Genomic DNA, 57671 nt, shown 5'->3' on the forward strand with positions numbered 1-57671 from the left:
CAAAAGAAACAACAAAAGGGAGATCCTGATGGCCGTGCTTATGAAGTTCAAAGGTGTCAAGCAAGTCTATAGCGACATCAGCAAAATTGAAACGGCCTTAACTAAGGCAAAAGTAGATGAAAAAGTCCAGACAGCATTTATGAAGCAATTGACGCAAAAACGTCGAGATGTGGAAGATACTTTTCTGGATGAAGTGAACAACGACCCGAAGTTGAAAAAATTCGAAGCCAAATTTACTCACTCTGATGGTGGTTATGGCAAAGAACTTAAAGCCGCCGCGGAGCGGCTTCAGATACAACTTGTTTTCGCAAGTGGAAAAGTTTCTCTCAAGATCGGCAAGAGTGTAGCTGTCTCAAGTTAGCAGCAGTTCGACTTTATTTGTTTCACAACCATGGCCGAATGTTCGGCCATGGGTAAGTTCTTATTGCTCATTGAGCAGAGGCAGCAGCACATCAAGAGCTGATGACGCCCTCAATTGCTTCCAGACGGAATGCAGCAGCCATCAGGGCCTTGGTGTACTCGGTCTGCGGATTGTCAAAGACCTCGTCTGACGTCCCCGCCTCCATCACCTTGCCATGCTGCATAACGACCACATCATTGGCGAGTGCACGGACGACCTTAAGGTCGTGCGAGATGAACAGATACGCCAAGCCATGAGCCTTTTGCAGATCGCGGAGCAGGTCGACAACCTGCGCCTGAACGCTCATATCCAACGCTGACGTTGGTTCATCCAGCATCACAAACTTTGGCTCAAGCACCATTGCTCGCGCAATCGAGATACGCTGTCGCTGTCCACCTGAGAATTCATGCGGATAACGGAACCTCGTAGCTGCATCCAACCCCACTTCTTCCAGCGCACCTGCAACTTTGGCTTCCCGTTCTTTGGCCGTGAGGTTGGGCATGTGGATCTTGAGGCCTTCGCCAACAATCTCCGAGACTGACATACGCGGCGACAGGGAGCCGAATGGATCCTGAAACACGATTTGCATATCCCGGCGCAGCGGACGCATCTGCTTCCACGAGTGTTCCTGAACATCAGAGCCATTGAAGCTGATCTGACCATTTGAGGAGATCATACGCAGGATCGCAAGACCCAGCGTGGTCTTGCCTGACCCACTTTCGCCCACAATGCCCAATGTCTGCCCAGCGCGAACGGTCACATCAATGCCATCAACTGCTTTAATGTGGCTGACTGTTTTACGCAGGAAGCCGCGTTTGACGGGAAACCAGACCTTGAGGTCTTTGGCTTCCATGACAATTGGCTGGCTGGTATCGCCGGCAGGTGGATGCCCTTTAGGTTCTGCTGCCAGCAGATGCTGGGTGTATTCGTGCTGAGGGCTTTCGAAAATATCTTCGGTATCGCCGTGTTCGACGATTTTGCCCTGTGTCATCACACAAACACGATCAGAGATCCGGCGAACAATGCCGAGGTCGTGCGTGATGAAGAGCATGGCCATGCCTGTGCTCTTCTGCAGGTCTTTCAGCAGTTGCAGGATTTGCGCCTGAACCGTGACATCAAGTGCTGTTGTCGGTTCATCCGCGATCAACAAGTCCGGCTCGTTTGCCAATGCCATGGCGATCATGACACGTTGACGCTGACCACCGGAGAGCTGGTGCGGATAGGACTTCAGGCGTTCTTCCGGATTTGGAATGCCGACCTGATCCAACAGTTCCAGCACGCGCTTTCTGGCGTTGGTGTCCCCAAGTCCACGGTGGATTTTCAGGATTTCAGCGATTTGCTGTTCTATGGTGTGTAGCGGGTTCAGTGAGCTCATTGGCTCCTGAAAGATCATGGAGATCTTGTTGCCACGCACACGGCGCATTTCACTTTCGGTCGCTGCTATCAGGTCTTCACCCTGATAGACGATCTTGCCAGTTGGATGACTTGCAGCCGGATAGGGCAAAAGCTTGAGTACGGACAGTGCTGAAACAGATTTGCCTGAGCCACTTTCGCCCACAAGTGCGACGGTCTCGCCTTCCTTGATGTCGAAAGAGATCTGGTCAACGGCGAGATTTTCCTTTTCGCCTTGCTGGAAGGCGATGGAAAGGTCCTCAACAGAGAGGAGCGTTTGATCATCAGTCATATGCGATCCTCCCTTCTTCAGTTCATCGTTTTACGTGGATCAAAGGCGTCGCGAACCGCTTCACCGATGAAGATCAACAGGCTGAGCATAATCGACAGGACGAAGAAGCCTGTCATGCCAAGCCACGGCGCCTGAAGGTTGTTCTTACCCTGCTTGAGCAGCTCACCCAGCGAGGCGGAGCCCGGAGGCAAGCCGAAGCCGAGGAAGTCCAGCGCTGTCAACGTGGAGATGGACCCATTCAGGATGAACGGCATGAATGTAAGCGTTGCGACCATCGCGTTTGGCAGCAGATGGCGGCGCATGATCGTACCATTGGAAACGCCTAAAGCTCGCGCAGCGGAGATGTACTCGAAGTTCCTGCCTCTCAGGAACTCCGCCCGGACGACACCAACCAAGGCCACCCATGAGAAGGCGAGCAGGATTGAGAACAGGATCCAGAATCCTGGCGTCAGTACCGACGAAATAATCAAGATGAGGTAGAGCGTCGGCATTGCCGTCCAGATTTCAATGAAGCGCTGTAAACCGAGGTCAACCCAACCACCGTAGAAGCCTTGCACGGCGCCGGCCCCAATGCCGATGACGGAGGATGCCAGTGTTAGCGCCAGACCGAAGAGCACGGAGATACGGAAACCGTAGACAAGGCGGGCGAGGACATCACGGCCCTGATCATCAGTGCCGAGCCAGTTCCAGTTGCCGATTGTACAGTTTGGATCGTTTACACCCTCTGCATAACGCTCACAGCGCAGTTCCTTATCCATCATCCAGCTTGGAGGAGCTGGGGCCGGGACCGGGATTTCATTGTTGACCGTCTGGTAGGAATAACGGATCGGAGGCCAGAGGATCCAACCGTTGGCGTCGATCTCTTCCTGAATGAATGGATCACGATAATCCGTTGTTGCAAGGAAACCGCCGAACTTTTCCTCCGGGTAGTCCGTAAAGACCGGCATGAGCAGCTCGCCCTTATAGGAAACCAGGATTGGGCGGTCGTTGGTGATGAATTCTGCGCCCAGTGCGAGCACAAACAGGACGAGGAATATCCAGAGAGACCAGTACCCACGCTTGTTGGCTTTGAAGTTTTGCAGGCGGCGCTGGTTGAGAGGAGACAGTTTTTGCCGCTTTTCAGGCGGTTGCGTCTGCTCTGGCAGCGGATTGATTGTTTCGTAGCCCTGATCTTGAAGGCGTTTTTCGAGTTGTGTGTCCATTGCTCGTTACACCTCCCGGCTTTCGAAATCGATCCGGGGATCAATCCAGGTGTAGGTGAGGTCCGAGACCAAATTCACAATCAAACCCATCAACGAGAAAATATAAAGCGTGGCGAACATAACTGCATAGTCGCGGTTGAGCGCTGACTCGAAGCCTAGCAAGCCAAGGCCATCCAGCGAGAAGATCGTCTCAATGAGGAGCGAGCCTGCAAAGAACGCCGAGATGAACGCACCCGGAAAGCCAGCGACAACGATGAGCATCGCATTGCGGAAGACATGGCCATAAAGCACCTGACGCTCTGTCAGGCCTTTGGCGCGGGCAGTTTGAACGTACTGCTTTCGGATCTCATCGAGGAAAGAGTTCTTCGTCAAAAGCGTTGTTGTTGCAAAGGCGGAGAGCGCCATCGCAGTCAATGGCAAGACCAGATGCCAGAAGTAGTCGAGGATCCGTTGTGGCCATGACATATCGCTCCAGCCCTCTGAGGTGAGACCTCGGAGTGGGAAGAAGTCCCAGAAGGAGCCACCGGCAAAGAGAACAATCAGCATGATTGCAAACAGGAAGCCCGGGATTGCATAACCAACAATGATGATGCTGGAGGTCCAGACATCAAACGAGGTGCCGTCTTTTACTGCTTTACGAATGCCGAGGGGGATCGAGATGCCATAGGAGATGAGCGTCATCCATAGGCCCAGTGAGATCGATACCGGCAGCTTTTCGACAATCAGATCAACAACAGCAATGTCACGGAAATAGCTTTCGCCGAAATTGAAGGTCGCGTAGTCCAAGATCAAGCGCCCGAAACGCTCCAGAGGAGGTTTATCGAAGCCAAACTGGACCTCGAGTTCCTTGATGAACTCCGGATCAAGACCCTGTGCTCCTCGATATTTCGATCCTGCACTGTCTCCGCCGCCCTGATTGGCTGCGGCAGAACTTCCAAAATCACTTCCACCACCCGAAATGCGGCTGGTTGCGGATACACTATCCCCTTGCAATTGAGCGATAACTTGCTCAATCGGTCCGCCTGGTGCGAACTGAATAATGACAAAGTTGATTGCCATGATGCCGATAAGGGTCGGGATCATCAAAAGCAATCTACGCAGAATATAGGCGCCCATGGGCTTCTTTTGTCCCTAATTTTCCTTGCCGATGCGAGCGGCTTTTTCTGAATCCACCCACCACGTCGCTTCTACGGGGAAGGCATATGCCGGCATATCATTCGGAATGCCGAACATGTCCCAGACAGCTACTGTGTGGAAGGCTTTGAACCACTGCGGCACCCAGTAATAGCCTGCGCGCAGAACTCTATCCAATGCTCTGGCAGCGGTTATCATTTCCTCACGCGAGGATGCATTCAGCGCCTTATCCACCAAATCGTCGACAGCAGGCACCTTGATGCCCGAGAGATTGTAAGATCCGAAGGTTTCCGCAGAAGACGATGTCCAGAAGTTGCGGATGCTCGGCCCGAGTGTCGGTGTCAGAGAAAAACGATGCCCGACAATGTCATAATCGAAATCATCTACACGCTTCTGGAACTGTGCCGGATCAACGACACGGAAGCTTGCTTCAATGCCTAACAGTCTGAGATTCTTGACATATGGCAGCACAATTCGTTCGAAAGCAGGCGAGTTGGAAAGGAATTCCATTTGCAGCTGCTTTCCGTCAGGCCCGATCAGTTGCTCACCGCGTCTGTAGTAGCCTGCCTCTTTGAGCAGAAGCGAGGCTTCTCTGAGGAGTTTGCGATCCTGACCAGAGCCATTGGAAACCGGTTGCGTGATCGCTTCGCCAAAGACCCCTTCTGGCAGGTCTTTCTTGTAGGACTCAAGCAGGGCCAGTTCGGCATCGCTTGGCAGACCAACAGCCTTCATCTCCGAGTTTTCGAAGAACGACTGGGTTCGGGTGTACAGATCATAAAACAGGGCGGAATTTGACCACTCAAAGTCGAAGGCGTAGCCGAGCGCTTCACGGACCTTGGGATTGGAGAACTTTTCTTTGCGCGAGTTGAGGAACCAGCCTTGCGCCCCTGATGGGAGGCGGATGGCAAACTCTTTCTTGGCAACACGTCCCTCTGTCAATGCAGGGAAGTTGTATTCCGTCGCCCAGGTCTTGGAGGAAAACTCCTCATGGAACGTTAAGCGGCCTTTCTTGAAGGCTTCAAATGTTGCTTGTCGATCGCGGAAGAAGTCGAGGCGAATGATCTCGAAATTGTGGTGGCCATTGGTTACTGGCAGGTCTTTTGCCCAGTAATTCTCTACCTTTTTGTACTCAATATACCGGCCAATCTCATAGCGTCCGACCATATATGGCCCCGAGGACAACGGCGGTGTCAGTGTTGACGCCTCGAAGTTGTAGCGGGTGTAGTACGCTTTTGAGAGGATAGGGAGAGTTGCTATCAATAAGGGAAGTTGCCTGCTGTGATTACCTGAAAAAGAGACCGTGACAGTGTGTTCATCAGGTGCGGTCGCAGAGACCATTTCCTTGATGGACTGGCTGATAATCGGGTGCCCTTTTTCCTTCAGAAGGTTCAGACTGAAGGCAACATCTTCTGCATTGAGCATTGATCCGTCATGGAACCGGGCTTCTGGCCTAATTTTGAAGGTGACGAAGTTGCCGTCTTCAGAGACCAGAGCGCTTTCGGCCACCAGACCATATACGGCATCCGGCTCATCATAGGCACGCACCATCAGGCTATCAAAACAGAGCTCCATACGCGGTGGGGCATCTCCTTTGAGGATGAAGGTGTTGAACGTGTTGAAGGTCTGCGGGTTCTGATTGTAGCCCCAGCTCGGCGCAGTCATGGCGATTTTGCCACCAACCGGAGCTTCCGGATTGACGTAGTCAAACGCCGTGAAATCCTTTGGGTACTTCAGATCACCAAAGACAGAGAGGCCGTGGCTTAAGGTTCCCGCCTGAACCGGCAGGGCTCCACCGGGCACCAGAAAGGCTGCCGCAGTGGCCGCGCTGAAGTGCAGGAAGCTACGTCTACTGATTTGGCTAAGCGTCATCAATTGGCCTCCTCTATCTTCTTGGCTTTTTCTTCGTCCCACCACCAAACGGTTGGGAAACCTATGGAGAATTCAGGAAGCTGTTTTGGGTGTGCGAAACGATCCCACCGCGCAACGCGGCTGAATGGAGATGTCCAACCAGGAACAACGTATTGCTCCCACATCAGGATACGGTCCAAAGCCTTGGTTGCTGCAACCAGCTCGTCACGATCATCAGAGTTGATAATGATATCAATCAGCTCGTCGATGGCAGGGTTTTTGATACCCGCATAGTTTTGAGAGGCTTCGCTGTCTGCTGCATTTGAGCCCCAATACTCTCTCTGCTCGTTGCCCGGAGAGAGAGACTGCGCCCAGCCGGTATAGATCATACCGAAATCACGGCTACGGACGCGGTTGACATATTGCGAGCTGTCGACGACGCGCAGCTGCAGGTCGATACCAAGTTTCTTCAGCGAGGCCTGATAACGAAGAGCTACACGCTCAAAGCGGCCACCATTCATCAGGTATTCGATTGTGAATGGTTCACCAGTCTCTTTGTTGACGAGCTTACCTTGCTTTTGCACGTAGCCAGCTTCTTTAAGAAGGCCGATTGCCTTTCTCAGGTTGGAGCGCTCCTGACGGGAATCTTCGGATACCGGGTTCTCGTAGGGCTCTGTAAAGACGGCTTCAGGCACTGGCGCTTTCAAAGACTTCAGAATTTCCAGCTCACGCCCCTCTGGCAGGCCTGCAGATGCGAGCTTTGTTCCATCGAAGTAGCTGGTGAAACGGCTGTATTGATCAAAGAAGATCGTGCGGTTCATTTCCTGGAAATTCAAGGCATAGTTCAGTGCCCGGCGCACCCGGCGATCCTGAAACTTCTCTTTGCGGGTGTTGAGAATAAAGCCCAGCATCAAGCCACTACCACGATACGTCTGCGGGAACTTTTCCAGCACGACATGGTTGGCTTTCACAGCAGGAATATCGTAGGCGGTTGCCCAGTTCTTTGCCGTGGTTTCCGTGCGCCAGTCAAAACGGTCAGCCTTAAAGGCTTCAAGCTGCACGGTTTCGTCGCGGTAGTAATCGTAGGCGATTGTGTCGAAGTTGTTGGAACCAACATTCACATTCAGATCTTGCCCCCAATAGTCGTCAACGCGCTCAAATGAGATTGAACGCCCTGGTACGACTTCTCCAATACGGTACGGACCAGAGCCGAGAGGCACTTCCAAGGTGCTTCTGGAAATGTCACGCACATTTCCAGAGGCATCTTTCTCATTCCACCAATGCTTTGGCATGATGTAGAGCGAACCAAGGATTTGCGGGGCTTCTCTGTTACCCGGTTTATCGAAGTTGAAGCGGATCTCTGTCGGGCTCAGAATGTCGTAGCCCGTAACATGACGATAATAGTATTTTCTGGAAGGATCTTGCGTGGTCCATTGATCGAATGACCATCCCACATCTTCTGTGGTGATTGGTTTGCCATCGTGCCAGCGTGCATCAGGGCGTAAGCGATAGACCACCCACGCAAAGTCTTCGGGATACTTCATCGCATCAGCGATCAAGCCATATTCAGTCGAGGACTCGCTCATTGATGGGGTCATCAGGGTATCGTAGATGAGGCCCAGCCCGCCTACACGAATGCCCTTTGATGCCACAAGGTTCAAACTGTCAAAGGTGCCGGTTGCCGAGAGGCGCACCCTGCCCCCTTTGGGAGCATCTGGATTGACATAGGGGAAGTGCGCGAAACCTTCCGGCATCTGAGGAGCACTGATGAGGGAGTCTGCATACCGCCATTCAGGCTCACTGGTTTCAGCAATTGCTGCGGAGGATGTCAGGCTTGCAATGGCAAGCGCCAAACCTGTCAGTGAGCTATATAGTCTGGTACGCACAGCATTCCTCCATAAATACAATCAGTAGTTCTAGCGTAGAAAAAACACCACGCGCTGAAAATTGAACTTTTCTTGCAGCTTTCAGCCAAACTTAAACTAAGATTACGGCTGAAAACACTTCCGCTACAACGTCTTTTGCCAAGATGACAAAAATTTAACTGGAAGAAACGAGGAAAAGGTTAGCATTCACGCAAATTCAGACAATAAAAAAGCCGGGATCAAATCCCGGCTCTTTAACAATTCTACCCTCACATATGTGGGAGGGATATCAATTCAATATTAATTGATCGGTACTGGGTTGTCTGAAAGTGAACGCAGGTAAGCGATCAGGTCAGCACGTGGCTTGTCTTTCTTCAGACCAGCGTAGCCCATGGATGTACCAGAAACATGTTTCTTAGGTGCTTTGATGAACTCGTTGAGCTGCTCAAAGGACCACTCAGGATTGTTTGCCGCAAATTCCTGCATCGCTGAGGAATAAGAGAAGCCATCATGAGATGCAGGTGCGCGACCTACAACACCCCAGAGACCCGGGCCAACTTTGTTTTTTCCACCCTGATCGAAGGTGTGACAAGCTGCACATTTTTTAGCTTGTTTCGCACCAGCATCCGCAGAAGCAGTGGTGAGCAGCTCTTCAATTGAGACGACCTTGACTTCTTCCGCAGCTTCATCACCTGCGCCGTTGTCGGCACCAGCGACTTCAATCTCAAAACCGCGTTTCTCGTTTCCATGAGGCGCAAAGATGACTTCCGTCAAAACATTCAGGCCCATGAATACAACCAAGGCGAACAGAATTGCGCCGGCAATTTTGTTCAGTTCAAACGAATTCATAGCTCACACGCTCCGAATATTTGGTTAGGCTAGCCTTCATGCAGCAGGCACGGCACCTAACTCGATATGTGTATTTTGCTGGGAAACTACAGTTATTTTCGGGCACTTGTCCATAATTTAATTAGTGTTTTTCCTAGGTCTTTTGCAGTGATGTGGACCACAGGTTGATGTTTGAGAGCTCAAAAAACCAAGGAACACAACAACTCTCGCCGGTCAGCAGTTTAAAATGGCTATAAACTACTGATTTATTCGAGGATATCCCGCTCAGGCGAATTCAGATTGCAGTGAAGGCGCAGCGCAACCAATTTACCTGAACTCAAGAGAATGCGACAAAATATCACACCAAAGCGCTTTTAGATCTGGGGATTTCATTGCAGAGCGCTCAACAGGACCGCAAACGCGTTCATTCTTGAGGTCTTTTCACCTTAAGTTTCGCCTCTGAGTATTATTAAGGTTTGCAATCCCTCACATCTAGGGCAATTTGTGCGAGGGGCTTTTTCGCGACTGTTGGCGAAGCCTCAAATGTATCAGGTTTCTAAATTGCCGTGAGTATAGTGATGTCAGATCAGCGCAAAGTCGTGTTTCAAGGAGAAGTGGGAGCTAACTCCCATATGGCGTGCAACGCCGTTTACCCAGAGTACCAAGCTATCCCTTGCGCGACTTTTGAAGACTGCTTCCACGCGATCGAGACCGGAGAAGCAGAACTTGGCATGATCCCGATCGAAAATTCGGTTGCGGGACGCGTTGCGGACATTCACCACCTGCTTCCTCGCAGCAATCTGCACATCATCGGCGAATACTTCATGCCGATTCGGTTTCAGCTGATGGGCATCAAAGGCACCAAGCTGGAAGAGCTGAAGAGTGTTCAAAGCCATATCATGGGGCTTGGACAATGCCGAAACTTCATTCGCGATCATAACCTTAAGCCGATTATTGGCGCTGACACAGCTGGATCCGCACGCCAGGTTGTTGAAGGTGGCGACAAAACAATCGGGGCCTTTGCTCCAGAGCTTGCGGCTGATGTTTATGGTCTGGATATCCTCGCACGTGATTGTGAAGACGCTGCCCATAACACGACCCGTTTCGTGATCCTCTCTCGCGAGAAAAAGCAGACTGCGAACACTGGCCAGCCGATCATCACGACTTTTATTTTCCGCGTTCGAAACGTTTCTGCTGCTCTTTACAAAGGGTTAGGCGGTTTTGCGACCAACAACGTCAACATGACGAAGCTGGAATCCTATCAGCTTGAAGGTCAGTTTTTCGCCTCCATGTTTTACGCAGATATTGAAGGACACCCAGAAGAACCCAACGTAGCCCTTGCACTTGAGGAGCTGGCGTTTTATTCGACTGAACTGAATATTCTTGGGGTGTACAACGCTAGCCCGTTCCGCGAAAAAATTCGGGAACCTGAGGCTAACCGTGCTTTGCGTCCTACACCAGGGAAATAACAGTTGTAGGCCTTGCTCCAACGGTGAGTCACCTATGTATCGTTCCGGGCGCTTGTGATCCGGGCTAGTTACAAGGACTTTACATGTCTGAATTCAAGTTTGATGCATTGTGCATCGGCAATGCAATCACTGACGTCTTCTCTCATGTAGAAGATAGCTTTCTCGTTGAGCAGTCTTTGGTAAAGGGCTCCATGCGCCTGGTCGATACAGACGAAGCGCTGCGCCTCTATGACCTGATGGGTCAAACAACGCGCATCTCCGGTGGCAGTGCAGGCAATACTGCTGCTGGTATCGCTTCGCTTGGTGGTGCGCCTGCCTTTATCGGCAAGGTCGCAGCTGATGAAGTTGGGGACGTTTATCGCCATGACATGAACAGCATTGGCGCCCACTTCAACACAGGCCCGCTGCGTGATGATCTCGCGTCTGGCCGCTCCATGATCCTAATCACCCCGGACGGTGAGCGGACCATGAACACCTATCTGGGTGCAGCGACCAAACTGACTGCGTTTGATATCGACCGCGACGTGGTTGCCAACTCTGCGATCACCTACATGGAAGGTTATCTCTGGGACGAAGAAGCGGCGAAAAATGCGTTTCTTGAAGCTTCCAAGGTTGCCCACGAAGCAGGGCAGCTGGTGTCGCTTTCGTTGTCAGACAGCTTCTGCGTTGATCGTTTCCGGGATGAGTTCCTGGAGCTGATCCGCGAAGACAAAGTCGACATTCTGTTTGCCAATGAGCATGAGCTCAAAGCGCTCTACCAGACCTCTGACATTGAAACTGCGATTGCGATGGTGCGTGAGGATTGCACACTGACCGCTCTGACATTGGGCTCAGAAGGCGCTATGGCGATTTCTCGCGAGGAAACCGTACATGTGCCAGCTTCCGCTATTATTGGCGGTGTGCGTGACCTGACAGGCGCTGGAGACCTGTTTGCGTCTGGCTTCCTGTTTGGTCTGGCGCGTGATTTCAGCTTGAGCGATTGTGCCGAGCTGGGTTGTCTTTGTGCTGGTGAGGTTATCAGCCACGTTGGTGCGCGCCCTGAAAAGCCGCTTAATCAGATTGCAGAGCAGACTGGCTTCACGCTCAAGGTCTAGCCCTTTATTTTCATGCGTATTCTTATCCGAAAACCGGAACCACTTTTCGGGAATACGCTCGAGCGAACTGAAAATATTAATTCAGGCGGCTTGCGGGCCGCCTTTTTTATTTGCTGATTTGCTGAATATCTTCTGCGCTGTTTACCTGAAAGAAGAGCGGCTGTGCAGTGCCGATGTGCATGCGCTCGGTCTCTTTTTGATTGAGCTTGCAGATCTTCGAGACCAGCCCTCGAATTGTGTTCCGGTGCGAGGAGATGATAACGTTTTTTCCATTCATCAACTGAGGCAGAACACGATGCTTGAACACACCATGGGCTCTGTTGGCCGTCATCTCCACACTTTCACCACCGGGCGGCACGGCGTGCAAGGAGTGGCGCCATTGGTGCACTTGCTCCACACCGTGTTCCTGAACCGCGCTTTCGATAGGAAGGCCTGTGAGATCACCATAGGCCCTTTCATTGAAGAGCTTGTCCTCAATGACATGCAGATGAGATTGCTCAGCTTCTTCGAGAATGAGATCCAGTGTTTTGCGTGCGCGCCTAAGGCCTGATGAATAGGCCAGATCGAACTGGATTGCCTGAGAGTTGAGAGTACGACCTGCGTTTCGGGCTTCATCAATGCCTTTGGCACTCAGCTCAGGATTGGCCTGTCCTGAGAAAACCTTCAGCGCATTCCATTCGCTTTGCCCGTGGCGCACCAACACCAACAATCCCATAAAACACGCCTCTCAGATCTTCTTTGTGTGCGTGTCTTATATAGGTTCAATTGCAGCTCTAAACCCGACTTTCGTTAAAACATCCAATGATGATTTCAGGCCGGCTCCAGAATGTTGGTGGGCAGGCCGTCCAGACTTGTGGCGTTGTGCTTGCGCCAGTAGTTCTCCAACTCCTCACGATCCATCGTCTCGTAGTAAGGCAGGAATTCTTTTTCGACGCGCGTATCCACCAAGTCCATGCGCGGGACTGTTGAGCCGCAAGACGTCTGAATGAGTTCGATATCAAGGTCAAAGATTTGTCTACCCCCCGGCAAGTCGGGGAACTGAGCGACCAGTTTAGCCCAGTCCTCATCTCTGGGATGAATGACCTTTGCTGTTCCAAACACCCGAAGCGTGAGGCGCTGCTCGCCGAACGAACAGAACATGAGGGTCATGCGGCCATCATCTTGCACGTGGGTGGCTGTCTCATTGCCAATACCGGTCAGGTTCAGCCAGATGATGCGCTCGTCACTTAAAACCCTGAGGGTATCCATGCCTTTGGGGGACAGGTTGATATGCCCTGTGGCAGCAGCTGTTGCGACGAAGAACATTGATTGCTCTTCGATGTGTTGACGAAATCTGCGGTTCAGTTTTTTGGCTACGATCATCGGCTTTCTGATGCCTTTTCAGGAGCGACTAGTCGGCGACTGCATATTGAGTGTTGATGCGGCGCTGCTCACTGGCGTAGCTGCCAGAACGTCCGCCATTGCGTTTGTCGTAACTTCTTGCCCACGCCTGCCAGAACTCTTGGGAGCTGCCATCCATCTCGGTGATTTCGGGTTGGACAATCGGTGTTTTCGGCAGGATCGTGTTGGGCAACTGCACGACCTGCAGCAAAGGCCGGTGGCGTGGGAAGCTGATTGGGACGTCCTGTTTGCGCAGCTTTATATTGATGAAGAGCGGTGAACAGAACCAGCTGGAGTCAATCATCGCTTCAAAACAATCATAACCTGCATTGGACGGCAGGTTGATTGGGCCACGGACCCAATGGCACTGGCCTTCATCACCGATCAAGCTGTAGCCAGCTCCGATCTGAACGATATCGCCTTCAGGAAACACATCCAGGAATGGGGGGTAGTAGTCCTCCAGCCCTTCCGGACAGGAGTTTTGGTAGTCTTCCACGAAGTCTTTAAGATACAACCGATCCAGCAGGGTCCACTCGCCCTCAGCGCCAAGCCGATAGAGGACCTCAGATCCGGTCCACATCAGATAAAAATCTACTGGCGGGTAAACATAGTAGCCCTGACGAGAAGCAGTAAGGAGGGGTTCACAATACTTCATTGCCCGGGCTGGCATCATTCCAAGGTTCGTTCCATCTGCCTTGACGACGTCCGGGGCAGATTTGACCATTCTTACAAACTTCACAGGAATTCCCTCGCAGATAAAACACTCTGCAAAAATGAAGCGAGGCAGCCTAAACTGCCTCACACATTAAATTATTTTGGTTTTTTCTCTTCATCTTTTGGAGCAAGGCCACCATTCAACTTTGCTGGCTTTGCTTGAGCAGATGCTGGGCGACCGTCGTTTGCTACTGAAAACTTCATAGGTTGTCCTCTCAATTAATATATTAATGCGGTCATACATTTTCTGTATGCATGGAGAGGCTTGCATCGAATCTTACGTAGCGCAAGGCAAATAATAATGACGCATGCATTATCTATTATTGATAATTTTAAGTGTATTTAATTTCACATACTTAGTATTTTAACAAAGACTATTTGTGTGAATAATATTTATATTTTTACAATTCTAATTCAGCCATTACAGAGCAACTCAACTCAGCCAAATAAAAAAGCGGCCCGAAGAGCCGCTTTTTATGATTCTGAATTTTGAGGATGGCTTAAACTTCTGCCAGGTCCTCAACAGAAAGAACCTTACCTTCTTCATCAAGGCGATAAACAACAGGCTTGCCTGTGCCGAGCTCGCGCTTGAGGATTTCTTCAGGTGAAAGTCCTTCAAGTTCCATGATGAGGGAACGCAGGGAGTTGCCGTGTGCAGCAACAATCACGCGATTGCCTTCGAGAACTTTAGGAAGAATGTCAGAACGGTAGTAAGGCAGGGTGCGCTCTGCAGTCATCTTCAGGCTTTCGCCGCCTGGAGGAGGAACGTCGAAAGAACGACGCCAGATGTGAACCTGCTCTTCACCAAATTTCTGACGAGCTTCGTCTTTGTTCATGCCGGTGATGTCACCGTAGTCACGCTCGTTCAGAGCCTGATCTTTTGATGTTGGCAGGTCTTCCTGACCAAGCTCACCAAGGATCAGCTTAAGAGTGTGTTGAGCGCGCAGCAGGTCAGAAGTGAACGCCAGATCAAATGTCAGGTTCATTTCTTTGAGTTTTTTACCGGCTGTTGTTGCTTCTTCAACACCCTGTTCTGTCAGGTCTGGGTTTTTCCAGCCGGTGAACAGGTTTTTCAAATTCCATTCGCTTTGTCCGTGACGGACGAGAACCAAAAGGCGTTCCATTAAGCTCTCCTAAGGAGGTTATGTTTGCTTGAAAACAGTTGTCTTGGAAGGACTGTTTCAAGTCTCATTTCACATGTCTTGCTCATCGCTCATCAGAGCACGTCGCGTTCATGTACGTTTGCGCATCGCGCTCCAACATCTTTGTTGGAGCGAAGTCTTATCGTTTGATTGGAGCTAATCAAACAGAACACGCTCTAGCAAGCATGCATTGTGTGTCACTCATCATTCAGGCCGAGAACATCAGCCATTGAGTACAGGCCCGGTTGCTGATTGTGCGCCCAGAGGGCTGCTTTCACGGCACCGCGAGCAAACAGTTGTCTATCCGTTGCGATATGTGAGAGATCTATACGCTCTCCCTCGCTCGCAAACATCACCGTATGTTCACCTACGACAGATCCACCTCGCAATGTTGCAAAGCCGATGTCGCCTCTTTTCCGTTCACCCGTAATGCCGTCTCGTGTGCGAACACTATGGGTTTCAAGATCAATCCCCCGGCCTTCAGCTGCTGCCTCACCCAACAGCAATGCTGTTCCTGATGGGGCATCAACTTTATGCCGATGATGCATTTCCAGGACTTCGATATCGAAATCTTCATCCAGAGCTGCAGCGGCCTTTTTAATGAGGCATGCGAGCAGGTTAACACCTAGGCTCATATTGCCTGATTTTACAATGCGGGCTGATGTCGCGGCGTGAGCAAGTTCGGTAGATTGGGCAGACGTCATTCCCGTTGTGCCGATAATGTGCGCAATAGAATGACGCGCTGCAGCTTCTGCAAATTCAACCGTTGCCTCTGGCACGGTGAAGTCCAGCACGCCATCAGCATCAGCAAATGCAGCCTCAAGGTCATCGGTGATTGCAACGCCGAGTTTACCGCATTCTGCGAGTTCGCCAGCATCTGTGCCCAGAAACTGGGAGTGTTTGCGCTCGATCGCGGCTGACACCACAACTCCGTCCATTTCGGTCACTGTGCGTACCAGTGCACGCCCCATTCGGCCTGCTGCGCCTACAACAACCAGTCGCATGTCACTCATCACGTCCCCCAAGCCTACGAAAGCCCCTCAAATTATAGTGTGGAGGGGTATAGCAGGCGCACTAAAGAGTTTCAAACTCATATGGCAGTTGGTGTCTTGAAGTTTGCTCTGTCTCGCGCAGATGGTTCTCGGTTTATGCTTAGTCATGTACGGCTTGTCGGGTGCAAAAATCTGATAAAACTTATCCCCCTGCCCTCAACCACACTTATTCTCAGTGTTGTGCTCACGTATTCGGGCAGCTGGTGGACCGTCCATCAGTGCGGCGTGGGCTGGGCGGGGCTACCGGGCGAAGTAACGCATCACCCGGCGGGTTCGTTGAAACACCCCTTGAAAGTCTTTAGTGCAGGGACCAAGCGGAAGCTGGTCACCCGATGGGCGTCTACACTGGCAGGCGTTTAGCTTTCACCGACAATCACGTCTGCTTCTGGCAAGTGTGTGCATCGTTGATAGTGCCTGCTCCCAATGCCTTTCGGAGGAGTCCTTGTTTCATACAAAAACGCCCGGGCAAGGCGAGCAGCCAATGCCGAAGAAACTAATTTACTTACAATGCGCAGGCACTGCCTGCTCGCCTTGCTCACTCCCGACCTTTCGGGGTTCAACTCAACACCGCCGGCAAAGCCGCGCGGTGCTAAAACCGCTCCAGCTATGAGGAATTCTCAAGTCCACCGGAATAGAAACCCGCGTGAAACTCATATTCTTGCGCTAAGATAGCGGATAGCTTACTCAGAGTACGGTGTGTTCACACCATGCACGCATCAGACTCGAAATCTTTGTTTTAACGCGTACTCCTGCTCGAAAACCAAGATCTGTTTTCGAGAATGCGCTTTCATCTTTACAGAACTTAAAAATGCAGCAGGGTTGCGTTTTCACGCGTTTCCAAGACCCAGGCAGCTGCTCCCGCAAGGGGATACTATTATGGATAATATACGCGGCAGCGCCTGGATGGTGCTTGCAATGCTGGGGTTTGCCATTGAGGATACGCTGCTTAAGACGGCGACGGCTTCAGTGCCCGTTGGGCAAACACTGATGTTGTTTGGTATCGGCGGCACATTCGGCTTTTTGCTGTTGACCTGGAGACGCGGTGAACGGGCTTTTACACCGGAAGCGTTGAAGGCGACACTTTACACGCGTGCGGTTTTTGAGATTACGGGGCGGCTGTTTTTCCTGCTGTCACTGGCGCTGAACACGCTTTCCAGCACCTCTGCTATTCTTCAGGCCACTCCAATTACAGTCACTCTGGGTGCTGCCGTGTTGTTTGGGGAGCGCGTGAACTGGCAGCGGTGGCTTGCGATCCTGATCGGTTTCATTGGTGTGCTGATGATTATCCAGCCAAGTTCGGAAAGCTTTCAGGTGACCTCGATCCTTGCCATCATCGGTATGATTGGCTTTGCTGGTCGTGATTTGGCAACGCGAGCGGCTCCCCCAGCCCTTTCCAACATGCAGCTTGGTGTTTACGGCTTTGCGGTGCTTATCCCAACTGGTGCAGCTTACTCATTCTGGTCTGGCGGGTTTGTCTGGCCGGATCTTTTCAGCGGGTTGGTCATCGCAGCAGGCACCCTTGTGGGCATTGGGGCGTATTACTCGCTTACGGTTGCTATGCGCACCGGGCTGGTGTCCGTCGTCACCCCTTTCCGGTACTCCCGATTGCTTTTCGGCCTCCTGCTCGGCTTCCTGATTTTTGACGAGACCGCAGACGCCATGACACTGGCAGGCTCCGCGATTATCGTATTGAGTGGGCTGTATATTCTGGCCGGACACTCACGACTTAAGGCGCAGACCTCTAAGAGTGCAGCGGAGTGAGCTTGAAATTTTACCTCAAGAGAAGGAGGCTCATGCTGGCTTCCCGTTAAAAGTCGCTAATTGAACTACTTGCGGAAGGTTGGGAGATTGTAGAAACCTTTTACAAACTCAATTGGAAGTTATGCCAAATCAAGTCAATCGTGGAACTGTCTTTAGGCCAGATATAGAAGGTTTACGAGGGCTTGCGGTACTCTTAGTCGTACTCTTTCATTTTAAACTTTTCGGTCTCCAGGGCGGATTTATCGGAGTAGATATATTCTTCGTGATCTCCGGCTTTCTCATGACGAAAATTATCACTTCAGATCAGTTTGAATGGTCATGGAACGGTGTAGGAAAGTATTATAAAAAGCGCTTTTGGCGAATTGCACCTGCATATTATGTGACCCTGATTGCTATAGCAGTGCTTTTTCTTGCCTACCCATACGAGCTGCACATCTATGATTTTCGAACATCTTTTCTGACTGCCAGCTTTTTTGCCTACAATATTCATGCGCCATCTGGTGCAGGTTATTTCGAGGTTTCTGCATATGAGAAACCACTCCTGCATTTATGGTCACTTGGTGTAGAGGTGCAATTCTATATTCTGTGGCCGCTTATTTTGCTCATTGTTCGCAATAAAACTTTTCTCACGAAACTCTTGAGTATTCTTTTCATTGTCTTACTCTCATTTATCGCGAGCGTAGTACTTAGCATTCACGATCCTGATGTAGCTTATTTCTCAATACCCACTCGCCTTTGGCAATTTGGAGCAGGTGGCATTGCTGCAGTTTTGTTGACGAGAAAAGCGCCAGAGCTTTCTCATTCTGTTGCCGCCCTACTTACATGCGCATGTCTGCTCACTTTGTTTGGCAGTGCAGTGTTTGCACCTCAAAATTACTGGCCTAGCTTTCCTGCATTACTACCTGTTGCAGCGACAGCAATTTTGCTCTGGCTCGGCAATATGAAGACTAAATTTTCACAATGGTCTTTTTCTGCTCCCCCAGTACGCTTTATTGGTAAGATTTCTTATAGCCTTTATCTCGTTCATTGGCCGGTTGTTGTTTGGCTTCATCTTCAAGCAAAGGGTGAGCCACACTTTCTGGAAAGTCTGATCGGACTATTTGCCTGCATTGCTTTGGGTTGCCTGCTTTATTGGTTTATTGAAAAACCGTTCAGAACTCTGGGAAGAAAAAAACCTAGACTCAGCCAAATTCTTGGACTTGCCAGTTTCGGGATTCTGTTTCTTTCGAGCGCCGAAGTCATCAGAAACGACCAATTACTACAAAATTTCATCCCGACAAATGCATTGGAAGTGACACTTCACCAGAAACAGAACAGTGCTTTTGAGAAGGATTATTGTAGAAACAGGGGGACGCGCTATTCGTATATTTGTGCGGTGGGTGCGGAAGGCGTTGCCCCGTCTTTATTGGTCTGGGGAGATTCTCATGCTCGAGCTCTTGGTATCGGGTTGAGCGCTGAACTCAAAAACCACAATAAACGAGCTCTTGTTTTACAGACCGTGGGTTGCCCACCTTACTTAAGCAGACCGAAAAAATCCGATAGTGATTGCCGGAACTATACCGCTGAAGCCGTCGCTGGTTATTTGGAGAAGAACCCCACAATCACGACAGTGCTTATGGCTTCTCGTTGGATGTATTCTCTCAGACCAGAGAGTTTGACTCGTAAATATCACGAGACACCGATTTTGGAGGATGGTCCTTCCAATTTACCAAAGCAACTCATGCACCTGGAACAAAGTATCCAATTTCTCGGTCGCCAAGGACAAAAGATTATTCTTGCGACACAAGCTCCGGAGATTACCGCAGACCATAAGCTCAAGACATGTCGCAATGCCTTTATCTATCAACCTCCGAGTGTCTTTAGGAAGCATTGTTGGATAAACTCAGAAGACCGCATAGAAGAGCAGTATCAACGAGATCAGCTGCTCAGGCTGGTGTCGCAGAAGTATGACTACGTAGAACTTGCAGATTTAAAGTCGATATTTTGCAATGAAGAGCAATGCGAAATTGCAGGAAAAGACGGGTTTTATCTGCACGATCACGATCACCTGACCACTGCAGGCTCCGCAAAGGTCGTGCGGGAAGTACTTTTGCCATTAATGACTGTATCGACAAGCCTACAAGTCTTTTGACCTTTGTCTGGTCCAGGGCAGCACAAACAATCATATCTCAAAATGATTGGTCTAGCGAAGATAGAACAGAGGTCCGAATTAGGCGGATAAAGCAAGGCGCACAAAGAACGACCTAGCATGCCTGAGCACAATAGCAGAAGATTAGAGAGCAAGCCCGCTGCAAGGACAGTTCTTCCTTTAAAAAAGGCCGGTCCATTTCTGAACCGGCTTTTTTTTGAATTTAGCTAGAAAAGCTTAGTCTTTTGCAGGAGCTGGTGCAGCTTCTTCGCGAGGAATTTCCTTGCCAGTTTCCTGATCGACAACTTTCATGGAAAGGCGAACTTTACCGCGCTCATCAAAGCCCATCAGCTTAACGAAGACTTTGTCGCCTTCTTTGATCACATCAGTTACTTTCGCAACTTTGCGTGGAGCCAGCTGGGAGATGTGAACCAGACCGTCGCGTGCGCCGAAGAAGTTTACGAATGCGCCGAAGTCAACAGTCTTAACAACTGTGCCTTCGTAGATTACGCCAACTTCTGGCTCAGCAGCGATGGAGTTGATCCAGTTGAGAGCAGCTTTAATCGCTTTACCGTCAGAAGAAGCCACCTTAACGGTGCCGTCGTCTTCGATGTTCACTTTCGCGCCGGTCTTTTCAACGATCTCGCGGATAACTTTACCGCCAGAACCGATCACTTCACGGATCTTGTCTACTGGGATCTTGATCACTTCGATGCGTGGAGCATGCTCACCCAACTCGGAACGAGCTTCGGTGATTGCATTTGCCATCTCATCAAGGATGTGAACGCGACCGCCTTTAGCCTGCTCCAGAGCGACTTTCATGATCTCTTCGGTGATACCGTCGATCTTGATGTCCATCTGCAGCGCAGTGATACCGTTTGCAGAACCAGCAACTTTAAAGTCCATATCGCCGAGGTGATCTTCGTCGCCAAGGATATCGGAGAGAACTGCGAAGCGCTCGCCTTCCTTGATGAGACCCATTGCGATACCAGCCACAGGAGCCTTCAGAGGAACACCAGCGTCCATCAGGGACAAGGATGCGCCACAAACGGAAGCCATGGAGGAAGAACCATTGGACTCAGTGATTTCAGAAACAACACGCAGGGTGTATGGGAAATCATGGTGTGCAGGCAGCATTGGGTTAACAGCGCGCCATGCCAGTTTACCGTGACCGATTTCACGACGTCCTGGGGAACCCATGCGACCAGCTTCACCTACAGAGTATGGAGGGAAGTTGTAGTGCAGCATGAATGCAGACTTGGTGGTGCCTTCGAGCTTGTCAACGAACTGCTCGTCTTCACCTGTACCCAGTGTTGCAACAACCATTGCCTGAGTTTCACCGCGTGTGAACAGGGCAGAACCGTGTGCACGTGGCAGCATGCCAACTTCAGAAACGATAGAGCGAACAGTGGAAAGGTCACGACCATCGATACGGGAACCAGTATCCAGGATACGGCCACGAACGATTGCAGCTTCTGCCTTTTTGAACAGGTCGGAGATGACAGTCGCATCAGGAGCGCCTTCTTCACCAGTTACAAGAGCTGCAACAACTTTCGCCTTCACAGCATCAACAGCGTTTTTACGCTCTGTCTTAACGGTGATGGAATATGCAGCGCCGAGTTCTTCAGCAGCCAGTTCCTGAACTTTACCGAACAGCTCCGAATGATCTGGCAGGTTCAGTTCACGTGGCTCTTTAGCAGCTTTTTCAGCAAGCTGAATAATAGCGTCAATCACTGGCTGGAAGCCTTTGTGACCGAACATCACAGCACCGAGCATTACTTCTTCGGTCAGTTCCTGAGCTTCGGACTCAACCATCAGAACAGCGTCGTTCGTACCTGCAACAATCAGGTCCAGATCGGTTTCTTCCATCTGGTCAACTGTTGGGTTCAGAACGTATTCGCCGTTGATGTAACCAACACGAGCGCCACCGATTGGGCCCATGAATGGAACGCCGGAGATGGTGAGTGCTGCGGACGCGCCAACCATTGCCAGAATGTCTGGAGCGTTCTCAAGATCATGAGACAGAACAGTAAGAACAACCTGAGTTTCGTTCTTGTAACCATCTACGAACAACGGACGGATCGGACGGTCAATCAGACGGGATGTCAGGGTCTCGTGCTCGGAAGGACGGCCTTCGCGCTTGAAGAAGCCACCTGGAATGCGGCCAGCAGCGTATGCCTTTTCCTGATAATTTACGGTAAGTGGGAAGAAATCCTGACCTGGCTTTGCGGTCTTCGCGGACACGACTGTCGCGAGAACTTTTGTCTCGCCGTATGTTGCGATGACTGCGCCGTCTGCCTGACGGGCAACCTTGCCGGTTTCAAGGATGAGCGGACGTCCGCCCCAATCTACTTCCACGCGATGTATATCAAACATATCTTTATCCTAACGTTCGCCTCAGTGCCTGATGGTCGTCATCAAACTTGAGGCTGTCATTTGCCGGCAATGCGCGCACCAACTCCTTGAGTACCAAGGGCGCGATGCCTTTTTCAGGTCGAACGATTGCAGGCAAGACAGCGAGAAGCTTTTGTTTGATTGTGCGTACCTTTGACCAAAAACCGGCCTCCACTTTTGGGAGATACGCTGTAAGCTTCTGGCAATCCTGCCAGGTCTTCATTCGCCTGCGTTCATTCTGGAAGAGAACGATCTGATCCAGAATATACCTCTCGCAATTTCCCGAAATACCTTGGAAATAGGAGAGGGTAAGGAAAACGCGGCGAGCTTTCGCTGCCGCGCTTTGAATTCTTCGTCTTAGCGACGAATGCCCAGACGCTCGATCAGGGACTGGTAACGAGCAACGTCTTTACCCTTAACGTAGTCAAGGAGCTTACGACGAAGTGCAACCATTTTAAGAAGACCACGACGTGAGTGGTTGTCTTTCTTATGACCCTTGAAGTGGTCAGTCAGAACTGTAATGCGGTGCGTAAGGATAGCAACCTGTACTTCCGGAGAGCCAGTGTCACCTTCTTTGATCGCAAATTCTTTGATCAGTTCAGCTTTTTTTTCAGGCGTAATCGACATCGATTTTTCCTTATCTAATGGCAGTCATACTGCCTCTTATTAAATGCCCAGAAGGCATGCGCTCTTTTGCAGAGCTATGTGTTGAGCTCGGGCCGTGCCAAGATGTCGTCTAGCAGGGTCAGGCCAACACATAATAACCGGGTAAGCAGTAGCTTCCCAGCGGCGGGACTATGACTGAAAAACTCTCAAAAAACCAGAAGAATCTTGAGAGGCTTGCAGCCATAAATCCCAGTAGAACAGTTTGCCTTTCAGCGATCGTCCCCCGCGATGATTTACATTCACGTGTGGCGCTCCACTTTCAGAAAGGCTTCAGAGATTGAAAACTCGCTTTGGCTTGAACTGACCTTTTGAGACTTCACCAAAAGCAATCAGCTTGCCTCCAGAAACCACATAGATTTCCTCGGGCCCAATCGGTGCATTTGCGCCACGTAGTAAAACAGGATTACCACGCTTTACCTTCGCCGCAGCATCAGAGGTGATTGGCACCTCTGCAAACTGGTGGAGTGCGACTTCAACTGGCTTGATGTGTCCGATCAGTTCTGAATTTTCGTGGGGATCGAGAACAGGTGGCTCTTCCCCTTCTTCAACTTCTACCGCCATAGTTTCTTTAGCAGCACGAAGTCCATCCAGGGTAACCATCTGCTCTTCACCGAAGGGTCCTACCAGCAACCGGCGCAAGTCAGTGACATAGCCACATGTACCAAGGCGCTCACCAAGGTCACGGGCCAGTGAGCGAACATAGGTTCCCTTGCCGCATTCAGCTTCAAAAACCGCACGGTTTACATCTGGACACTCGACCAGATCCAAGCGATGCACCACAATCGTACGTGCATCCAGCTTTACGTCTTCGCCTTCCCGGGCAAGATCGTAAGCGCGGTTTCCGTCAACTTTGATTGCGGAGAAAATTGGCGGAACCTGCTCAATGGCGCCACGGAACTCAGGCAGAACCGCGAGGATCTCATCTTGCGTTGGGCGCACATCGGAGGTCTTGACCGGTTCGCCTTCAGCATCATCAGAGGTGGTTTGCGTGCCCCAGGTCACCTCAAAGCGGTAAACCTTTCGTCCATCCATGATGTATGGAACTGTTTTGGTAGCCTCCCCAAAGGCGATAGGCAGACAGCCGGTCGCAAGCGGATCAAGTGTCCCTGCGTGTCCGACTTTTTCAGGATGAAAAATCCTCTTCAACTGCCCCAATGCATCATTAGAGGTCAGGTTTAGAGGTTTATCCAACACAAGCCATCCGTTTACAGGGAAACGGGGTCTACGTCGCTGCTGTTTGCGCGCCATACTTCTCAGCTCTTAATTCTTTGCATGCGTTGCGCTTCTGAGCGCGTACTCTGGTCTGAAACCCACGACTTCTTCTTTGGCAATATGCTCTGTAAAGCTTAGTCGCGGTTATCACCTTGATCATCATCGTCATCGATACCGCCATCAGCAAAATCCTTACGGATGCTAGGCTCATGCAGCAGTCGAGTAATCAGATCATCATCATCAAAACGCGTATCGGCTACAAAACGTAGATCACAAGTGTATTTCATTGTGACGCGTCGAGCGACCTGCCCACGAAGGTACTTCGCGTTGCGTTTTAGTGCAGCGAGGACAACGTCGATATCGCGACCGCCCATAGGCATGACGAGAACGTCAGCCCATCTTAGATCAGGCGACATGCGTACTTCCGGGACCGTGATAATAACACCGTCAAGGTCAGGATCGGTGATCCGACCACGTGTCAGAATGTCTGACAGTTCTTTGCGGACAATCTCACCTACACGCAACTGGCGCTGAGACGGCTGACCTGCAAATTCATCGCGTGCTTTTGCCATTTTTATCTCTCAATTTGCTTTGAGTTTGGAACAACAGAGCGCCGACGGGGATAAATCCGCGCCGGCGCTGCTGAATGTTCATTTCGCTCGTTTAGCTCTTCACTCTGTTAGAGGGAGCGAGCGATCTCTTCTACCTGGAAGCACTCGATGACGTCACCGACGCGCATATCCTTGTAGTTTGTGAAGTTCATGCCGCATTCAACACCGGATTCAACTTCTTTGACTTCGTCTTTGAAGCGCTTAAGTGTACCCAGCTCACCTTCGTGGATGACGACGTTGTCACGCAGCAAGCGAACCTGTGCGCCACGCTGAACGACACCTTCGGTGACCAGACAACCTGCAACACGACCGATTTTGGTGATGTTGAAGATTTCTTTGATGTCTGCGTAACCGAGGAAGGTTTCACGACGTTCTGGAGCAAGCATGCCAGACATAGTGGACTTCACATCGTCGATGAGGTCGTAAATCACGCTGTAGTAGCGGATTTCGACGCCTTCGCGACGTGCAGCTTCCTGAGCCTGTTTGTTTGCACGAACGTTGAACGCCATGATTGGTGCTTTGGATGCAATCGCCAGAGTGATGTCGCTCTCGGTGATACCACCAACGGAAGCTGCCACAACACGTGCGCCGACTTCGTCGTTGCCAAGTTCTTCAAGCGCACCCTGGATTGCTTCGGCGGAACCCTGCACATCGGATTTGATGATGAGCGGGAATTCTTTTTTGCCTTCTTCCTGCAAGCCCTTCATCATCGCTTCCAGAGAACCACGAGACCCAGCAATACGTGCTGCCATCTTGTCGCGCTTCTGGCGGTGACGATATTCGGAAATCTCGCGAGCACGGCCTTCGTTTTCTACAACTGCAACCATGTCACCAGCGGATGGTGTCGCCTGGAAGCCAAGAACTTCAACCGGTTTGGAAGGACCAGCTTCCTTAACTGGCTTGCCATTCTCATCAAGCATCGCGCGAACACGACCCCACTCGGAACCAGCAATGACAACATCACCAACCCGGAGTGTACCCTTCTGAACCAGAACAGTAGCAACTGGACCGCGACCTACGTCAAGCTTAGCTTCGATAACGGTACCTTCAGCGGCACGGTTAGGGTTAGCTTTCAGCTCAAGAACCTCAGCCTGCAGCAGGATCATTTCGATCAGCTTATCTAGGTTAGTGCCTTCTTTAGCAGAGACCTCAACATCGATAACGTCACCACCCATGGTTTCGACAACCAGATCTTCACGAAGAAGGTCGTTGCGAACGCGGGAAGGGTCAGCGCCTGGCTTATCCATTTTGTTGATCGCGATGATGAGCGGAACGCCAGCAGCTTTTGCGTGAACAATAGCTTCTTTGGTTTGTGGCATCACACCATCATCAGCAGCAACCACGAGGATCACAACATCAGTGGACTTAGCACCACGAGCACGCATCTGAGTAAACGCTGCGTGACCAGGGGTATCGATGAAGGTGACCTTCTGGCCATTCTGCTCGACCTGGTATGCACCTATATGCTGTGTAATGCCGCCAGCTTCACCGGAAGCAACGTTTTCCTTGCGGAGCGCATCGAGAAGGGACGTCTTACCATGATCAACGTGACCCATGATTGTAACAACCGGTGGACGGTTGGACAGATCAGTGTCGTTGTCTTCAACGGTGAAGAGACCTTCTTCCACGTCAGCTTCAGACACACGTTTTACGGTGTGACCCATCTCTGCGGCGATCAGTTCAGCGGAATCAGCATCGATCACGTCGTTGATTTTCATCATCTGGCCCTGCTTCATCAGCAGTTTGATGACGTCAACAGCACGTTCAGACATACGCTGAGCAAGGTCCTGAATGGTGATCACTTCCGGAAGCACAACTTCACGCGCTACCTTCTCACGAACAACCTTTTGACCCTTACGTTTTTCTTTCTCACGACGACGGCGCATGGATGCCAGTGAACGATTACGACTTTCATCACCACCAGTGGCGCGGGTAATCGTTAGTTTTGACTTACGGCGGTCATCGTTGCCTTTAGGTGTTGGCTTAGCAGCCACAACAGGCTTTTTAGGACGTAGCGCAGGCTTTAGAGCCTTTTTGCTCACTTCCTTACCAGTTTCCATGCTTTCTGCCGGAGCTGCAGAAATTCCACCTGGACGCCCGCCACCTGGACGAGGACCATTAAGGTTTGGCGGCTTGCCATCACGCATTGGTGGACGACCACCACGATCACCACCTGGACGAGGACCACGATCACCTGCTGGGCGTGGACCACGGTCACCTGCCGGGCGCGGACCACGGTCACCACCTGGACGAGGACCACGGTCACCTGCCGGACGTGGACCACGATCACCTGTTGGGCGAGGACCACGGTCGCCACCTGGACGAGGGCCACGATCGCCACTGCGCTGAGGGCGATCACCAGAACGTGCCGGACGCTCTTCGCGCTGTGCTGGCTTTGGAGCTTCAGCAGCTTTTGCAGCCGCTTCAGCTTCACGCTTCGCTTTCGCTTCAGCTTCGGCCTTAGCACGTACAGCAGCTTCTTCAGCTTCACGCTTAGCGCGAGCTTCGTCTTCTACACGTTGTTTTTCTGCTTCTACAGCGCGCTGTGCAGCCAAGATTTCCTGACGCTTTGCTTCTTCAGCGCGGCGTTTAGCATCTTCGACTTCGCGAACCTTAGCCATTTTAAGCGCTGCGAGACGTGCGTCTGCTTCACCCTTGGTCAAGGTTTTCAGAACGGCACCACCGCCCTGACCGCCACCACCACCGCGACGCTGACCGCCACGCTGGTTGTTATTGTTGTTACGGTTGCCACCGCGACCGCCGCCTTCACCGCGCTTCTGAGCATCACCCGCACCACGGCGAGCTTGCTGAGGACCGCGCTCTTGCTGCTGTCCCTGACGCTTTTCCGGGCGTGACTGGGAGGCTGCAGGAGTTGAAGAGGAAGCTGCAGCAGGTGCAGGTGCCGCGGAGCCTTCTTGGCCCGGCACAACTACACGGCGCTTCTTCTTTTCCACGACGACTGCCTTGGAGCGGCCGTGGGAGAAGCTCTGCTTAACAGTGCCCTTCTCAACACTGCCTCCGCGTTTGAGGCCCAGCGTTTTCTTTTCCCCGCCGGTGGGATTGTCGTGGTTGTCTTTGGTATCGCTCATATTGCCTTCAGTCCTGCGCCACTGCACCCTTTGTACCGTCGTCGTCAGCCATGACAGAAACTTCCCGGAATTGCGCAAGGCGTTGCGCGTGCTTCACGAAGTTTCTGCCTGCCTCGCCGGCCAGCAGTACAGCATGTATAACGTTATCCCGATCCAGATGCGTACTCATCTGTTCCGAGTTAAACAGGCGGATCACGCTGAGACGATCCACCTTGCCAAATCTAGAAGCGGCTAGGGCCGCCAACTTACGCACACCATCTTCAGAGGCTTCAGTGGCGTGCACCAGAGCAAGAACACTCTCCTTTTTGAGAGCTGCCTCGACTTTCGAAAAGCCAACATGTAGGTTGCCAGCTTTTCGGCTCATGGACAGTGCGCCCAGAGCTGCCTGCTCCAGCAGTTTGTCGGTGTGGTCGGCCAAACCGTCTTCAGCGTTTACCTGCTCCTTAAAGCCTCTCGAGAAAGCGCGCCTTTTTATCGCTTCCTGCAAAACAGACTTCTTTGCCGACACCCAAACCCCACGTCCCGGGAGGGTGCCTTTCACATCAACTACAACAGTTTTGTCAGGAGCCATAACGAATCTGAGAAGGTCTGTCACCGGTAGAACTTCACGCGTAACCGCGCAGGTTCGTTCTGTCGGCTCATTTTTTCTCGGCACTTCGTATTCCCAACCCTACTATTGTTGTTATTTTTCATTCAGTTACGGGGATGTAGAAACCCGCAGCCTTATGCTGCAACTTCAACACACCCCCGTATAAAACTTTTTTCTGCAGTCAAGCGGCTACAGATTATTCAGAGGACTGCTCGCCTTTTGCGTCTTCTGCACCGCTCTCTTGCGCCAATTCCTCGTCGGCGTCAACCACAGTCTCTTCAAATGTTTCGCCTTCGAAGTCTTCTTCTTCGACTTCCAGCTCTTCTTCAGAGACTTCCACAAGGTCTTCCGCAGAGATCCATCCAGCAGCAACACGCGCTGACATCACGACAGCTTCCGCATCAGCACGAGACAGATCGAAACTGCTCAGAGTACCTTCCACGCGAATGGTTTCTTTATCCTTGCGTTCCGTCCAGCCAACAAGGTCGTCAGCTGCACAGCCTGCGAGGTCTTCCATGGTTTTGATTTCGTCTTTACCCAATGCAACAAGCATTGCGGATGTAAGACCTGGGACCTGAACCAGCTCATCGGAAACACCAAGCTGACGACGCTCTTCTGCGAGTTTTGCTTCCTGCTCTTCCAGGTACTCACGTGCACGAGCTTGGATTTCGTCGGCTGTTTCTTCGTCGAAGCCTTCAATGGACGAGATTTCGTCGAGGTCAACGTACGCGACTTCTTCTACAGAAGTAAAGCCTTCTGATGCGAGAAGCTGAGAAACCATCTCGTCAACATTCAAGGTGTTCTGGAAGAGATCGGAACGAACCTGGAATTCCTTCTGGCGACGCTCGGACTCTTCCGCTTCTGTCATAATGTCGATGCCCCAGCCGGTGAGCTGAGAAGCAAGACGTACGTTCTGGCCGCGGCGACCAATTGCCAGAGACAGCTGATCGTTAGGAACAACAACTTCGATGCGCTCGGAGTCTTCGTCGAGAACAACCTTAGCAACTTCAGCAGGCTGAAGTGCATTTACGATGAAGGTTGCCGCATCATCATTCCAAGGAATGATGTCGATTTTTTCGCCCTGAAGCTCACCAACGACAGCCTGAACACGGGAACCACGCATACCAACACACGCACCAACCGGATCGATAGAACTGTCGTTAGACAGGACTGCGATCTTAGCGCGGGAGCCTGGATCACGAGCAACAGCCTTGATCTCGATAACGCCGTCATAGATTTCCGGCACTTCCTGCGCGAACAGTTTTGCCATGAACTGAGGGTGTGTACGAGACAGGAAGACCTGTGGACCACGCTGTTCGCGGCGCACATCAAAGATCAGCGCACGAATACGATCACCATTGCGGAAGATTTCGCGCGGGATCAGTTCGTCACGACGAACGATTGCTTCACCCTTACCGGTGTCGACAACAACATTGCCATATTCAACGCGCTTCACAACAGCGTTGAGCACTTCACCAATACGGTCTTTAAACTCATCGTACTGCTGATCACGCTCAGCTTCGCGGACCTTCTGAACGATGACCTGCTTAGCGGACTGAGCAGCAATACGTCCAAAGTCGAGCGGCGGCAATGGATCTGCCATGAAATCGCCGACTGTTGCATCCGGGTTGCGCTCCTGCGCATCAACCAGAGCAATTTCAGTTGAGATGTTCTCGACAACATCAACGACCTGCAGCAAACGCTGAAGGCGGATTTCACCGGTTTTCGGATTAATCTCGGCACGAACTTCAGTCTCGGTGCCATAACGGGAGCGAGCGGCTTTTTGGATTGCATCCTCAAGAGCAGCAATCACAATGCTACGGTCGATCGACTTTTCGCGGGCGACCGCTTCAGCGATCTGCAGCAGCTCCAAACGGTTTGCGCTGATAGCCATTCCTCGTCAACTCCTTCCACGCCCTGCCTTCCTTCACACCAGCAGGAACATCAAAACAAAAGGGTGGCTCTTTAAAACCGGAACCGCCCATAACCCATTGCGCAACAAGAACAGCTAATCAGTGATTGAGGTAACTGTCGTCGTCCGTAGGCTCCCCACGGGCTGCTTTTGCGGCTTTATCGGCTTTCAATGCCGCATCGACCAGTTCATCAGTCAAAACCAATACGGCTGACCCAATCTCATCCAACGGAAGACGAGCTGCCTCATCCTGACCTTCCTGTACATCGGTCATTCTGATAAGCGCGCATCCATCTTCCACACCGATGATGTGTCCACGATATCTCTTACGCCCAGCTTGCGGCACAGACATTTCGATTTTCGCAACATGTCCGACCCAGCGCTCGAAGTCGCCTGCGCGAACGAGCGGGCGGTCAATACCTGGAGATGAAATTTCGAGATGGTAGGCACCAGAGATTGGATCGTCCACATCCAGCGCCGGGGAAACTGCGTGGCTGATTTCTTCACAATCTTCAACAGCCATCGTCCCATCCGGGCGCTCTGCCATGATTTGAAGGGTGCAGCCATTGTTTCCGTTTACACGGATGCGCACCAGCCGATAGCCCAGATCAGCAACGACCGGCTCGACAATTTCAGCTACGCGGGCTTCTAGGCCCTTTTCCTTTATAATCCGGGGATCGGTTTCGTCCACTTGGTACCTATCGTCTTAATGCAAAGACATGCTTAGTGTCTTTGGCAGTTATTTCGGATACCTGAATTTCGACAGTCAGGCATCACTACCGACTTAGCTAATAAAAAAGAGCGGGTCCTTTCGGGGCCCACTCCTCAATGCTCTTAACTGAGCCGATAGAGAACTCTTGCTCTGCAATATAGTCATTTGACCACTGTATGCAACAGAAAATCAAAGATGAACGCAGACAAAAGCGAGTCCCCTTTAGGTTTTCGTCTCTTGAACCCGTAAAAATGTCAGGTAACGGCCAATTCTACCTTCACGGTGCGCCTTGCGTTCGTACCGCGTACCTGGCCAATTGCTCCATGGTGTACGCCAGTCAGAAGCACATTCGGCACCCCACTCAAAAGCCGGATGCCTGCGACAATGGGACAGCGTCCAATCCACATAGGTGTCGATATCGCTGGCAAATCGATATTCACAGCCCGGCTTCAGAGCACGTGCAATGCGCGTCAGATTGATCTGGTTCACAAAGCGGCGCTTCCAGTGCTTCTTCTTTGGCCATGGATCTGGGTAAAGCTGATAAGCCATATCCAATGATGCAGCCGGAAGCCAGTCGAGCAACTTACCTGCATCATCATCAAACAAGCGAATATTCTTGAGACCATGTTCTTCAATGCTGGAGACAGCCTTGATAATGCCAGAGCTAAACGGCTCACACCCGATAAATCCGATTGCAGGATTTTCTCTGGCGCGATGAATTAGGTGCTCAGATCCCCCAAAGCCAATTTCAAGACAAACGCTCTTTACTGGGACGGGGAATAACTCTGCCAGATTTTCTGGAGGTGTTTGTGTCAGGTCCAACGCCACTTGTGGCATAACATCCTGAAGCAACTGCGATTGTCGCGGACTTGCTGGTTTTCCGACGCGGCGGCCGAAAAAAGAGCCTTTGTAGTGATCTACCATCGTTCTCATAAACACAAGCTGGCCAGAGGTTGCCCCGGCCAGCTGTTCATTCTCTAGCGTTAGAGGTTAAGCGTAGGCTTTCTCTACAGCATCACGCAGGTTATGGACAAGGTCGATTTTCTCCCAAGAGAAACCACCATCACCTTCAGCTTCGCGGCCAAAGTGGCCGTAGGCTGCTGTACGTGCGTAGATTGGCTTGTTCAAATTGAGGTGCTCGCGAATGCCGCGTGGGGTCAAGCTCATGACTTCACGGATTGCAGCTTCAACGCGCTCGCCTTCAACACGGCCCGTACCATGCAGGTTGACGAAGACAGATTGCGGTTCAGCGATACCAATCGCATAAGCCAGCTGAATGGTGCACTTGTCTGCCAAATCAGCGGCCACAACATTTTTCGCGAGATAGCGAGCAGCGTATGCAGCAGAGCGATCAACCTTGGTTGGATCTTTACCCGAGAACGCACCGCCACCGTGTGGAGCTGCGCCGCCGTATGTATCCACGATGATCTTACGACCTGTGAGACCACAGTCGCCATCAGGACCACCGATAACGAACTTGCCGGTTGGGTTGATGTGCCAGATGGTGTTGCTGGTCACCCAGTCACCTGGCAGTGCTGCGCGGATGTAAGGTTCGACAACAGCACGCACATCGTCAGAGGTCATGGTTTCATCCAGATGCTGAGTGGACAGCACGATGGATGTTGCCTCTACCGGCTTACCATCCTCATAGCGAATGGAAACCTGGCTTTTCGCATCTGGGCCGAGCATCGGCTCGTTGCCAGATTTGCGAGCATCTGCCAGCAAACGCAGGATCTTATGGGAGTATAAGATTGGAGCAGGCATCAGCTCTTCAGTTTCGCGACATGCGTAACCAAACATAATGCCCTGATCGCCGGCGCCTTCGTCCTTATTGTCAGCGGCGTCTACGCCCTGAGCAATATCAGCGGACTGGCCATGCAAAAGAACCTGAACATCCAGGTCTTTCCAATTAAAGCCGGCTTGCTCATACCCGATATCCTTTACAGCAAGGCGGGCAATGTGAGCCAAATATTCTTTTGTGAGAGAGGCCGGGCCGCGGGTCTCACCTGCAATAACAAGCTTATTTGTTGTTGCAAGCGTTTCACACGCTACACGGGCTTCTGGCATTTCCTTTAGAAATGCGTCTACGATCGTATCTGAAACGCGATCGCAGACTTTGTCGGGATGGCCTTCTGAAACCGATTCCGACGTGAACACGTAGTTCTGACGAGCCATTGGCAAACGTCCTTCTGGGAAGAAAAATATAATTGAAGCGACGGCATATCCGTCGCTTCTGGTGTTACATCAAACAAGGAATGTCGATTACGTCAAGAGATTTAGATCAAAATTGCCGGAGAATTGCGAAATTTTACGGATCACAAACTTAATCTTCATCCCCAGCAAGACTCTTGACGAGCTCTACAACCTTTTTGCGAACTTTCGGGTTTTCTATGCGAACGAAAGCCTTGTTGAGAGCTAGACCATCAGAAGATGACAAAAAGTCGACGACGTATGTGGTTTGTGGATTATCACCAACACCAGGCGTCTCATCCGGGGTTCCCGGAGCATCTTCGAAGAAAAAGGCGACAGGCACTTTCAGAATGGTCGCAATGTGCTGCAAGCGGCTTGCACCAATCCGGTTGGTCCCTTTTTCATACTTCTGGATTTGCTGGAATGTAATACCAAGGCTTTCGCCAAGTTTTTCCTGACTCATGCCAAGCATCATGCGGCGCAAACGTACACGGCTGCCGACATGAATATCGATAGGGTTTGGTGCTTTTTTGCTGGGCATTATCAAAGGCCCTCTTCTTTGGTTTTTTACGGTGCCTTACCGTGGGTTTTTATTTAAACGAGAGCGCATTTCAGCAACTCTCGCAAGAACGCAATTCATCAAACCTGCATTTCGACTATTGCCAAAACAACCTCTGACAGAGGCATCGGTGGCAGGCCCATAAGGTTTTTTTGAGGCCAAATCTGACGATCCAGACGAAAACCTTTACGTGTATTAGATGACGACATTTGCGTGCATTCGTCAATCTCTACGGGTAGGTAATAATTTCTCCATCACCAATAGGAGACTAACAACTACTAGAATAATTCCCCAAAAAATTGAATCACCCACCCTCACGTAAGGCGTGGGTCTTAGTATTTTAGGCAATTCACTATTGAAACTACCTTTTTTATTTAGAACAACTTCTGCGAGTATTCTACCATTGGAATCTACTAGACTGGAAATACCAGTATTTGCAGCTCGCACCAACGGCACGCCTTGTTCAACTGCTCTAACTCTTGCCTGTGCCAAATGTTGGTATGGACCTGCTGTTTCGCCAAACCATCCGTCATTCGTTAGATTTACGAGCAAGTTAGGTCGCTCAGATACAGGCAGAACAGTTTGCGGGAAGATTGCCTCATAACAAATCAGGGGCTGGAAACTAAGTGAATTTTTTAAATCTATTTTTTTGTGCCGCGTCCCTGCAGTAAAATCTGCTGGAGCCGGAACGAGACGCTCCACACCAATGGATTGTAGAAGCCAGCGCTTTGGCAAATATTCCCCGAACGGAACCAGCCGTACTTTGTCATAGATATCTATGAGTGCACCTTCGTCCGACACAACAAAAGTACTGTTAAAAAAGAGATTCCCGTTCTCGGACAGTTCGCGGCGAATACCACCTGTAATCAACATAGTATTTTGGGGAAGCGTGGCTCCGATAGCCTCCAGAGCCCCAGGTTCCTCATCCAGCAGGAATGGAAAAGCTGATTCAGGCCAGAAGATGAGGGTCTCGGTATCCAGTTTCAGCTCGGAAAGCGCCTGCTGTGTTTGCTGAAGATAGAGCGGTAGGAGTCTTTGTCTGTTCTCGGGCTTCCACTTGTCCGCTTGAGGTACATTGGGTTGTATTACCAGCACCTGAAGCCCTTCAACCGTCTGTTGAGGAGCCTGCAACCTATTCGTTCCGTATGCAACCACGCTAGCCCATACTAGCACACACGCGGAGATATAGGCTGCAGCAGCCTTACGCCTCTGGTCAATCAGCACAACAGGCATCGAAAACAGGAACACCACAAGAAAACCGACACCGTAAATTCCCAAAGCAGAGAAGCTCTGCATCAGCGTCAGGTTTTCGGCAAAGGCATAACCCCACACATTCCATGGAAAGCCTGTGAGCATGTGTCCACGCAGCCAGTTGGAAAGAGCCAAAGCAACCACAAAAAGCAGAATACGTGAGACCCCATGCGTCCAGAATAAGGAAGCCCCGCTCAGCACCAATGACGGGATCAATGCAAGACCACCGGGCAGTATGACCAGCGCGAAAGGGATCATCCAAGCGTAGCTCTTAGCGTCGACGAGAAACGCTTCGGCAATCCAGAACAACCCGATCAGGAAGAACCCGAAGAAAAACGCCCAGGAAACACGAAAGAACGCAAAAAAACGGGTTTTACGGTGATCTACGGTCTGATCCTTTGCTCCATCAAGCAGAAGGATCAATAGTGGCAGCGTCACCCACAGGATGGGAAAGGCACCGTAGGGAGGGAACGCAAAGGCAGATGCTATTCCCCCTGCAAAAGCAAGAAGTCCGCGTCTCCACCCTGATAATTCCCGAAGACTGCTTATCAGAGTTCGAGACTTATCAATGGCAGAGACCATTCCCCACTCCCGAATGTCATAGGTAAAAATTCAATTTTGTGCTGCTTATTCTGCAGCTTCCGGCCTGCGTGGGCGTATTCTCTGAACTGCCGCGCGTTGATCAACCCGACGCTTGGAAATACGAAGGCGTTTGATGCGGCGCAAGTCAGCATCAATTACTTCGAACTCGAAAGCTGGCAAGGTCTTATCTATGATCAACTCACCGCGAACCGGAACTCTGTCGAGAATAGAGAACAGCAGACCACCAAGTGTGTCCACTTCTTCCGTCTGCTCTTCGACGAGCTTGAAATCCGCTCCGAGCTCTTTCTGAAGGTCTTCCAGATCAATTCGAGGGTCAACTACCCAAACACCCGGGCTGACATTCATGATAAGTTCTTCTTCGTCCTTATCATGCTCATCTTCAATGTCGCCGACCACTGTCTCAACGATGTCCTCAAGGGACACGAGGCCGTCGGTTCCGCCGTATTCATCTATCACAAGCGCCATCTGCACACGGGTTACCTGCATCTTCTTCATCAAGTCAGAGGAAGACATGGATGGAGGCACAAAGTGCAGAGGCCGGATCAGGCCTGTTGCGTTCAACGGTGTTGAGAGATCAACACAAGACAAATCGAGCAGCGACTTTTCTTCTGTCGACTTCTCAGAGGAGTTCTTTTCTGGTTTCACCAAAGTCAAAGGCACATCGGTCTTCTTGGCTTTTACAGCCAACTCGACGAAGTAGGACATCAAGTCCTTGATGTGGACCATGCCTCGCGGATCATCCAGATTGTCGTGATAAACAGGCATACGTGAATGGCCGGACGCCCTGAACAAGGCCATCACCTGACCAATTGTCGTTGTATCTTCCACGGCCTCAATATCAGCACGTGGGATCATGACATCTTCAACTCGAGATTCGCGCATTTGGAGGATGTTTGTCAGCAACTCGCGCTCTTCCTTCGTGAAAGCAGCATCAGCACCTTCACTATCGCGGGCGAGTTCATCTTCCAAATCTTCGCGCAATGAAACAGCCGCGCTTCTTCGGAAACCTCTAAACGGGTTCAGTTTTGATTTCAGCCTGGTCAGGACACCAGGCTTCATCGCTTGTGGCTCAGAGGTATCTTCGGCAACAGCTGTGCCGGTACTACTTGCAGGCTCTGCAGTTTCGGCCTGAGCGGAGGTGCTTGCACCTTCTGTACTTCGAGGTTCCGGGCTCATCTCTCTCTCGTTGTTCCCTGTACTCACCGTGAATACCAGGGGTTATTTATCTGCCGATAATGGCGCATCTTTGTATGGATCGGGGATTTGTAGGCTCGCCAAAATCAGGCGTTCTTCCGCTTCCATTTCTTCCGCTTCCTCATCTATCTGGTGATCATATCCAAAAAGATGAAGGGTTCCATGAACAATAAGATGAATCAGATGGTGTTCAAATGGAATTTCAAGCTCTACAGCTTCGCGCTTTACCGTCTCTTTTGCAATAATAATATCACCTAATAGCGGGCCGAATGGCGGCTCTTCGCTATCGTCTCCCGGAAAAGACAAGACGTTCGTTGGCTTGTCCTTCTCGCGCCACATCTTATTCAATTCCTGAATATGGGCATCATCGGTGAAGACAAGAGAAACTTCTGTGTTTTCTATTACACTCAGCTCACTTGTTTCAAAAGCGGCGGCGATTGCTTTTTCAGCAATCGCTTCCAATAGTTCTTCACTCTCCCAATCGCCTGCTTCAATCAGCAGGTCGATGTGTACCGGGCAAGCTGTGTTCATTCCTGGGAGCCTTGCTCTTCATTTACCTTGGCAGCCTCTTCAGCTTGCCTGCGTTCTTTGGCTTCCAACCGGCGGCGGCTATCATTGTCGTAAGCGCCTACGATACGTGCCACCAGCTCATGACGAACAACATCGCTCTCTGTGAAATCCACGCGAGAGATACCTTCGACGCCACTCAGAATTTTCAAGGCTTCACGTAAGCCGGACATCTGGCCTGGAGGCAAGTCGACCTGACTAGGATCCCCTGTCACGATCATCTTGGAATTTTCACCCAAGCGCGTCAGGAACATCTTCATCTGCATCGTTGTCGTATTCTGGGCTTCATCGAGAATAACGATAGCGTTGGAGAGCGTACGACCACGCATGAATGCGAGGGGTGCGACTTCAATCATGCCGCTTTCCAAGCCGCGTTCCAGCTTTTCTGGTGCCATCATCTCGTTGAGGCCATCGTAAAGCGGGCGCAGATACGGATCGACCTTATCCTTCATGTCGCCCGGCAAGAAGCCGAGACGTTCACCAGCTTCAACAGCTGGGCGAGACAGGATCATACGATCAATCTCACCACGCTCCAGCAATGCAGCAGCATAAGCAACCGCAAGGAAGGTTTTACCTGTACCAGCAGGGCCAACGCCAAAGGTAAGGTCAGAACGGTCCATTGCCCGGACATAAGCATCCTGAGCGGCTGTTCTGGCGACCAACGTTTTGCGGCGCGTGGCGATCTGCGCAAATGCCATACGGGACTTGGGTTCCATCGTTGGCAGAGAAAGCTGCGCTTCAGCAACTTCTGCCAGACGGATTGCGCCATCAACATCACCAGGTGTGATGTCGTGACCACCCTGAAGACGCGTATAAAGCGACTCCAGAGCAAGCTTAGCCTGCTCTGTTGACGTTTTATTGCCGCGAATGGTGACCTGATTGCCGTGTGCGACTGCCTCAACACCCAACCGCTGTTCAATCAGCGCAAGGTTCTGGTCGAACTGACCGAACAGATCGCTCACAAGCCTATTGTCTTCGAATGCCAATACCACATGCATCATATCTGATGCCGCTATGGGGCGCATGGCCGTCCTTGAAGCGGACGTTGTCTGGGCTCTGCCCTTCAAATAATGCCTCCGTTCGCTTTTACGCGAGAATCTGGGAGCATCATGCACCTAAACAAGGCGGCCTTCCAGACTATTTGCGCTGGCAGCGACAATTTCTACTGATCTGATTTCACCATACAGGTCCAACGGCGCATTTACATGAACTGGCTGGAGCCAAGGTGAACGACCTGCAAGTTGACCTTCTCTGCGGCCTTCCTTCTCAAACAGTACATCAATTGTTTTGCCAATCAATGACGCATTGAAGTCTTTTTGCTGGGTACTGAGCAGATCTTGCAATTCTGCCAGACGCTCGGACTTCACCTGCTCGTCGATCTGCTCTTCCAGTGTTGCACCCGGAGTACCCGGACGCGGGCTGTATTTGAAGGAGAATGCAGAGCCATAGGTGACGCGGCGGATCAGATCCAGAGTGTCTTTGTGATCCTGATCAGTCTCGCCCGGGAAACCAACGATAAAGTCGCCGGAGAGTGCGATATCATCACGCGCTTCGCGAATGCGGTCGATCAGACGGAAGTAGTCATCACGGGTGTGTTTGCGGTTCATTGCCTTCAGGATCGCATCAGATCCAGACTGAACTGGCAAATGCAGATAAGGCATCAGAATATCAAGATCGCGATGAGCTGCAATCAGGCTGTCTTCCATATCCCTTGGGTGGGACGTGGTGTAGCGCAGGCGCTCAATGCCGTCGATCTTTGCCAAGCGGAACAGAAGTTCACCAAGGCCCCATTCACGGCCATCCGGACCTTCACCGTGCCATGCGTTGACGTTCTGGCCGAGCAAGGTCACTTCACGGACACCAGCTGCTGCCAAGCGCTCGGTTTCCATGACAATCTGCTCTACCTTACGGGAGACTTCAGCACCGCGGGTGTATGGCACCACACAGAAGGTGCAGAACTTATCGCAGCCTTCCTGAACGGTCACAAATGCTGTGACACCACGCTTACGGACAGCTTCCTTAGAAGGCGTCGCGAGATGCTTGAATTTTTCCTGAATATCAAACTCTGTCTCGACAACCTTTGATCCGTTCGATGCACGGTTCAGCAACTCTGGAAGGCGATGGTATGACTGAGGGCCAACAACAAGGTCAACAATAGGCGCTCGTCGGGAAATCTCCGCACCTTCAGCCTGAGCGACACAACCAGCGACAGACACCATCATCTGCTTGCCGTCTTTGGCTTTCGCTTCCTTCAGCTTACGAATACGGCCAAGTTCAGAGTAGACCTTTTCTGCCGCCTTCTCACGAATGTGGCAGGTGTTCAGGATAACCAGATCCGCATCATCCGGATTTTCTGTTTTAACGTAACCATCGTTGCTCAGCGCATCGTTCATACGATCGGAGTCGTAGACGTTCATCTGACAGCCATAGGTCTTGATGAAAACCTTACGGGTCGCTTCGGTTTTGTCGAGCGCCTCCGCAGTGTTTTCGGATTGGCTCAGGTTTTCGTTTTCTACTAGGTTATCCATTAAATCCTCAAGTGGATCTGCTGCCGGAGTATCTTCTTTTTCTAATGCCCAGCAATTCGAGCGCACCTGCCTGTTTCATCAGCAACGCCAGCTCGTCATTTTCAGAATTTCGGAGAGCTTTACTCTGTTTTACGCCGAAAGAGAAGCCTTGTCTTGATCAGGTTTGAGCCCGCTCTTCTTGTTTGGGACCATTTCCCTGCAATGCTTCTATGGTCATCCCTCTGACCTGCTCTTCCAAATCGCGCGTTAAGCGTTTGCGATTAGTTGCTTTTTCAATAGGAACGGGAGTTCCCCATGTCAAATCAACATCTAATCCGCCTTCTTTGATGACAGACCAGAGATGGCCAGCGAGTTCCATGTCGCCGTACCAGGCAACATGAGCGCGCCAGAAACGTCCCATTGGCATGCCTTGCAGGCGCGTATAGGCAATTGAGAGAGGCTGCACATAAGCAACATCTTTTTCACCGACATTCATTGCGTGATGAACGGCACCAACCAGTGCAGATCTGAATGGCAGTACTTCATTGCCATTGCTGGATGTGCCTTCGGCAAACAACACCATCGCATCGCCTTGAGCCATGCGATTAGCGACTTCCTTAGCGACACGACCGGTATCAGTTCTGCGCTGTCGATTGACAAAGACTGTCCGCTGGAGCTTAGCAAACTGACCAAATATCGGCCATCCAGCAACTTCAGACTTAGCGATAAAGCTCAGTGGCTTGGTGCATCCGATAACGACAATATCCAGCCAGGAGCAATGATTGGACGCTACAAGAAGAGGGCGTTCCAACGACATTTCCCCATGCTGCTGGATGCGCAGTCCAATCAGACGAGACGCGATTTTGTGCCAGAGCAGAGGAATTTGCCGTTGAATGGGCCAACCTAACTTCATTGCGACCCACTGAGGGGGAACGAGGGTTAGCGTTAAGAGTGTTAGTGCGGCAAGTATGCAAATTGCTCTGACAGTTGCCATGCACGGCCCCTATTTTTCGTCTAACGGAATACCGTAGAGCTCCAGGCGATGATCAACCAGTTTGAAGCCCAGCTTACGCGCGACTTCTTCCTGCATTTTTTCGATTTCTTCACTGCGGAACTCAATCACGTCGCCCGTGCGCAAATCAATCAGGTGATCGTGGTGTTCATCAGAAACGGTTTCGTATCTGGAGCGGCCATCGCGGAAATCATGACGTTCAATGATACCGGAGTCTTCGAAAAGCTTCACTGTGCGGTAAACAGTTGAGATAGAGATCTTCGGGTCGATCTTGGAGGCTCTTCTGTAAAGCTCTTCCACATCTGGGTGGTCTTCAGCAGACTGAATTACATCAGCAATCACGCGGCGCTGTTCTGTCATCCGCATACCCTTATGAGCACACATTTCAATCAGCGTCATTTTTTCTTCTGCCGTCATTTGCCCCAATTCCTCAAAATCACACAGGCACCACAGTTCCAGTCTGCGTTGGTATCCTAGCCCTCAAAACTGTGAGAGAAAAGAACCAGTTTCACTGTTACGCGGTTTGAGCGTGAGCTAAAAGCCTCATCTCACATGCGTAGTGTCGCTTAAACGAGATCGCAACGCATAACAAGCGCTGTTCCACTGCCTTCGCTAGCCGCATAATACGCTTTTCTTTCTCCAACCTGCTTGAAGCCCAAGTTTTTATAAAGCCTCAATGCGGAGCTGTTCGTGTCATCCACTTCCAAGAACAGTGCTTCGGTACGATCAGAGTAAAGCTGGAAGATGGCGGCTTCCATAAGTTTCCGCCCTATCCCCTTTTTTTGATGCTTCGGGGAGACTGCAATAGTCAAGACTTCGGCCTCACCTGCAATCGAACGGATCACGACAAAGCCCAGATCGGCTTTTCCAGTCACACCAGATGTGCGGGCAGACAGGAAGAAAACGCCTTTTTGCTCAAAGATTGCGGCAAGTTCTGCTGTACCCCAATTCTGCTTGAAGCACTCGGCATGAAGTTTCGCCAGTTTAGGCAGGTCGTCTTTCTCAGCACGCTCGATAACCGGCGGCTTTTCTGATGTCCACCAGGACTTCATTGACGACGAACCTTTCCTTTCTCACCCGGAATAGCATCAGGAGCCCGAAGGTAGAGTGGCATCGGAGCTTTATCCTGACGCTTTGCACCTTTACCGAGCTTTGCGATGTAGTCAATCGATGCAGCAGCGGCATCATTGCAAACGCGAGATTTATCTACGCCTGCAGCATTGGCGACAGCCTGTGCAGCAGAGCCTGCCAGAATGGTCTCAGCATCGAGACTGTGTGCCAGGTCCTTGACGGTTGAAACGCGGGCCTCTCCAATCGGAGCACCAGTTTCATCAAACTTTTGGCAGTAGACTTCATTACGACGCGCATCGAGAACCACCAAAATTGGTTTTCTGACGGGAGCTGCGTCCAAAGTCTCGTGTGCGATTGCAGCCAATGTTGTGACCGAGACAACAGGCTTTTCGAGAACGAGACCAAACCCACGCGCAATGGAAAGACCGACACGCAGACCTGTAAAACTACCCGGACCAACATTTACAACAATGCGGTCCAGTGAGTTAAACGTTGTCGAGGAGTCCGTCATGACACTCGCAACCATGCCCATAATGCGTTCGGCATGACCTCGTCCGAGATCTTCGCATTGGGAGACAATATCCGGCGTACCGCCTTCATCGGTTAAAACGGCGGCAGCACAGGTACTTAGTGCGGTATCAATAGCAAGCAACTTCATAAGTTCGGCTTATCGTTAGGGCAGCTGGTTGTCGAGCAACCAATTCGTTTAACACCCGGAGTATTTTTTGGCCTTGCAGCAAAAAGGGCAGCTGGTGCTGCCCTGTTTCAGAAGATTTACATTAGCAGAAACTACATCTGTCTAACTTCTTGAACTTCTGGGATGAAATGCCGCATCAGGTTCTGAATGCCGTGGCTCAATGTCGCTGTTGAGGATGGGCAACCTGCACAGGCGCCGCGCATGCTCAAATAAACGATACCCTCACGATATCCCCTGAATGTTATGTCACCACCATCTTGAGCAACTGCAGGACGTACGCGGGTTTCGAGCAGCTCTTTGATCATGGTTACGGTTTCTTCGTCTTCCGCATCGAAGAACTCTTCTCCTGTATCGCCATCACCAGCTTCCTCACCTTTCAGGATCGGGGTGTTAGCCATGAAGTTTTCCATGATCGCACCAAGAATAGCCGGGCGCATATGCTGCCAGTCAGTCTCATCCTTGGTTACGGTGATAAAGTCATGGCCAAAGAAGATGCCAACAACGCCTGGAATAGTAAAAAGCTTCTCTGCCAGCGGCGATATTGTGGCTTCTCCTGCCGAGCGAAAATCGCGTGTGCCTTCCGACAAGACTACGCGGCCAGGCAAAAACTTGAGAGTTGCCGGATTTGGTGTCGCTTCGGTCTGAATGAACATGGTTTTGTTTCCGATTTTTATGCCAAAGAGCTTTCGCAAGCAGTCGCAGCACAATTTACACTACTTAACGCTTCAGCAATGACTGTTTTCAAGTTCTATATGATAGGTAAACCTGATCAGGCAAGAGCATCTAGTGCATCATCGTCCAAATTACCTGGTACGATGGTCGTCGGAATCGGGAATGTTCCTGCCGATTTGCCCGCAATGGATGAAACAAGAGGCCCTGGGCCTTCTTTGCTGGTTCCTGCTGCTAATACAAGAATCGCAATGTCTGCATCTTCTTCAATCAGGTCAATGATCTCATCTGACTGGTGACCTTCACGCACAACCAACTCTGGCTCTGTCCGTGCAGCAGCTCTCACCTTTTCGGCAGCTTTAGCCAAAATGGTGTCTGCATTATCACGCGCTTCCTGACGCATAATGTCCTCAACCCCCAGCCAATGCTGGAAGTTTCCGGGTGCAATGACAAAGAGCAAGAGAACGACACCGCCGGTACGGGCCGCACGCTTTGAGGCATAAACGATGGCTCGACCACATTCTGGAGTGTCATCGACTACAACCAGAAACTTTCGGTCGTGACCTTCTTCATTACTTTTGCGAATAGCTACCATGTCGGCATGCTGCCACTTGAGGTGGTATGCGGCAAGTATTTTTCCTTGCCACATTCCGTTAGGTTTTCTTTTTCCGACTGATTTTTTCGTCAGTTAGAGGATGAACTGAGACAAATCGACATTCTTGGCCAGTTCACTCACATTCGACTTCACGTAGGCTGCATCAATTGTGACCTGCTCACCAGACTTGTCTGGTGCGACGAAGGAAATCTCATCCAGCACACGCTCCATCACAGTCTGCAAGCGGCGAGCCCCAATGTTTTCGACCGTCGCATTCAAATCAACAGCAACTGTCGCAATCTCATCGATTGCGTCCTCGGTAAATTCGATGCTCACGCTTTCCGTTGCCATCAATGCAACATACTGCTTGATCAGGCTGGCTTCAGTTTCTGTCAGGATCTTGACGAAATCTTCTTTCGTCAGTGCTTTCAGCTCAACACGGATCGGAAGACGACCCTGAAGTTCCGGCAGAAGGTCTGATGGTTTTGACACGTGGAATGCACCAGATGCGATGAACAGAATGTGGTCTGTTTTCACTGGGCCATGTTTTGTTGAAACAACAGTGCCCTCGATCAGTGGCAGCAAGTCACGTTGAACGCCTTCACGGGAAACATCGCCACCATTACGGCCATCTTTCCCGCAGATTTTGTCGATCTCATCGAGGAAAACGATGCCGGAGTTTTCAACCAGCTCAATTGCCTCTTGAACAACCTTCTCTTCATCGAGAAGCTTGTCGGACTCCTCTGCCAGAAGAAGCTTGTGGCTATCTTTGACGTTTGTGCGCTTCGGCTTGGTCTGACCACCAAATGCCTTACCCAGCATGTCAGAAATATTCATGACACCAACGCTGCCCCCTGGCATGCCAGGAATATCAAAGCTTGGCATCTGTGGGTTGGCACGCACCTCAACTTCAATTTCTTTGTCGTCGAGGTCACCTTCGCGCAGCTTCTTGCGGAATGTATCACGGGTGGCCGGACTTGCATTGTTGCCGACCAATGCATCCAGAACACGCTCTTCAGCAAGAACATGTGCTTTTGCTTCGACTTCTTTGCGGCTTTGCTCGCGTACAAGGGCAATGCTGGATTCGACCAGATCACGCACGATCTGCTCTACATCACGGCCAACGTACCCCACCTCGGTAAACTTGGTTGCTTCAACTTTTGTGAAAGGAGCATTCGCAAGCTTAGCAAGACGACGAGAGATCTCAGTTTTACCAACACCGGTTGGGCCAATCATGAGAATGTTCTTTGGCTGAACTTCTTCGCGCAGCTCTTCATCCAACTGCTGACGACGCCATCTGTTGCGCAGTGCAATTGCCACTGCGCGTTTCGCGTCATGCTGGCCGATGATGTAGCGATCGAGTTCACTAACGATTTCCCGAGGAGAGAAATTTGTCATTTTCTTACTTTCTAGTTCCGGATAGGTGGCAGATATGTAGTGAGTGTGGTTCCTGCAAGAGGGCGCATAACGATCCGTCGCGCCACGTTCCAGCCTGAACCGAGTAGCAAAACAAAACTCCCAAGTAATACAAGGGAGATAGCAGTTAGCTGCGATGCAGAAAAGTCGGCAGACTCCAGCAAATAGGCTAATGCGAAGCCTAGGTAACTCAGCGCTGCAACCAGCATTGCACGACGGTCAATGATGAGGGCAACCGCACCAAATGCCAGGACAACAGCAATGGAGACCAAGGCATAAGTTTCTGTCTGCTGTTCAAAGTACATTCCACTCAAGATGGAATGAACGATAAGCGGGGCAGAAAGCAGGTGAAGCCAAAAGGCCTTGTCTGTGTTGAGTGTTTCCCGCTTGGTGTCTTTGGTGTCAAAATACATCGCGCAACCGAATGCAAACAGACCGCAGACCAGCGAAACCCAGGACAGATAGTCAAGAATTTTCGTGTCAGTCACCAGTGTCAATGCGCCTACGATCAAGCCCATGATCCCCGCAACAATGACGGTCAGTGTTATTGGCACCTTAAAGCGCCAGTAAAACAACGAAGCGCCCACTAAAGCGAAGATGGAACTCAGAATGACCTGAATGGCTTCGGAGTCGTTGTTCAGAACATCAGGTGTGAACAGGCCAAATCCAACAAGCGCAATTGAACCTCCAAACAATCCTGTCAGTAAAATTGAAGGAAGCGCGAGCTTCTTGATCTTGGTGAACCACTCGGCCAGCACCCATGTGATAATGGCAGCTGCGCCAGCAATAGCAGCTCTAGGAAGCCCGCCTTGAGTGAGCGAGTCGCCAAACCCAACACCGTAGCCAGCAAAAAGAATTAGGATACCGAGGCTAATGAAAATATCATGAAAGCCGCGTGTAAACCGAACTTCTTCCGGATCATGGAGGCTTTCAGATGCTTGTTGGTTCTGAATATTTTCTGCTTGAAGAGATAAATAGGAGACGAGCTTATCAGCTTGATCTGCGCTGATAATTCCTGCGGAGATGGCTCCGGTAAGAGATGCTCTTGATATCATCAGTTCCTCGTCAAATCCAAATGGAACAATAAAAGCTTCAAGTATCCTTGGCTTAGCAAATTAAGCTGATCTAAAAGTGTCTTGAACGCAGAACTGGAGATCGAAAATTATTGATCTCCAGTCGCATCTTGTCGCTATCGTTACTCTTCGTCGAGCACTTCGACGGTAACGTTGCTGTTTGTGTAGACGCAGATGTCTGCTGCGATTGTCATGGACTTGCGGCAAACCTCTTCTGCGGTCAGGTCCATATCAACCAGCGCACGTGCCGCGGACAGCGCGAAGTTGCCACCGGAACCGATGCCCATCACACCATTTTCCGGCTCAAGCACGTCGCCAGTACCTGTCAGCACCAGAGAGTGCTTTTTGTCGGCAACCAGCATCATGGCTTCCAGACGGCGAAGGTAGCGATCTGTGCGCCAGTCTTTCGCCATTTCAACGCATGCACGCATCAACTGGTCGGGATATTGCTCGAGCTTGGCTTCAAGGCGCTCAAACAGCGTGAACGCATCAGCAGTCGCGCCTGCAAAGCCGGCAATAACCTTGCCGCCTGCCAGTGGGCGGACCTTACGTGCAGTGCCTTTAATGACCGTTGATCCAAGAGACACCTGACCATCTCCAGCAATTACGACTTTGCCGCCCTTGCGCACGGTCAAGATGGTTGTGCCGTGCCACTGTTCAGGTTCACTCATTCATTTTTCTCCAGAGTTCTATCGGCAACGGAGCAATCTCCCGCGCAACTCAATTTCAAATTTGTGTCTGCGGTATTATGTATGTAGTCCTTGCCGCATTGCCAATGCGGCAAGCCAAAAAAACTCAGTTATCCTGTAGCTTTACGTGGCTTGCCTCACTGACGAAGCGGTCAACAAGCTTATGCAATCGCTTGATCTGATGGTCTTTTGTGAGGTCGCCATTTTCATCAAAGGACTTGCCCGCAAAATTAATAGAGACCATTTCTGGCAGGACAAGGCACCCTAAAGACACTTCCATGATCGTTCTCAGGTGCATGAGACCCCTCAAAGAACCATGCGCACCGGGAGAAGCCCCACCGACGGCATAGATCGACTTGTGGAAGAGCTGAAGCGGTTCTTCCTCTGGCAACTGGATGCGACTGATCCAGTCCAGTGTATTCTTCAACAATGGGGTGATTGAGGAGTTGTATTCCGGGCTGGCTATGAAGATCCCATGATGGGTCTCAATGAGCTTCCTGAGCTTGAATGCATTTTCAGGGATACCCGTATCATCTTCCAGGTCACCATCGTAAATAGGCAGAGGATAGTCGGCAAGGCTGATTGTGGTTACTTCTGCATTGGCGATCGTCAGGTGTTTCGCCATCAGCTCTGCCAGCATTTTATTGTAGGATCCCTTGCGGGTTGAACCTGAAAAAACGAGTATCTTTGGCTTCATAGGGCTATCCTCACGACATGGCTCTGCAACCTCTCGTTCAAGAGCTGCATGATCTCTGGTAAAGTCGGCACGAAGAGTACCCTATACTACCCAAGCGTAAGGTTTATGGAAGATGTGTGTTTTTAGGTGATTGACCGCTAAACGCCTGCCTTTGAGAAATCAAAAGGGCTTTCGGAAAATCCAGACACGAGCTGGCGGAATATTCTTCACGATCCATCCGGTTTTCGACCAGCTGAACATTTTGGATTTCAGTGTTACCGGAGACGCGAAGGAATAAGAGAACTGGATGAAGGGAGCACCGGGCCTCATAAGAGCGAAGGCATCACGAATGCACTTTAAGCGAAACTCCATCGGTCTGGACACAAGTGGTAGGCTCGAAACCACAGCACATAGTGAGTTTGGCGCGATATGCTCAAGGCTGGGACGCATGTTGTAAGCGTCACCTTGAACCACGTTCAATCCTTCAAACTTGTCACTGAGATGTTCGCAGAAGTCTGTGCTGTACTCCAAGCAGGTAAGACGGTCTTTAGAGATGCCTGCTTCCAGAATAGCTTTTGTGACCGGGCCAGTGCCAGGTCCCAACTCTAAAACCGGATTATTCGACTGAACGGGAACGAATTCTGCCATTCTCTGGGCGAGAACAGGGCCTGACGGGGCAACAGCTCCGGTCGTGAGTGGTGCTTCCACCCACGCCCGAAGAAATTTGGAAGGCTCACGAAATTTGTTCAAGGCATTTTCTGCCCGTGACCTCGTTTCGTGAAACATTCAACTCTCCGTAGCATCAACAAAGGGTACTACTGAGATATTACTGATTGGTGGCAATTTAAAGAGCTATGCCTTGAAATTCTCCAAAAAATCTTTTGCCTTTGCAAAAAAGCCAGTAGATTCCGGATGATTTTCTCCAGAGGATTCACCTTCAAATTCTGAAAGAAGCTCTTTCTGCCTCTTCGTAAGGTTTGCTGGTGTCTCCACGGCAACCTGAATATACATGTCGCCCTTCTGGCTAGACCGCATAATCGGCATGCCTTTACCGCGCAGTCTGAACTGCTTTCCGGTCTGAGTGCTTTCAGGAACTTTCACGCGCGCTGTATTGCCATCCAATGCCGGAACTTCGAACTGACCACCCAGAGCAGCAGTTGTCATTGAAATTGGCACGCGGCAGAAGATGTCAGCACCGTCACGCTGGAAGAACTCATGCGGACGAATGGACAGGAAGATGTAAAGATCGCCTGCGGGACCACCGCGAGCACCGGCTTCACCTTCGCCTGACAAGCGAATACGCGTGCCATCTTCGATGCCTGACGGAATATTCACGGAGAGCGTGCGCTCTTTCGTTGTCCGGCCAGTACCGCCACAGCTGTCACATGGATCTGTAATGATCTCACCACGACCCTGACAGGTCGGACAGGTGCGTTCCATGGTGAAAAAGCCCTGAGCCGCTCTGACACGCCCAGCACCGCCACAGGTTGGACAGGTGGACGGACGGGTTCCGGACTTTGCGCCGGAGCCACTACACGGCTCACATGTTACTGAGGTTGGAACCTCGATCTCGACGGACTTACCTTCGTAAGCTTCTTCAAGAGAGACTTCCAAGTTGTAGCGCAGATCTGCGCCGCGTTCACGACCAGAACCACGACGGCCACCACCACCACCAAAGAACTCATCGAAGATGTCTGCCATGGAGGAAGCAAAGTCGCCCGGACCTGCTCCGCCGCCACCACCAAAGCCGCCGTTTTCAAAGGCTGCATGGCCAAATCGATCGTAGGCAGCGCGCTTTTGCGGGTCTTTCAGGGTTTCGTAAGCTTCGCTTACTTCCTTAAAGTTTGCTTCCGCTTCATCATTACCAGGGTTTCGGTCAGGATGGAATTTCATCGCGAGTTTGCGATAAGCGCTCTTAAGTGCCTTTTCGTCGACCTCCCGTGCTACCCCCAGCACCTCATAGTAGTCGCGTTTAGACATTATGAAATAAGCTCCAAAGACGTGATGTCTATTTGCGTTTTGAAGCCTCAGGAGAACATCAGCTCAGTCTGAGGTCACTGTGGGCAGTCGAGATCAATTCTTGCTTCGCAACGAATTCACTCGTGAACTACACTCATCTTCAAAACAAAACTGTTTACTGTTCAGTCGGTGATTGAGGTGCAGCTTTAAGCGCAGCGCACACATTACCAACTACCCATATGTAGGAAGCAGCTCTCTCAAATGCAATTGCACCCAAAAGGTTCTCTTCGACTAAAATCTTCCATACAGTCGGGAAATACTTGAATAAAGTTTACCTCGCAAGCCCATAGGAGCTTGCGAGGTAAAAGTATTAGTTAGCTGGACTTTTTGTCGTCGTCGCGAACTTCTTCGAAGTCTGCGTCAACCACATCGTCAACTGGCTTTGGCTCACCATCGTCTTCAGCACCCTCTCCGGCTTCTTCTGCCTGAGCGTCCTTGTACATAGCTTCGCCAAGTTTCATGGAAACTTCTGCAAGAGACTGGGTTTTCGCAGTGATATCTTCCAGGTCTTCACCTTCCAGAGACACCTTCAATGCAGCCAAAGCGCCTTCGATTGCAGACTTGTCTTCGTCTGAAACCTTATCGCCGTACTCTTTGACGGATTTCTCTGTTGAATGGTGAAGTGCTTCACCCTGGTTTTTGGCTTCAACCAGATCCTTACGCTTCTTATCGTCTTCAGCGTGAGATTCTGCGTCTTTCACCATCTGCTCAATGTCAGCGTCGGACAGACCACCAGATGCCTGAATACGGATCTGCTGCTCTTTACCTGTGCCTTTATCGGTTGCAGACACGTTCACGATACCGTTGGCATCAATATCAAAGGCTACTTCAACCTGTGGGACGCCACGAGGTGCTGGTGGGATGCCAACCAGATCGAACTGACCGAGGATCTTGTTGTCCGCAGCCATTTCACGCTCGCCCTGGAAGACGCGGATGGTCACTGCAGTCTGATTGTCTTCAGCTGTAGAGAACACCTGGCCCTTCTTGGTAGGGATTGTGGTGTTGCGGTCGATCAGACGTGTGAACACTCCACCAAGGGTTTCGATGCCGAGGGACAGCGGAGTAACGTCGAGAAGCAGAACGTCTTTAACATCACCTTGCAGAACGCCAGCCTGAATTGCCGCGCCCATTGCAACAACTTCATCAGGGTTTACGCCCTTATGAGGTTCTTTGCCGAAGAACTGCTTAACAATTTCCTGAACCTTAGGCATGCGAGTCATGCCACCGACGAGAACAACCTCATCGAGTTCACCAGCTGCAAGGCCTGCGTCTTTAAGAGCCGCTTTCATTGGAGCAACAGTACGCTGAACCAGATCGTCAACGAGCTGCTCAAACTTAGCGCGGGTCAGTTTAAGGGTAAGGTGCTTAGGACCAGAAGCATCTGCTGTGATGAACGGCAGGTTGATTTCAGTCTGAGAAGAAGAGGACAGCTCGATCTTTGCTTTTTCAGCAGCTTCTTTCAAGCGCTGCAATGCGAGCTTGTCGTTCTTAAGATCGATGCCCTGCTCTTTTTTGAACTCACCCGCAAGGTAGTCAACCAGACGCATGTCAAAGTCTTCACCACCGAGGAAGGTGTCACCGTTGGTGGACTTCACTTCAAATACGCCATCGCCGATTTCCAATACGGAAACGTCGAAAGTACCACCACCAAGATCGTAAACTGCGATGGTCTTACCATCGTTTTTGTCCATGCCGTATGCAAGGGCAGCTGCAGTTGGTTCGTTGATGATACGCAGAACTTCAAGGCCAGCGATCTTACCGGCATCTTTGGTTGCCTGACGCTGAGCATCGTTGAAGTATGCAGGAACGGTGATAACTGCCTGGGTGACGTTTTCACCAAGGAAACTTTCAGCGGTTTCTTTCATCTTCTGCAGGATGAAAGCAGAAACCTGGGATGGGGAGTACTTCTCACCCTCAGCTTCAACCCATGCGTCGCCGTTATCGGCTTTTACGATTTCGTATGGGACGAGCTTTTTGTCTTTTGCAACGGTCGGATCATCAAAACGGCGACCGATGAGACGCTTAACAGCAAACAAGGTGTCTGTTGGGTTGGTTACAGCCTGGCGTTTCGCTGGCTGACCTACAAGCTTCTCACCATCGTCAGAAAACGCAACCATAGAAGGGGTAGTACGCGCACCTTCTGCGTTCTCGATTACTTTGGCGTCCTTGCCGTCCATTACAGATACGCACGAATTTGTCGTGCCGAGGTCGATACCGATGACCTTTGCCATGTTTTCACTCTCCTTTCGGCAGACCGCCCGAACCCCAAAGGCCTTCGGATAATGTCGGATCAACATCCGACCGGTCCCCAATACATTGCACTTGCGTGAGTTGTCGCAAACACGCAAGAAAACTTCAATTGGCTATATAAGAGGGGTCCCTTGCCCCTGCAAGGGACAGGACCCGATATATCGACACAAGATCTACCCGAAGCCATTTTCTGAGTTAAGAAAATGAACTTTTCTTTGGAAAACCACAGAAAACACCTCTATTGCATCCCGGTTTTCTGCGTTACCCCCATTTCTAAGAGGGTGTTTGTGGATAGAGTTCTTCGAGAGAGACAGAGTGTCCACTTTCCTGGACGATGCGCACGTGCTCCCGTGAAAGCTGCCTTGCCGCGTCGACGCCGCATGCATGGGCAATCATATCGACTTCCATCCGCACACTATGGCAATACGCAGCAACACGGTGGCTCTTCTCTGTTGGATCAAGGCCGGCCTGAAGCGCTTCATTGTGCGTAGTGATACCCGTTGGGCATGTGTTCTTGTTGCATCGCATAGCCTGAATGCAGCCCAACGCGAACATGAAACCGCGAGCTGTAACCGTAAAATCTGCACCTTCACACAGTGACAAAGCAACGGCTGAGGGCGTAATTCGCTTTCCAGAAACAATGATACGGATACGATCACGCAGATCATGCTTTCGCAGAACATGGTCCACGATTGGAAGGGCCTCTGAGATCCTTAGGCCTACGTTGTCCATGAGGGGCATTGGCGCTGCACCAGTACCACCATCTGCCGAATCGATGGTGATAAAATCAGGTGCATGCTCGATTCCACGGTGGTTGATTTCACGACAAAGCTCTTCCACCCAAAGGCTTGATCCAATCACGGTCTTGAAGCCGACTGGCTTCTTGGCAATGCTGCGAACGCGACTGATGAAGTCTAAAAGCTCACCTGTATTGCTGATTTCAGGGTGACGATTTGGGGCATGCGAGGGTTGCCCGACTTTGAGACCCCGAATTTCTGCGATCTCAGGTGTCACCTTTCCGCCAGGCAAGAGGCCGCCCTTCCCAGGTTTGGCGCCTTGAGCGAGTTTGATCTCGACCATCTTGACCTGAGCGTTGTCCGTTATTTTTTTCAGCTTGTCTTCATTGAGCGTGGAGTCATCATTCCGACAACCATTTTTTGCCGTCCCGATTTGGAAGACAATGTCGGCACCACCTTCTAAATGGTAGGGAGACAAACCACCTTCTCCAGTGTTCATCCAGCACTTTGCCATCTTTGCACCTCGCGAGAGGGCGAGAACCGCTGGACGGGAAATTGCACCGTAACTCATGCCGGAGATATTAAAGTAACTGGGTGGCACATATGGATTTTCGACATAGGGACCAATGAGAAGTGGTTCTGGTTCGTCGATCTCCTTCTCCAGTTTTGCAAAAGGGGCATTCACAAACAGCGCTGTTCCCGGCAAGTTGAGGTTTTTTGTAGACCCGAATGCCATTGTGTTGCCTTCAGCCTTGGATGCGCGATCTATCCAAGTACGTTCGGCACGATTGAACGGCATTTCCTCTCTATCCATTGCAAAGAAGTACTGGCGAAAGAATTCACCTAAATACGCGAAGAGTGATCGGAAGCGGCCCACAACAGGGTAATTATGCCGAATCGCGTCTTTGTGTTGGCGGCGATCAACTACATAAAGAACGATGGCTACAATGACCGCGAGCAGAATTAGGAGTGAAACAAATGCTGCAAAAATATTTAGTACAGCCGAAAGCAGTGGAGGTAGAAGGTGCATTTGTGGTTCTCCTTAACCGGGAAACCACTATTTTGAGGAATATGGGTTAAATTCACTTTCGGCAAATCTCTCCAAGTTTTCCGTTTTTATAAGCGGTCTTTTCAGCAGATATGCCCGGCTTAAAAGAGATATCGAGATGCGATTGAGCGATGACTTTCCTAAAGGTTTCAAATACCTGCCCGGATATTTCTCTTCGGAAGAGCAAAAGGAACTTGTCAATACGCTCAGATATCTCGTCAAAGAAGCTCCATTGTTCACTCCCGTGATGCCGCGAACAGGAAAGCCATTTTCTGTTCGGATGACCAATCTTGGAACATTGGGTTGGGTATCTGACAGGAGTGGTTATCGCTACCAGTCTCAACATCCTGAGACCGGTCAGCCCTGGCCTGTTATCCCTGAGCTCTTGCAGGGTCTTTGGAACAAGGTTGGCGACTGCCCGGCAGCGCCAGAAGCCTGCCTCGTGAATTACTATGCTGCAACAGCAAAAATGGGCATGCATCAAGACAGAGATGAAAGAACGTTTGAAGCCCCGGTTGTTTCGGTCAGCCTCGGAGACACAGCAATTTTCCGGCTCGGCGGTGTGAAGCGCGGGGGCTCGACACAATCACTCAAGCTTAATTCAGGAGACGTTGTTGTACTCGGGGGAGAAGCGCGACTATGCTACCACGGCATTGACCGTATCCAGGGTGGGAGTTCAAGCCTCCTTAAGGACGGAGGCAGATTAAATCTGACTCTCCGCCGCATCTCGCCATTTTAGCCAGAGCATCAGGCCTCTTCGAGCGCACCAGCCATAAAGAAGGCACGAATGCCGCTGGACACGAAACGAATAGTACCTTCGACTATCTCGTCCTGATCCATTTCTTCATCGTAAGGGCCTTTGGACGCTCCGGTCACAACGTAAAGCGCCTCTAACGTTGCGCTGTGCATGAGCATCATCAGCAACTGAGCACGAGGGCCTGTTGGGATGTCACTCTTCGTGGCTTTTGCCAGAGCCTTTGTGATACGAAGGATAATCCTCGGAGGCTCCCATGAGTGCATGATCTTCTGGCCGGACTCCGGATCAGAGAAGACCTGACGAATGAGAACAACAAACGGCACCAGCTTTCCGGTATCTCTTGAGATCCCTTGTACAATCAAGGGCTCCATGAATGCGCGGGTTATCTCTTCGAGATCGGGTTCGCGCCCGCCAACTTCCAGCGCATCCAGACGCTGCATGCGCATATCGTCAATTTCGCGAAGGCGGCGCATAAAGACTGCCCTAACGAGATCATCTTTGCTGCCAAAGTGATAGTTGACTGCAGCAACATTGGCATCGGCTTTTTCGGTGATCATTCTTACAGAAGTTTCCGCAAGACCATGTTCAGCGAGCAAGCGTTCTGCGGCATCAAGTAACCGTTCACGGGTCCCCAGTTCAGAACTGTCTGGCACAGCGGCACCTCCAGGAAGATAGTTTACAATTGCTTTGAGAACTCTCTAAAGGTTTTGAGTAGACCCTTAGAAATCTCAAATACTTCTCTTAAGCTATCTTGCTTTTAGCACGTTTTATTGAGCAACAACCCGCCTACAATTCATATCATCAATTGCAATGACTATATAAAACTTAGATAAATTTATGCAGTAACTTAGTATGATCCAATTATTTCTAGATTTTTCACATATAGCCGGCTAACCAATAAAAAACGGGAGCGTAACAACTCCCGTTTTTCATAGTTTCAACTCAGAATGTCTTAGAGGTGGATGCCGTAAGCAATTGCTGAAAGAGCGATTGCAATGACCCAAAGTGCGACACGTCCAGACCGGCTATGCTTCGCTTCCGATCTGCCAATCGCATCTGCGGTTGCCTCATCGAATCTCAGGCCGTTGTTTGCCATCGACTCCAGCTGATTGGAAAACTTGCTCGCACGGTCAGCAATAATCGGTAAATCACTTGCCAGACGGCCCAAAACAGTCACGCCTGTTGCCAGGTCTGTGATGCGTCCCATAGGGCCAAGATTTCTCTGAATCCAACCGGTTACGACTGGATCAGCTGTGTTCCACATATCCAGATGAGGGTTCAGCGAGCGGGCGACACCTTCTGCCAGAACCATATTTTTCTGCAGCAAGATCAACTGAGGCTGAGTGTGCATGTTGAACATCTCAGTCACTTCAAACAGCTGTGTCAGCAAACGTGCCATTGAGATTTCACTGGCATCATGCCCGTGGATCGGCTCACCAATCGCCCGAATTGCTTGCGCGAATATGTTCACGTCCTGATCGGCTGGCACATATCCAGCTTCAAAATGAACTTCGGCAACTCGCAGGTAATTGCGAGTTATGAAGCCATAGAGAATTTCTGCCAGGAAGCGGCGTTCAGACAGGCCCAGACGTCCTGTAATCCCTAAATCCACCGCCACCAGAGTTCCGTCCGGCTCAATGAAGAGATTGCCCTGATGCATATCCGCGTGGAAAAAGCCGTCACGTACCGCATGGCGCAAGAAAGTCTGGATCACTTTATTGCCTAGTTCAGCCAGGTCATGGCCAGCTTCTTCGATACCTTCCAGATTGGAAAGCTTTACACCGTCAATCCATTCCATGGTGAGTACGGAACGAGAGGTGCGGGGCCAGTCCACACTGGGAACGCGAAAATCTTTGTCGTCCTTGCTGTTTTCACCCATTTCAGAAAGAGCTGCGGCTTCCATACGCAGGTCCATTTCCAAAATGACAGCGTGCTCATAGGTCTCAACCATCATAAGCGGGCGAAGGCGGCGGCTTGCCGGACTAAAGCGCTCTGCAAGGCGTGCAGCAAGATAGAAGCTCTTCAAGTCGCGCTTAAACCCGCGCTCGACACCGGGGCGCAGGACTTTAACGGCTACTTTTTCCAGCTCGCCGTCACGATTTCGGAAGTACGCAGGGTGTACCTGTGCAATCGACGCAGCAGCGACTGGTTCACCAAACTCTTCAAAGTGATCTTCGACTGTTTTGCCGAGCTGTTCTTCGACTGTTTTGCGTGCGTACTGCGTCAGAAATGGTGGAACATTGTCCTGAAGTGCAGACAGTTCCTTTGCCGCTTCCTTACCAACCACATCCGGACGTGTCGCAAGAAACTGCCCTAACTTAATGTAGGAGGGACCAAGACGGTTCAGCGCATCTGTCAGGCGTGCTGCAGCATCTTTTTTCTCAATGCCACGACGCTCAAGCATACGTGCGACGCCAATAGCCAAGCGCGGTCCGGGAGGGAGATCTGGCAGAGAAACGAGTCCGAACACACCTTCGCGGGCCATAACATAACCCGCGAAAACCAGACGCATAAATGGCACAATATTTGCGATCATAACTGGTTAGATTTTCCAGCCGGAGTGAAGTGCAGCGATACCGCCGGTGTAGTTTCGATAGGTGACACGCTCAAAACCTGCATCACGTATCATCTGCGCAAAACGTTCCTGATTTGGAAACTTGCGGATAGATTCTACGAGATAGCTGTATGGGTCTCCGTCACCTGTCACCGCCTGCCCGATTTTTGGAATGGCGTGGAAGGAAAACAGATCATAGACCTTATCAAGTGCTGGCACGTCTACCTGTGAGAACTCAAGGCACATGAAGCGTCCGCCGCGTTTAAGCACACGGTAAGCCTCTTGCAGTGCTTTTTCGATTTGTGGGACGTTACGGATACCGAATGCGATGGTGTAGGCATCGAAGTGTTTGTCCGGGAAAGGCAGCTCTTCTGCGTTCCCCTGAATGAACTCGATGTTTTCTGAAAGGCCAGCAGCGCTTGCACGGTCTTTACCGACACCCAGCATCGATCCATTGATATCGCAAACGGTTGATTTGATTGTCCGGTTAGAACGCTCAACAACGCGAGTTGCGATGTCTCCAGTCCCTCCAGCCACGTCCAGATGTCGCCATTCACGGGCGCCATTCTTTGGTGGGTTCATGCTGGACACCATCGCATCTTTCCAGAGACGATGCATTCCACCAGACATGAGGTCGTTCATCAGGTCATA

52 protein-coding genes (1 of these 52 running past the window's edge) are annotated in these 57671 nt (G+C 50.9%); 7 read left to right on the forward strand and 45 right to left on the reverse strand.

Translation table 11 applies throughout. The features are described from left to right. Nucleotides 1-28: 28 nt before the first annotated feature. Complete coding sequence (locus tag DHN43_RS09825) at nucleotides 29-361, forward strand: hypothetical protein (RefSeq protein WP_108818497.1); 333 nt, start codon at nucleotides 29-31, stop codon at nucleotides 359-361. Between the two features lie 91 nt (nucleotides 362-452). Here the strand turns inward: DHN43_RS09825 and DHN43_RS09830 are convergent, their stop codons facing one another. From DHN43_RS09830 to DHN43_RS09855, 6 genes are all read right to left on the reverse strand, one after another. Next, the gene (locus DHN43_RS09830; RefSeq protein ID WP_108818498.1) at nucleotides 453-2084 is read right to left on the reverse strand and encodes an ABC transporter ATP-binding protein; all 1632 of its coding nucleotides are present in this window, start codon (nucleotides 2082-2084) and stop codon (nucleotides 453-455) included. Between the two features lie 17 nt (nucleotides 2085-2101). After that, nucleotides 2102-3286 (reverse strand): ABC transporter permease, encoded by a 1185-nt coding sequence (locus tag DHN43_RS09835; RefSeq protein ID WP_063294293.1) that lies wholly within the window; start codon nucleotides 3284-3286, stop codon nucleotides 2102-2104. A gap of 6 nt (nucleotides 3287-3292) precedes the next feature. Continuing rightward, nucleotides 3293-4402: a microcin C ABC transporter permease YejB gene (locus DHN43_RS09840; RefSeq protein WP_063286361.1), complete on the reverse strand. Its 1110-nt coding sequence runs from the start codon at nucleotides 4400-4402 to the stop codon at nucleotides 3293-3295. A 15-nt stretch (nucleotides 4403-4417) separates the two neighbouring features. Further along, nucleotides 4418-6289: an ABC transporter substrate-binding protein gene (locus DHN43_RS09845; RefSeq protein WP_108818499.1), complete on the reverse strand. Its 1872-nt coding sequence runs from the start codon at nucleotides 6287-6289 to the stop codon at nucleotides 4418-4420. Further along, nucleotides 6289-8154: an extracellular solute-binding protein gene (locus tag DHN43_RS09850; RefSeq protein ID WP_208995165.1), complete on the reverse strand. Its 1866-nt coding sequence runs from the start codon at nucleotides 8152-8154 to the stop codon at nucleotides 6289-6291. The genes DHN43_RS09845 and DHN43_RS09850 overlap by 1 nt, the downstream gene beginning before the upstream one ends. Before the next feature lie 279 nt (nucleotides 8155-8433). Next, nucleotides 8434-8982, reverse strand: a complete 549-nt coding sequence (locus tag DHN43_RS09855) for a c-type cytochrome (protein WP_063294296.1) — start codon at nucleotides 8980-8982, stop codon at nucleotides 8434-8436. Between the two features lie 557 nt (nucleotides 8983-9539). Between DHN43_RS09855 and DHN43_RS09860 the strand changes: the two genes are divergently transcribed. Continuing rightward, a complete protein-coding gene (locus DHN43_RS09860; RefSeq protein ID WP_057463058.1) occupies nucleotides 9540-10430 on the forward strand; it encodes a prephenate dehydratase in 891 nt (296 codons plus the stop codon). An 83-nt stretch (nucleotides 10431-10513) separates the two neighbouring features. Continuing rightward, nucleotides 10514-11524 (forward strand): adenosine kinase, encoded by a 1011-nt coding sequence (locus tag DHN43_RS09865; RefSeq protein WP_063302631.1) that lies wholly within the window; start codon nucleotides 10514-10516, stop codon nucleotides 11522-11524. 106 nt (nucleotides 11525-11630) lie between these two features. Here DHN43_RS09865 and DHN43_RS09870 read toward each other — a convergent pair whose 3' ends face one another. The 5 genes from DHN43_RS09870 to dapB all read right to left on the reverse strand — a co-directional run bounded on the left by DHN43_RS09870 (nucleotide 11631) and on the right by dapB (nucleotide 15773). After that, complete coding sequence (locus tag DHN43_RS09870) at nucleotides 11631-12239, reverse strand: 2,3-bisphosphoglycerate-dependent phosphoglycerate mutase (protein ID WP_108818500.1); 609 nt, start codon at nucleotides 12237-12239, stop codon at nucleotides 11631-11633. Nucleotides 12240-12334: 95 nt separating this feature from the next. After that, complete coding sequence (locus DHN43_RS09875) at nucleotides 12335-12886, reverse strand: pyridoxamine 5'-phosphate oxidase family protein (RefSeq protein WP_108818501.1); 552 nt, start codon at nucleotides 12884-12886, stop codon at nucleotides 12335-12337. A gap of 28 nt (nucleotides 12887-12914) precedes the next feature. Then, nucleotides 12915-13643 (reverse strand): DUF6065 family protein, encoded by a 729-nt coding sequence (locus DHN43_RS09880; RefSeq protein WP_208995167.1) that lies wholly within the window; start codon nucleotides 13641-13643, stop codon nucleotides 12915-12917. A 475-nt stretch (nucleotides 13644-14118) separates the two neighbouring features. After that, a complete protein-coding gene (locus DHN43_RS09885; RefSeq protein ID WP_057463063.1) occupies nucleotides 14119-14742 on the reverse strand; it encodes a 2,3-bisphosphoglycerate-dependent phosphoglycerate mutase in 624 nt (207 codons plus the stop codon). A 215-nt stretch (nucleotides 14743-14957) separates the two neighbouring features. Next, on the reverse strand, nucleotides 14958-15773 hold the full coding sequence (dapB, locus tag DHN43_RS09890) for a 4-hydroxy-tetrahydrodipicolinate reductase (protein WP_063286353.1): 816 nt from the start codon (nucleotides 15771-15773) through the stop codon (nucleotides 14958-14960). Between the two features lie 81 nt (nucleotides 15774-15854). Here dapB and DHN43_RS09895 point away from each other — a divergent pair, with 81 nt between their 5' ends. The 3 genes from DHN43_RS09895 (at nucleotide 15855) to DHN43_RS09905 (ending at nucleotide 19704) form a co-directional block, all read left to right on the forward strand. Next, nucleotides 15855-16172 (forward strand): hypothetical protein, encoded by a 318-nt coding sequence (locus DHN43_RS09895; protein ID WP_108818503.1) that lies wholly within the window; start codon nucleotides 15855-15857, stop codon nucleotides 16170-16172. A 516-nt stretch (nucleotides 16173-16688) separates the two neighbouring features. Then, on the forward strand, nucleotides 16689-17573 hold the full coding sequence (locus DHN43_RS09900) for a DMT family transporter (RefSeq protein WP_063286352.1): 885 nt from the start codon (nucleotides 16689-16691) through the stop codon (nucleotides 17571-17573). Nucleotides 17574-17694: 121 nt separating this feature from the next. After that, nucleotides 17695-19704, forward strand: coding sequence for an acyltransferase family protein (locus DHN43_RS09905; RefSeq protein WP_108818504.1), 2010 nt, complete (start codon nucleotides 17695-17697; stop codon nucleotides 19702-19704). Nucleotides 19705-19938: 234 nt separating this feature from the next. On the opposite strand, the gene pnp is transcribed toward DHN43_RS09905, so the two are convergent. The 31 genes from pnp to DHN43_RS10055 all read right to left on the reverse strand — a co-directional run bounded on the left by pnp (nucleotide 19939) and on the right by DHN43_RS10055 (nucleotide 53691). Next, entirely contained in the window at nucleotides 19939-22077 is a 2139-nt protein-coding gene (pnp, locus tag DHN43_RS09910) for a polyribonucleotide nucleotidyltransferase (RefSeq protein ID WP_057463066.1), read from the reverse strand. 4 nt (nucleotides 22078-22081) lie between these two features. Then, nucleotides 22082-22318, reverse strand: coding sequence for a hypothetical protein (locus tag DHN43_RS27220; RefSeq protein ID WP_199914797.1), 237 nt, complete (start codon nucleotides 22316-22318; stop codon nucleotides 22082-22084). Nucleotides 22319-22452: 134 nt separating this feature from the next. Beyond that, the gene (rpsO, locus tag DHN43_RS09915) at nucleotides 22453-22722 is read right to left on the reverse strand and encodes a 30S ribosomal protein S15 (RefSeq protein WP_057463067.1); all 270 of its coding nucleotides are present in this window, start codon (nucleotides 22720-22722) and stop codon (nucleotides 22453-22455) included. 309 nt (nucleotides 22723-23031) lie between these two features. Next, nucleotides 23032-24009: a tRNA pseudouridine(55) synthase TruB gene (gene truB / locus DHN43_RS09920; RefSeq protein ID WP_108818505.1), complete on the reverse strand. Its 978-nt coding sequence runs from the start codon at nucleotides 24007-24009 to the stop codon at nucleotides 23032-23034. Between the two features lie 98 nt (nucleotides 24010-24107). Beyond that, nucleotides 24108-24545, reverse strand: coding sequence for a 30S ribosome-binding factor RbfA (gene rbfA / locus DHN43_RS09925; protein WP_108818506.1), 438 nt, complete (start codon nucleotides 24543-24545; stop codon nucleotides 24108-24110). 107 nt (nucleotides 24546-24652) lie between these two features. Beyond that, the gene (gene infB, locus DHN43_RS09930; RefSeq protein ID WP_108818507.1) at nucleotides 24653-27673 is read right to left on the reverse strand and encodes a translation initiation factor IF-2; all 3021 of its coding nucleotides are present in this window, start codon (nucleotides 27671-27673) and stop codon (nucleotides 24653-24655) included. A gap of 7 nt (nucleotides 27674-27680) precedes the next feature. Further along, nucleotides 27681-28328, reverse strand: coding sequence for an RNA-binding protein (locus DHN43_RS09935; RefSeq protein ID WP_082596804.1), 648 nt, complete (start codon nucleotides 28326-28328; stop codon nucleotides 27681-27683). A 130-nt stretch (nucleotides 28329-28458) separates the two neighbouring features. Next, nucleotides 28459-30156: a transcription termination factor NusA gene (gene nusA, locus DHN43_RS09940; protein WP_057463071.1), complete on the reverse strand. Its 1698-nt coding sequence runs from the start codon at nucleotides 30154-30156 to the stop codon at nucleotides 28459-28461. Between the two features lie 118 nt (nucleotides 30157-30274). Continuing rightward, nucleotides 30275-30865, reverse strand: a complete 591-nt coding sequence (rimP, locus tag DHN43_RS09945) for a ribosome maturation factor RimP (RefSeq protein WP_063294306.1) — start codon at nucleotides 30863-30865, stop codon at nucleotides 30275-30277. A 243-nt stretch (nucleotides 30866-31108) separates the two neighbouring features. Next, nucleotides 31109-31810, reverse strand: coding sequence for a tRNA (guanine(46)-N(7))-methyltransferase TrmB (trmB, locus tag DHN43_RS09950; RefSeq protein ID WP_108818508.1), 702 nt, complete (start codon nucleotides 31808-31810; stop codon nucleotides 31109-31111). Nucleotides 31811-31876: 66 nt separating this feature from the next. Beyond that, on the reverse strand, nucleotides 31877-33061 hold the full coding sequence (gene metK, locus DHN43_RS09955) for a methionine adenosyltransferase (RefSeq protein ID WP_057463073.1): 1185 nt from the start codon (nucleotides 33059-33061) through the stop codon (nucleotides 31877-31879). A 148-nt stretch (nucleotides 33062-33209) separates the two neighbouring features. Then, nucleotides 33210-33617 (reverse strand): helix-turn-helix domain-containing protein, encoded by a 408-nt coding sequence (locus tag DHN43_RS09960; RefSeq protein ID WP_082596806.1) that lies wholly within the window; start codon nucleotides 33615-33617, stop codon nucleotides 33210-33212. 240 nt (nucleotides 33618-33857) lie between these two features. Continuing rightward, nucleotides 33858-35468, reverse strand: a complete 1611-nt coding sequence (gene lnt / locus DHN43_RS09965) for an apolipoprotein N-acyltransferase (RefSeq protein WP_108818509.1) — start codon at nucleotides 35466-35468, stop codon at nucleotides 33858-33860. A 45-nt stretch (nucleotides 35469-35513) separates the two neighbouring features. Continuing rightward, nucleotides 35514-36665 carry a hemolysin family protein gene (locus DHN43_RS09970; RefSeq protein WP_082830462.1) on the reverse strand — a complete coding sequence of 384 codons (1152 nt, stop codon included), beginning with the start codon at nucleotides 36663-36665 and terminating at the stop codon, nucleotides 35514-35516. A gap of 42 nt (nucleotides 36666-36707) precedes the next feature. Next, nucleotides 36708-37214 carry an rRNA maturation RNase YbeY gene (gene ybeY / locus DHN43_RS09975; RefSeq protein ID WP_057463076.1) on the reverse strand — a complete coding sequence of 169 codons (507 nt, stop codon included), beginning with the start codon at nucleotides 37212-37214 and terminating at the stop codon, nucleotides 36708-36710. Next, a complete protein-coding gene (locus DHN43_RS09980) occupies nucleotides 37211-38275 on the reverse strand; it encodes a PhoH family protein (RefSeq protein WP_244306703.1) in 1065 nt (354 codons plus the stop codon). Before DHN43_RS09980 ends, ybeY begins: the two co-directional genes overlap by 4 nt. A gap of 90 nt (nucleotides 38276-38365) precedes the next feature. After that, complete coding sequence (miaB, locus tag DHN43_RS09985; protein ID WP_063286342.1) at nucleotides 38366-39778, reverse strand: tRNA (N6-isopentenyl adenosine(37)-C2)-methylthiotransferase MiaB; 1413 nt, start codon at nucleotides 39776-39778, stop codon at nucleotides 38366-38368. Nucleotides 39779-39935: 157 nt separating this feature from the next. Beyond that, nucleotides 39936-40670: a lysophospholipid acyltransferase family protein gene (locus tag DHN43_RS09990; RefSeq protein ID WP_108818510.1), complete on the reverse strand. Its 735-nt coding sequence runs from the start codon at nucleotides 40668-40670 to the stop codon at nucleotides 39936-39938. 90 nt (nucleotides 40671-40760) lie between these two features. Beyond that, complete coding sequence (locus DHN43_RS09995; protein WP_057463079.1) at nucleotides 40761-41186, reverse strand: Fur family transcriptional regulator; 426 nt, start codon at nucleotides 41184-41186, stop codon at nucleotides 40761-40763. Nucleotides 41187-41335: 149 nt separating this feature from the next. Next, nucleotides 41336-41821: a ribosomal protein S18-alanine N-acetyltransferase gene (gene rimI, locus DHN43_RS10000; protein ID WP_108818511.1), complete on the reverse strand. Its 486-nt coding sequence runs from the start codon at nucleotides 41819-41821 to the stop codon at nucleotides 41336-41338. Continuing rightward, nucleotides 41818-42498 (reverse strand): tRNA (adenosine(37)-N6)-threonylcarbamoyltransferase complex dimerization subunit type 1 TsaB, encoded by a 681-nt coding sequence (gene tsaB / locus DHN43_RS10005; protein ID WP_108818512.1) that lies wholly within the window; start codon nucleotides 42496-42498, stop codon nucleotides 41818-41820. Before tsaB ends, rimI begins: the two co-directional genes overlap by 4 nt. A gap of 131 nt (nucleotides 42499-42629) precedes the next feature. Next, nucleotides 42630-43190 carry a NifU family protein gene (locus tag DHN43_RS10010; protein ID WP_057463082.1) on the reverse strand — a complete coding sequence of 187 codons (561 nt, stop codon included), beginning with the start codon at nucleotides 43188-43190 and terminating at the stop codon, nucleotides 42630-42632. Nucleotides 43191-43306: 116 nt separating this feature from the next. Continuing rightward, nucleotides 43307-43801, reverse strand: coding sequence for a universal stress protein (locus tag DHN43_RS10015; protein WP_057463249.1), 495 nt, complete (start codon nucleotides 43799-43801; stop codon nucleotides 43307-43309). 93 nt (nucleotides 43802-43894) lie between these two features. Then, complete coding sequence (gene hslU, locus DHN43_RS10020; RefSeq protein ID WP_063286338.1) at nucleotides 43895-45199, reverse strand: ATP-dependent protease ATPase subunit HslU; 1305 nt, start codon at nucleotides 45197-45199, stop codon at nucleotides 43895-43897. Nucleotides 45200-45210: 11 nt separating this feature from the next. Beyond that, entirely contained in the window at nucleotides 45211-46272 is a 1062-nt protein-coding gene (locus DHN43_RS10025) for a hypothetical protein (RefSeq protein WP_108818513.1), read from the reverse strand. Nucleotides 46273-46412: 140 nt separating this feature from the next. Further along, nucleotides 46413-46961: an ATP-dependent protease subunit HslV gene (hslV, locus tag DHN43_RS10030; protein ID WP_057463084.1), complete on the reverse strand. Its 549-nt coding sequence runs from the start codon at nucleotides 46959-46961 to the stop codon at nucleotides 46413-46415. Between the two features lie 124 nt (nucleotides 46962-47085). Continuing rightward, on the reverse strand, nucleotides 47086-47676 hold the full coding sequence (locus DHN43_RS10035; protein ID WP_063294315.1) for an NADPH-dependent FMN reductase: 591 nt from the start codon (nucleotides 47674-47676) through the stop codon (nucleotides 47086-47088). Nucleotides 47677-47835: 159 nt separating this feature from the next. Then, a complete protein-coding gene (locus DHN43_RS10040; RefSeq protein WP_208988855.1) occupies nucleotides 47836-48441 on the reverse strand; it encodes a class I SAM-dependent methyltransferase in 606 nt (201 codons plus the stop codon). A gap of 66 nt (nucleotides 48442-48507) precedes the next feature. After that, nucleotides 48508-49635, reverse strand: a complete 1128-nt coding sequence (gene dnaJ / locus DHN43_RS10045; RefSeq protein WP_057463086.1) for a molecular chaperone DnaJ — start codon at nucleotides 49633-49635, stop codon at nucleotides 48508-48510. A gap of 353 nt (nucleotides 49636-49988) precedes the next feature. After that, on the reverse strand, nucleotides 49989-51905 hold the full coding sequence (gene dnaK, locus DHN43_RS10050) for a molecular chaperone DnaK (protein WP_057463251.1): 1917 nt from the start codon (nucleotides 51903-51905) through the stop codon (nucleotides 49989-49991). Nucleotides 51906-52197: 292 nt separating this feature from the next. Further along, complete coding sequence (locus tag DHN43_RS10055; RefSeq protein ID WP_063286335.1) at nucleotides 52198-53691, reverse strand: FMN-binding glutamate synthase family protein; 1494 nt, start codon at nucleotides 53689-53691, stop codon at nucleotides 52198-52200. 136 nt (nucleotides 53692-53827) lie between these two features. Here DHN43_RS10055 and DHN43_RS10060 point away from each other — a divergent pair, with 136 nt between their 5' ends. Continuing rightward, nucleotides 53828-54448 carry an alpha-ketoglutarate-dependent dioxygenase AlkB family protein gene (locus DHN43_RS10060; RefSeq protein ID WP_108818514.1) on the forward strand — a complete coding sequence of 207 codons (621 nt, stop codon included), beginning with the start codon at nucleotides 53828-53830 and terminating at the stop codon, nucleotides 54446-54448. Between the two features lie 8 nt (nucleotides 54449-54456). Here DHN43_RS10060 and DHN43_RS10065 read toward each other — a convergent pair whose 3' ends face one another. From DHN43_RS10065 to ubiE, 3 genes are all read right to left on the reverse strand, one after another. Continuing rightward, complete coding sequence (locus DHN43_RS10065; RefSeq protein ID WP_057463089.1) at nucleotides 54457-55119, reverse strand: TetR/AcrR family transcriptional regulator; 663 nt, start codon at nucleotides 55117-55119, stop codon at nucleotides 54457-54459. Nucleotides 55120-55418: 299 nt separating this feature from the next. Then, nucleotides 55419-57002: a 2-polyprenylphenol 6-hydroxylase gene (ubiB, locus tag DHN43_RS10070; protein WP_057463090.1), complete on the reverse strand. Its 1584-nt coding sequence runs from the start codon at nucleotides 57000-57002 to the stop codon at nucleotides 55419-55421. 6 nt (nucleotides 57003-57008) lie between these two features. After that, on the reverse strand, nucleotides 57009-57671 hold the 3' portion of the coding sequence (gene ubiE, locus DHN43_RS10075) for a bifunctional demethylmenaquinone methyltransferase/2-methoxy-6-polyprenyl-1,4-benzoquinol methylase UbiE (protein ID WP_108818515.1). 141 nt of this gene lie beyond the right edge of the window; 663 of the gene's 804 nt are visible here — the last part of the coding sequence; the start codon falls outside the window, past its right edge; it ends in the stop codon at nucleotides 57009-57011.

It is taken from the genome of Pseudovibrio sp. Alg231-02, assembly GCF_900143565.1.
In the GTDB taxonomy this organism is placed as follows: Bacteria; Pseudomonadota; Alphaproteobacteria; order Rhizobiales; family Stappiaceae; genus Pseudovibrio.

What these genes read in the sequence shown, in the direction of transcription:
- DHN43_RS09825 (WP_108818497.1), top strand. Translation starts at nt 29, where the DNA reads ATGGCCGTGCTTATGAAGTTCAAAGGTGTCAAGCAAGTCTATAGCGAC.
- DHN43_RS09830 (WP_108818498.1), bottom strand. Translation starts at nt 2,084, where the DNA reads ATGACTGATGATCAAACGCTCCTCTCTGTTGAGGACCTTTCCATCGCC.
- DHN43_RS09835 (WP_063294293.1), bottom strand. Translation starts at nt 3,286, where the DNA reads ATGGACACACAACTCGAAAAACGCCTTCAAGATCAGGGCTACGAAACA.
- DHN43_RS09840 (WP_063286361.1), bottom strand. Translation starts at nt 4,402, where the DNA reads ATGGGCGCCTATATTCTGCGTAGATTGCTTTTGATGATCCCGACCCTT.
- DHN43_RS09845 (WP_108818499.1), bottom strand. Translation starts at nt 6,289, where the DNA reads ATGACGCTTAGCCAAATCAGTAGACGTAGCTTCCTGCACTTCAGCGCG.
- DHN43_RS09855 (WP_063294296.1), bottom strand. Translation starts at nt 8,982, where the DNA reads ATGAATTCGTTTGAACTGAACAAAATTGCCGGCGCAATTCTGTTCGCC.
- DHN43_RS09860 (WP_057463058.1), top strand. Translation starts at nt 9,540, where the DNA reads ATGTCAGATCAGCGCAAAGTCGTGTTTCAAGGAGAAGTGGGAGCTAAC.
- DHN43_RS09865 (WP_063302631.1), top strand. Translation starts at nt 10,514, where the DNA reads ATGTCTGAATTCAAGTTTGATGCATTGTGCATCGGCAATGCAATCACT.
- DHN43_RS09870 (WP_108818500.1), bottom strand. Translation starts at nt 12,239, where the DNA reads ATGGGATTGTTGGTGTTGGTGCGCCACGGGCAAAGCGAATGGAATGCG.
- DHN43_RS09875 (WP_108818501.1), bottom strand. Translation starts at nt 12,886, where the DNA reads ATGATCGTAGCCAAAAAACTGAACCGCAGATTTCGTCAACACATCGAA.
- DHN43_RS09885 (WP_057463063.1), bottom strand. Translation starts at nt 14,742, where the DNA reads ATGGAACGCCTTTTGGTTCTCGTCCGTCACGGACAAAGCGAATGGAAT.
- dapB (WP_063286353.1), bottom strand. Translation starts at nt 15,773, where the DNA reads ATGAGTGACATGCGACTGGTTGTTGTAGGCGCAGCAGGCCGAATGGGG.
- DHN43_RS09895 (WP_108818503.1), top strand. Translation starts at nt 15,855, where the DNA reads ATGGCAGTTGGTGTCTTGAAGTTTGCTCTGTCTCGCGCAGATGGTTCT.
- DHN43_RS09900 (WP_063286352.1), top strand. Translation starts at nt 16,689, where the DNA reads ATGGATAATATACGCGGCAGCGCCTGGATGGTGCTTGCAATGCTGGGG.
- DHN43_RS09905 (WP_108818504.1), top strand. Translation starts at nt 17,695, where the DNA reads ATGCCAAATCAAGTCAATCGTGGAACTGTCTTTAGGCCAGATATAGAA.
- pnp (WP_057463066.1), bottom strand. Translation starts at nt 22,077, where the DNA reads ATGTTTGATATACATCGCGTGGAAGTAGATTGGGGCGGACGTCCGCTC.
- DHN43_RS27220 (WP_199914797.1), bottom strand. Translation starts at nt 22,318, where the DNA reads ATGAAGACCTGGCAGGATTGCCAGAAGCTTACAGCGTATCTCCCAAAA.
- rpsO (WP_057463067.1), bottom strand. Translation starts at nt 22,722, where the DNA reads ATGTCGATTACGCCTGAAAAAAAAGCTGAACTGATCAAAGAATTTGCG.
- truB (WP_108818505.1), bottom strand. Translation starts at nt 24,009, where the DNA reads ATGGCGCGCAAACAGCAGCGACGTAGACCCCGTTTCCCTGTAAACGGA.
- rbfA (WP_108818506.1), bottom strand. Translation starts at nt 24,545, where the DNA reads ATGGCAAAAGCACGCGATGAATTTGCAGGTCAGCCGTCTCAGCGCCAG.
- infB (WP_108818507.1), bottom strand. Translation starts at nt 27,673, where the DNA reads ATGAGCGATACCAAAGACAACCACGACAATCCCACCGGCGGGGAAAAG.
- nusA (WP_057463071.1), bottom strand. Translation starts at nt 30,156, where the DNA reads ATGGCTATCAGCGCAAACCGTTTGGAGCTGCTGCAGATCGCTGAAGCG.
- trmB (WP_108818508.1), bottom strand. Translation starts at nt 31,810, where the DNA reads ATGGTAGATCACTACAAAGGCTCTTTTTTCGGCCGCCGCGTCGGAAAA.
- metK (WP_057463073.1), bottom strand. Translation starts at nt 33,061, where the DNA reads ATGGCTCGTCAGAACTACGTGTTCACGTCGGAATCGGTTTCAGAAGGC.
- DHN43_RS09960 (WP_082596806.1), bottom strand. Translation starts at nt 33,617, where the DNA reads ATGCCCAGCAAAAAAGCACCAAACCCTATCGATATTCATGTCGGCAGC.
- lnt (WP_108818509.1), bottom strand. Translation starts at nt 35,468, where the DNA reads ATGGTCTCTGCCATTGATAAGTCTCGAACTCTGATAAGCAGTCTTCGG.
- DHN43_RS09970 (WP_082830462.1), bottom strand. Translation starts at nt 36,665, where the DNA reads ATGAGCCCGGAACCTCGAAGTACAGAAGGTGCAAGCACCTCCGCTCAG.
- ybeY (WP_057463076.1), bottom strand. Translation starts at nt 37,214, where the DNA reads ATGAACACAGCTTGCCCGGTACACATCGACCTGCTGATTGAAGCAGGC.
- DHN43_RS09980 (WP_244306703.1), bottom strand. Translation starts at nt 38,275, where the DNA reads ATGCGCCCCATAGCGGCATCAGATATGATGCATGTGGTATTGGCATTC.
- miaB (WP_063286342.1), bottom strand. Translation starts at nt 39,778, where the DNA reads ATGGATAACCTAGTAGAAAACGAAAACCTGAGCCAATCCGAAAACACT.
- DHN43_RS09990 (WP_108818510.1), bottom strand. Translation starts at nt 40,670, where the DNA reads ATGAAGTTAGGTTGGCCCATTCAACGGCAAATTCCTCTGCTCTGGCAC.
- DHN43_RS09995 (WP_057463079.1), bottom strand. Translation starts at nt 41,186, where the DNA reads ATGACGGCAGAAGAAAAAATGACGCTGATTGAAATGTGTGCTCATAAG.
- rimI (WP_108818511.1), bottom strand. Translation starts at nt 41,821, where the DNA reads ATGAAGTCCTGGTGGACATCAGAAAAGCCGCCGGTTATCGAGCGTGCT.
- tsaB (WP_108818512.1), bottom strand. Translation starts at nt 42,498, where the DNA reads ATGAAGTTGCTTGCTATTGATACCGCACTAAGTACCTGTGCTGCCGCC.
- DHN43_RS10010 (WP_057463082.1), bottom strand. Translation starts at nt 43,190, where the DNA reads ATGTTCATTCAGACCGAAGCGACACCAAATCCGGCAACTCTCAAGTTT.
- DHN43_RS10015 (WP_057463249.1), bottom strand. Translation starts at nt 43,801, where the DNA reads ATGGTAGCTATTCGCAAAAGTAATGAAGAAGGTCACGACCGAAAGTTT.
- hslU (WP_063286338.1), bottom strand. Translation starts at nt 45,199, where the DNA reads ATGACAAATTTCTCTCCTCGGGAAATCGTTAGTGAACTCGATCGCTAC.
- DHN43_RS10025 (WP_108818513.1), bottom strand. Translation starts at nt 46,272, where the DNA reads ATGATATCAAGAGCATCTCTTACCGGAGCCATCTCCGCAGGAATTATC.
- hslV (WP_057463084.1), bottom strand. Translation starts at nt 46,961, where the DNA reads ATGAGTGAACCTGAACAGTGGCACGGCACAACCATCTTGACCGTGCGC.
- DHN43_RS10035 (WP_063294315.1), bottom strand. Translation starts at nt 47,676, where the DNA reads ATGAAGCCAAAGATACTCGTTTTTTCAGGTTCAACCCGCAAGGGATCC.
- DHN43_RS10040 (WP_208988855.1), bottom strand. Translation starts at nt 48,441, where the DNA reads ATGTTTCACGAAACGAGGTCACGGGCAGAAAATGCCTTGAACAAATTT.
- dnaJ (WP_057463086.1), bottom strand. Translation starts at nt 49,635, where the DNA reads ATGTCTAAACGCGACTACTATGAGGTGCTGGGGGTAGCACGGGAGGTC.
- dnaK (WP_057463251.1), bottom strand. Translation starts at nt 51,905, where the DNA reads ATGGCAAAGGTCATCGGTATCGACCTCGGCACGACAAATTCGTGCGTA.
- DHN43_RS10055 (WP_063286335.1), bottom strand. Translation starts at nt 53,691, where the DNA reads ATGCACCTTCTACCTCCACTGCTTTCGGCTGTACTAAATATTTTTGCA.
- DHN43_RS10060 (WP_108818514.1), top strand. Translation starts at nt 53,828, where the DNA reads ATGCGATTGAGCGATGACTTTCCTAAAGGTTTCAAATACCTGCCCGGA.
- ubiB (WP_057463090.1), bottom strand. Translation starts at nt 57,002, where the DNA reads ATGATCGCAAATATTGTGCCATTTATGCGTCTGGTTTTCGCGGGTTAT.